We start from the raw sequence: 56403 nt of genomic DNA, 5'->3' as shown, positions 1-56403 counted from the left end.
ACCGGGAATGGAACGGGTTGCCACCTTGGTCACGCCATAGGCAGCCATGGTTTGCAGCAGCGAGCGGTTCTCCACCGCGTCCTTGGCGAACTGGCTGCCGTATTTGCGGCCCAGCACCGCCTTCTCCACGGTCAGCCGGGAAAGCCGACCGACGCTGCGGAGCAGGATGTCGTTGATGATCAAATTGGTCGACGGGTTAGTGCTCGGGCCGGGCACTGTGTCGCGCTCACCCGAAATTGCGTCCGCGGCGTCGTCGATCCGATCGGAGACGGTATCGGTAAGGTGGTTTGGTTTCGCCATGAGTGTCTGCCCGCTTGCGGCGCAGCAACAAGGCTGCGCAATTATTTCTTGCGGCCGAAATCGACCGTGACGACATTCGAACCGTCGTCGCTTTCTTTAACGATTCCATCGGCCTCGCGTTCCAGCTCGTCATTTCCGGGATCGTCGGTGGGGGTCGGCGCCATGTCGGCGACGGTGGCCTGGAACTGCAGGCCGAAATCCACCGCCGGATCGACGAATTGCGTGATCGCGGCATAGGGCACCACGAGTTCGGCCGGAATCTGGTTGAAGGACAGGCCGACGCTGAAGAGCTCTTCCTCGACCCGCAAATCCCAGAACTTGTTCTGCAGGACGATGGTCATCTCGTCGGGAAAGCGCTCGCGCAGCGATGCGGGGACGGAAACACCCGGCGCGTGGGTCTTGAAGGTGATGTAGAAATGATGCGCACCGGGCAGTTCGCTGCCCGAGCTGACGATTTCGCCCAGCACGCGGCCCACCACTGCGCGCAGGGCCTCCTGCACAATGGCGTCGTAGGGGATCAGGCTGTCGGGTGTATCGTCGCTCATGGGGTGCTAGGTGGAGTGGCACCGCCCGCGGGTCAAGCGCCTTGCGCCACTGTTTTACCGCATGACGCGCCAGACTGCCCTCGCGTCTTGCGCCGCGCCGCCAAGGGTTCTAGCGCTCGCGCCCATGCGCACAGGCACTATCGAACGCAACACCACGGAAACCGCCATTCATGTCGCGGTCGATCTCGATGGCACGGGACATTATGCGGTGGAGACCGGCATCGGCTTCCTCGATCACATGGTCGAACAGTTCTCGCGCCATTCGTTGATCGATGTGACGATGAAGGTCGCAGGCGATCTCCATGTCGACCAGCATCACACCACCGAGGACAGCGCGATCGCGCTGGGCCAGGCGCTGGCGCAGGCGCTGGGCGACAAGGGCGGGATCGCCCGCTACGGCACCGCCTATTCGCCGATGGACGAGACGCTGGCGCGCGTTGCGCTGGATATTTCGGGGCGCCCCTTTCTGGTATGGAAAGCCGGTTTCACTCAGGAAAAGCTGGGCGAATGGGACACCGAACTGATCGAGCACTGGTTCCATTCGGTGGCGCAAGCTGCCGGGATCACGCTGCATTGCGAGCTGCTCTACGGTCAGAACAACCACCATATCTGCGAGGCGCTGTACAAGGGTTTCGCGCGCGCCATGCGCCAGGCGGTCGAGATCGATCCGCGAAAAGGCGGTGCGGTTCCAAGCACCAAGGGGCAGCTGGGTGGCTGAGGTCGTTGCGCTGGTCGACTACGGCGCGGGCAATCTGCATTCGGTTGAAAACGCGCTCAAATCCGTGGGCGCACAGGTCCGGGTGACCGCCGATCCCGATGTGCTGCGCGCCGCCGACCGGATCGTCTTGCCCGGCGTCGGCTCCTTCAAATCCTGCGCCGAGGGCCTGCGCGCCATCGATGGTGCGATCGAGGCGATGACCGAGCGGGTGCAGGTCGGCGCAGCGCCGTTTCTGGGAATTTGCGTCGGCATGCAATTGCTTGCAAGCCGCGGGCTCGAACATGGCGTGACCGAGGGGCTGGACTGGATTTCCGGGGAAATCCGCCCGATCGAGCTAAGCGACGACACGATCAAGATCCCGCATATGGGCTGGAACGATGTTGCCATGACACCCCATGCCCGCGGCCACGATCTGGTCGAGCCGGGCGAGGCCTATTTTCTCCACTCGTTCCATTTTCACGCCGACAGCGGCGCCGATGTGGTGGCGATGACCGATCATGGCGGCGGGCTGGTCGCCGCAGTCGGACGCGACACCGTGCTCGGGGTCCAGTTCCACCCCGAAAAGAGCCAGGGCTACGGCCTCGCGCTGCTCGAACGCTTTCTCGAATGGAGACCGTGATTTGATCGTCTTTCCCGCAATCGATCTCAAGGGCGGCGACGTCGTGCGGCTGGCCGAGGGCGATATGGCGCGCGCCACCGTTTACGGCGACGATCCCGCCGCGCAGGCGCTGCTGTTCGCCGGGGCGGGGGCGGAATATCTCCATGTGGTCGATCTCGATGGCAGCTTCGCGGGCCGCGCCGAAAATCGCGAGGCGGTCGAGGGAATCGTCGAGGCATTTCCCGGTCACGTCCAGCTGGGCGGCGGTATCCGCGATGCCAGGGCGGTCGAGGGCTGGTTCAATCTCGGCGTGGCGCGGGTGGTGATGGGCTCGGCGGCGCTCAAGGATCCCGATTTCGTCAAGGCGATGGCGAAGGAATGGGAGAACGGCATCGTCGTCGCGGTCGATGCCAGGGACGGCATGGTCGCGACCGAAGGCTGGGCCGAAGTGTCCGATGTTCCGGTGCGCGATCTCGCCCGGCGGTTCGAGGATGCGGGCGTTGCATCGCTGCTGTTCACCGATATCGGGCGCGACGGGATGCTCAAGGGCTGCAACATCGACGCGACCGTCGAGCTGGCGCGCAGCGTCGACATTCCGGTGATTGCCAGCGGCGGGGTCAAGGGGCTGGACGACATCCGCATGCTGGCGCTGCATGCCGCTGACGGGATCGAGGGCGTGATCACCGGGCGGGCGCTCTACGAGGGGCGGCTCGACCTGGCAGCGGCCATCCAGATGGCCGAGCGGGCGTGAGGCAAATGGCATGACCGTCCGCATCCGCGTCATCCCTTGTCTCGACGTCGCAGATGGCCGCGTGGTCAAAGGGGTCAATTTCGTCGATCTCAGGGATGCCGGCGATCCGGTCGAGCAGGCGCAAGCCTACGACGCTGCGGGTGCCGACGAGCTGTGCTTTCTCGATATCTCCGCCACCCACGAGGGCCGCGGCACGCTGATCGACATCGTTCAGCGGACCGCCGCGGTTTGCTTCATGCCGCTGACCGTGGGGGGCGGGGTGCGCAGCGTCGCGGATGCGCGCGCCCTGCTGCTGGCCGGCGCGGACAAGGTTGCGGTCAATTCCGCCGCGGTCGAGCGGCCCGAGCTGGTGGGCGAAATCGCGGCGCGCTTCGGCAATCAATGCGTGGTCGGCTCGGTCGATGCCCGCCGGACCGATGCGGGCCACTGGGAAATCTTCACCCATGGCGGGCGTAAAGCCACCGGGATCGACGCGCTCGAACACGCGGTCCGGCTTGCCGAGCTTGGGGCTGGCGAATTGCTGGTCACTTCGATGGATGGCGATGGCACCAAGCGCGGCTACGATCTGGAACTGACCCGCACCATCGCCGATGCGGTCCGCGTGCCGGTAATCGCCAGCGGCGGGGTCGGCACACTCGATCATCTGGTCGAGGGCGTGAGGCAGGGCCATGCCAGCGCGGTGCTGGCGGCGTCGATCTTCCACTTCGGCGAACACACGATTGCAGAAGCGCACGACGCCTTGCGCGCTGCCGGACTGCCTGCGCGCGGATAAACGCCGCGGCTGAATAGCCACAAGAAGGTATCAAAGCGGGACGCTTTGCAAGAATAAGCCCCCGCCGCCGCGCTGCGCGCCAATGGCTGCGCCATGTCGAGCCAGGCCATCGCGATCGTATCCCAATTGTCGACCCTTCCCGGGGTGCAGAAGACTGCCGAGGCACTGAGCGAGCCGAGCAGCCTGCTGCTGATCGGCATCTCGATCGGCGGGATCGTGCTGGGGCGAATCCTCACGCTGGGTCACCGCGGGCAGGATTGACCCGCGCCGCCGAGCCTTCCATGACCCGCGCCATGGACACGCTGACCCGCCTCGAAACCACCATCGCGCAACGCCGCGGTACCGACCCTGCCGCCAGCTATGTCGCGCAATTGCAGGCGCGCGGCCTGCCCGTCATCGCGCGCAAGCTGGGCGAGGAAGCGGTCGAGACCGTTGTTGCCGCGCTTGCGGGCAGTGGCGAGGAAGTGGTCGGCGAAGCGGCGGATCTGCTGTTCCACCTGTTGGTGCTGCTGGGCGAGAAGGACATCGCGCTGGCGCAGGTCCTGGCCGAGCTCGACCGCCGCGAAGGCCTGTCGGGACTGGATGAAAAAGCAAGCAGGAGCGATTGATGCCGATCGATGCCACCCAACCCTACGACGATGCCAATATCTTCGCCAAAATCCTGGCCGGCGATATCCCCTCGACCAGGGTCTATGAGGACGAATGGGCCTATGCCTTCGAGGACATCAACCCGCAGGCCGAGATCCACACGCTGGTGATACCCAAGGCCAAATACGTCAGCTGGGACGATTTCTCGCAGCGCGCCGGGGCCGAGGAAATCGCCGGTTTCGTCCGCGCGGTTGGCAAGGTCGCGCGCGACAAGGGGCTGGTCGCGCCGGGCTATCGGTTGATGGCAAATGTCGGCGCGCATGGCGGGCAGGAAGTCGCGCATCTGCATGTCCATATCTTTGGCGGCCAGCCGCTCGGGCCGATGATCGCGCGCAATTCGCGCGATTGAGGTGGCCGGCTTTCGTCGGGCGCCTTGCCCGCTTGGTCGTTTGCGATTGCTAGGCGAATCCTCCCTGCGCTAGAGCGCGCGGGACTATGAACCGACCCAACCTTCCGGACGGTACGCTCGATGGCGACCGGCACCTCTACGCGGTGCGTGTCTATTACGAGGACACCGATCTGTCGGGGATCACCTATCACGCCAATTACCTGCGCTGGTTCGAACGCGCGCGTTCGGACCTGCTGCGCCGGCTCGAGATCGACCAGCGCGCCGCGATCGAGGCGGGCGAGGGCGCCTATGCGGTCTCCGAGGTCATGCTCAAATATCTTCGCCCGGCGAAGCTCGACGACGACGTGCTGATCGAGACCCGCTGCACCCAGATGCGCGCCGCCAGCTGCCGGATGCACCAGCGCGCGTTTCGCGGCGACGAACTGCTTGCCGAGGCGGAGCTGCGAATCGGCTTCGTCGCCCCCGACGGACGCCCGACGCGCCAGCCCGCCGCCTGGCGCGAGGCCTTTACCCGTTTCATGGAACCACAGGACACCGCATGAGCTCGCTAACCATTCTCGCCGCCGCCGCGCCCGTTGCGTCAACCGGGCTCGACCCGCTCGAACTGTTTCTCCAGGCCGATATCGTCGTCAAGGCGGTGATGGCGGGGCTGCTGATCGCCAGCATCTGGACCTGGATGATCATCGTCTCCTTCGCGATGCGGATGGGCAAGCTGAACCGCCAGACCCGGGTTTACGACGAGGAATTCTGGCAGGCGGACAGCTTCGACCGCTTCATGTCCGAGCGCGGTCGCAAGGACCTGCCCCCCGCACGCGTGGCAAACGCCGGGGTCACCGAATGGCGCCGCTCGACCAAGGACGGGGTCAAGGATCGCGACGGTCTGCGCCAGCGGCTGGCGGGCACAATGGACAGCCAGGTTGCGGGCGAGGCCGACCTGCTGGCCGAACGGCTCAACTTCCTGGCCACCGTTGGTTCGGTGGCGCCTTTCGTGGGCCTCTTCGGCACCGTCTGGGGGATCATGAACAGCTTCTTCCAGATCGGCGCCTCGGGCTCCTCCTCGCTGGCAGTGGTTGCGCCGGGCATTTCCGAAGCGCTGTTTGCGACCGCGATCGGGCTGTTCGCCGCCATTCCCGCGGTGATCGCCTACAACCGCTACAGCCATGCGGTGGATCGCTACGAGAGCAGGCTGCAGCGCTTCGCCGACCGGCTGCACGCCAGCTTCAGCCGCCAGCTGGAAAGCCGCTAGCATGGCGATGTCGCTGGGTTCGCGCCGAGGCGGGCGCAAGCGCGGTTCGCGCCGCACCCCGATGTCGGAAATCAACGTCACGCCCTTCGTTGACGTGATGCTGGTGCTGCTGATCATCTTCATGGTCACAGCGCCGATGCTGACCGCCGGGGTGCCGGTCGATCTGCCCGAGAGCCGTGCCAACGCGCTCGACAGCGAGCCGCAGGGCGTGACGATCAGCGTCGACGAGGCGGGCAATGTCTTCATCGACGATACGCCGGTCGAGGTCGGCGGTTTCGCGCAGGCACTCGAAGCGCTGCCACGAAGCGGCGAGGGACCCGATATCACGCTGCGCGCCGATCGCGGGCTCGACTACGGGCGGGTGATGGCGGTGATGGGCGAACTCAACCGCGCCGGGCTCAACCGTATCTCGCTGGTCACCCAGAGTTCATCGGTCGAGCCATAGCCAGACGATGATGCAAGCAAGCACCTTCCGGCGCGAGGAGCGGATCGGCCTGTTGGTGGCCTTCGCTCTGCATGTGCTGCTGGTCATCGTGCTGCTGGTGCAGCCCAAGACCGAACCTGTGTTCGAACCGGCCGAGCGGATGACGGTCAATCTGGCGACCGATGTCGGGATGGCAGCGACTGCGCCAGAACCGGTTGCGGAAAGCCGAGCCGCCGAAGCACCGACGCTGTCCGATACGCCGGCACCCGCACCCGCGCTCGACAGCCCGCCGCTGCCGTCGGAGCCTGTCGCGCGCCCGGTCGAACGCGTTCAGACACCTGCGCCAGCCACGCGTCCGGTTGCCCGGTCTCGCCCTGCGCCGGCTCCTACGCCTGCCCGCGCTCAACGGCGCGAGCGACCGCGTGCCCAACCCTCTGCCGCTGCTGCCCCCGCGCGAACACCTGCGCGCGAAGCTGCTCGCCCGGCGCAGCCTGCCAGACCCGCGCAGCCCTCGGGCGGGTCGCGGCTCGGCGATAATTTCCTCGAGGGTGCGGGCAGCAGCGCAAGCACCAGCGAGACCCGCGTCCCCGCATCGCAGATCGGCGCGAGCGCCAAGGCGTCGCTGGTTCAGGCGATCGCCCGCGAGATCAAGCCGCATTGGCAACCGCCCAACGGTCCCGATGTCGAAAAGATCACCACCTATCTGCGGTTTCGGTTAAAACCGGACGGTTCGCTCGACGGGCGACCTGCGATGGTCCGCCAGACCGGGGTCAACGATACCAACCGTGCCCAGGCCGGGCGCCATGCGGAACAGGCCATCCGTGCGGTGCAACTGGCTGCTCCGTTCAACTTGCCGGAGGAGTATTACGAGGCCTGGAAGCTCGTAAATCCTTTCAGCTTCGATTGGAACCTAGCGCAATGAAACAGCTTTTCGCCTTCGCCATGATCTTTATCGCCGCGCCGCTCGCGGCGCAGAACGAGGATCTGGGAGAAGCGCCACCCGAAGGCGGCGCGATCGAGATTGTCGAAGAGAGCGAAGGCCTGTCGGGCTCGGTCAGCTTCGAGGGCAATCTCGACGACCTAGGCATCGCGATCCCGGCCTTCGCCACCGATCGCAACGTCCCGACTCCCGCCAACCAGTCGGGTACCGCCGCGCTTGGGATCGAGCTGGCGCGCGTGGTCACCGCGAACCTGCGCAACAACGGGCTGTTCGAGCCGACCGGACCCGATGCCCTGCCGCGCCCCGAGTTCGCGCAGATCACCTCGCCGAGCTGGGCGACATGGTCCAATCGTGGCGCCGAAATGCTGGTCCACGGCTATGTCCGCGGACGCAGCGACGGGCGGCTGACCGTCGGCTGCTACCTCTACGACATGGCGCTGCAAAGCGAGCTGGTGCGCGAGGGCTGGGTGGTGCCGCCCGCCGACTGGCGCCGGGCTGCGCACAAATGCTCCGACCTCATCTATTCGCGGCTGACCGGGGAGAGCCCGTTCTTCGACAGCCGGATTGCCTATATCGCCGAGACCGGTCCCAAGGATAATCGCACCAAGCGGCTGGCGATCATGGACAGCGATGGCGCGAACCATCGCTTCATCACCACCGGGCGCTCGACCGCGCTGACCCCGCGCTATTCGCCCGACTACCGCCAGCTGGTCTATCTCAGCTATGTCGACGGCAATCCGCGGATCTATGTCTACGACATCGGCAGCGGGCAGCAAACGCTGGTGACGCAGAGCGAGAACCCGACCTTCGCCCCGCGCTGGAGCCCCGACGGGCGTTCGATCCTCTATTCCATGGCGGTCAACGGCAACACCGACATCTACCGCGTCAGCGCGCAGGGCGGGCAGAGCCAGCGACTGACCGATGCGCCCGGGATCGATATCGGCGGCTCCTATTCGCCCGATGGCAGCAAGATCGTGTTCGAGAGCGACCGCTCGGGGAGCCAACAGATCTATGTGATGGACGCCAACGGCTCGGACCAGCAGCGGCTGTCGTTCTTCGGCGGCCGCGCCGCGACTCCTGAATGGAGCCCGCGCGGCGACCAGATCGCCTTCACCCATATCACCGGCGATTTCCGGATCGCGGTAATGAATACGAACGGTCGCAACATCCGCCATCTCACCAACAGCTGGCAGGACGAAGCCCCGACCTGGGCACCCAACGGCCGCATCGTGCAATTCTTCCGCACCGAGCGAAATTCGGGTGCCACCGGCCTGTGGCAGGTCGATCTGACCGGCGAGAACGAGCGTCGCCTGCCGACTCCGGTGGACGCGTCGGACCCCGCGTGGGGACCGATTCTGCCCTGAGATCATTGGATTAAGGGGTCGCCGACGAATTTACTCAACTGCTGAAAGGATCGGCACTTATGAATACTCGCTTCGCCGCAACCATCCTTGCAGTCAGCACGCTTGCCGTGGCTGCCTGCCAGAAGAAACCCCCCGAGGAACTGCCGCCGCCGCCGCAGCAGACCACGACGCCGACTCCGGCTCCCACTGCGGGCCCGGCTGCTGGCGCGCTTGGTACGCAACAGCACTTCACCAACGCGGTAGGTGCGGCCAATACGGTCGTCTATTTCGACACCGATCGCTACAATATCGACACCTCGAGTTCGGCCAAGCTCCAGAACCAGGGTCGCTATTTCAGCCAGCATTCGAACCTGACCTTCACCATCGAAGGCCACACCGACGAACGCGGCACGCGCGACTACAACCTCGCGCTGGGCGAGCGACGCGCCAATGCAGCCAAGAACTATCTGGTGTCGCTGGGAATCCCCGCCAGCCGCATCCGCACGGTCAGCTACGGCAAGGAACGCCCTGTGGAACTCGGCTCGAACCCGACTGCCTGGGCGCAGAATCGGCGCGCCGCGAGCGTCGTAATCAACTGAATTGAGACTGTAAGCCGGAACGCGCTCTCTCCCTCAGGGGAGGGGGCGCTTTCTTCCGACGGTCTGCGGGTTTATTGCCCGAGGCTGACCGGGGCCGTGCTGGCCGATACGGCAAAAAGCGCCGGCCCGCGCAGATCGATGCCGCTCGGCGGCGATTTGCCACCCGCGATTGCGAACAGCGCCATCGTCAGGACGCAAAACGTGGCGGAGAGGGTCAGTTGCTTGCTCATCGGGTCCTTGCTCGTCGGCGTCCTTGTGAAGCGATCATAACGGTCGTCGATGAACGCTTCGTTGCAATGCAACATTTCGTATCGCAACCCTTTGCAGCCCTATGCATCTGCCGCCACCGCGACTAGACTGACGCCAATGATTGCCCGACCAATGACTTTTTGCGCGCTTCCCTGCCATGCCTAAGCCCCGCCGTTCGAACGACTGGGGCTTTCCCCGCTGGCGCGGCTACGAGGCCGGTCGCGAGGCTGCGACCATCCGGCTGTGCGACCGCCACGGCTGCGAGGAAGCTGGCGATTGCCCGGCGCCCAAGGCTCCGAACAATCCCGAGCGCTGGTATTTCTGCCAGACACACGCCGCCGAATACAATCGCAAATGGGATTATTTCGAAGGCCTCGACAAGGAAGAGAAAGCCGCCCGGACCAAGGCCGAGCAGAGCGAGACCGCGGGCTATGCCGAGGCGCAGCATTACGGCTGGGCGAGCAGCGGCGACGGATCGCGCAGCCCCGACGAACTGCGCGCTCTCGAAATTCTCGAGCTCGAAGCGGATGCCGATTTCGCCGCGGTGAAGAAGGGCTGGCGCGACAAGGCCAAGAAGGTCCACCCCGACGTCAAACCGGGTGATGTCGAGGCTGCCGCCGAATTCCAGAAGCTGCAGGTCGCCTATGAAGTGCTCAAGGCGGCCGAGGAACGCCGCGAGTGGCGGGGCTAGGCTCTCGCTAGCCGTTTGGCGATCGCCGCCGCGAGCCGCTGCCCCAGCGCCGGGCCCTGCTCGGGATAGAGATAGGGTTCGATCAACTCCGCCTCCATCACCGCCAGCCGCCCGTCGGGCAGGCGAAGCATGTCGATCCGCGCGTAGAGCAGATCGGTGAAGGGCAGCGCATCGACCACCGCCTGAGCGGTGGCGAGATCGCCCGCGGACGGGCTGAACGCCGCCTCGCGCCCACCGAACAGCGACTGGATGCGATAGTCGCCCGCGGCGGGGGTCTTGCACACGCCATGGCTGAACGCGCCGTCGATAAACACGAAGGTGAATTCACCCTCCTCACGGATCGCGGGGAGGAAGGGCTGGATCATGCATGGCTGCCCCATGCGCCAACCGGGGGCGGGCAAGTTATTGCGCGCGAAGCTGTGCTGGCCGAGCCCGCCCGCGCCGATCCGGCGCTTGATCACCACGCGATCGCTGGCGAATTGATCCATGGCCGCAGCGAGGTCGGCAGCGGTGGCATCGTCGCGCCAGAGCGTCGGGACGGTCACCGCTCCGCTGGCTGCAAGTTCCTTGAGATAGCGCTTGTCGGCATTCCATCGCACCGCCTCGGGCGGATTGCAGATCGCAATCCCCCGGTCCGCGAGCGCATCGAGCCGGGCTATGAACTCTTCGGGATGGTCCTGATAATCCCAGGCGGTGCCAAGCAGGATGAGGCCGAGACCATCGAAAGCGGGAAGGGGGGCGCGCCAGTCGATCTCGACCAGTTCCAGCCCGGCGGCAGCGAAGGCCGGCCGCAGCGCGGCCACTTCGAGATCGTGCTCGAACGCATCGCCGCGCCGCGCCGCCGCGCCGCCATTGCTGGCGGGCAGCGTCGCGGCGCAGCCGAGAAAACCGATTCTGGTCACGGGTTCAGGTCGGTTCAGACGTGCTCGAGCGCCTGTTCGAAATCGGCGATCAGATCGTCGGCATCCTCGATCCCGACCGAGATCCGCACCAGATTGTCGCCGATACCCAGTTCCGCGCGGCGCCCTTCGGCCACCGAGAGATGCGTCATCGAAGCCGGATGGCTGGCAAGCGTCTCGGTCCCGCCCAGGCTCACCGCCAGCTTGGCGATGGTGAGATTGTCGAGGAAGCGGAAGCACTCCGCCTCGCCGCCCTTGATGAAGACCGAGAAGGTCGAGCCAGCACCGAGGCAGTGGCGATCGTAGATGTCCTGCTGGCGGGCATCGGCGATCATGCCGAGATAGCCGAGCCGTTCGACCTTGGGATGCTGGGAAAGAAACTCGCACACCTTGGCCGCATTCTCGCCGGCGCGCTGCATCCGCAGTTCGACGGTTTCGAGCGAGCGCAGCAGCATCCAGGCGGTGTTGGGATCGCAGATCCCGCCCATCGTATTGCGCAAGGACCGGACCGGATCCATCCACTTGCGCGCGCCAGCGATCGAGCCCGCCACCAGATCGGAATGGCCGCCGACATATTTGGTCAGCGAATAGACCACGATATCCGCACCGTGATCGAGCGGGCGCTGCCACAGCGGGCCGAGGAAGGTGTTGTCGATCGCGATCGGGCACTCGGGGCCCAGGGCGGCATCGCGCGCATCGCGCACTGCCTCGACATCGACCAGCGCATTGGTCGGATTGCCCGGGCTTTCGAGATAGACCATGCAGACCTTGCCGCCGTTCTCCGCAGCCATAGCCTTGGCCTTGGCGAGCACGGCGTCGATTTCCTCGCGAGTCGCGCCGGCGGGGAAATCGACATATTTCACCCCGAACTTGGCCAGCACCTTGGCGACGAAGCCTTCGCTTGCCGCATAGAGCGGGCCCGAATGGACGATGACGTCGTTCTGGCTGGCATAGGCGAGCATCAGCACGGTGATGGCGGTCATGCCGCTGGAGAAGCTGAGCGCGTCCTCCGCGCCGTCCCAGATCCCCAGCCGATCCTCGAGGATTTCCTGATTGGGGCCGTTGAAGCGCGAATAGACCAGCCCGTCGGCGCCGCCGGGGCGCTTGCCGGTGATGCCCTCGAAATGGCGCTTGCCCGCCGCCGCGCTTTCGAACGCGAAGGTGCTGGTAAGGAAGATCGGCGGCTTGAGGCTGCCCTCGGACAGCACCGGGTCGTAGCCATGGCCCATCATCAGCGTGGAGGGCTTGAGCGGCCGCCCCTGAATCTTGGTAACTTCGGGTTTGGGCGCCTTGCGCGGGGTGGTGGGGTCGATGATGCTGTCGCTCATTGCGGCAGTCCTTCCTGTCGAGTCGCCCCCAGGGAGGCGGGGGCCAGGAGAGCGCTCGGGGCATCCGTTCCTAACCTCCGCAGGAACGCCTATCCGCCGACGCCGAATATTGCCCGGCGATTATCCCCATGGGCGCCGGAATTCAACCGCTTAAGCAACGGTCTCTGCGGTGCAAAGCGGGTACGCAGAACCGGTGGCCGGAGCCAATCGGCCGGAGTGTGTCGCATCCGGCCGGAAAGGTCAGCGCGGCGAGAGCACCATCAGCATCTGGCGGCCTTCGAGGCGCGGGAAGGCTTCGACCTTGCCGATTTCCTCGACATCGTCGCGCACGCGGTTGAGCAGGTCCATGCCCAATTGCTGATGCGCCATCTCGCGGCCACGGAAGCGCAGGGTGATCTTTACCTTGTCGCCGTTCTCGATGAACTTGGTGACGTTGCGCATCTTCACCTCGTAATCATGGGTGTCGATGTTGGGACGCATCTTCACTTCCTTGATGTCCTGGGTCTTTTGCGTCTTGCGCGCCAGATTGGCCTTTTTCTGCGCCTCGTAGCGATGCTTGCCGACATCGAGGAACTTGCACACCGGCGGGTCCGCATTGGGACTCACTTCGACGAGATTGAGGCCGATTTCGTTGGCCTGCTCCATCGCTTCGCGGGTGTACATCACGCCAAGGTTCTCGCCTTCGTGATCAATCACGCGGACCTTGGGAACTTGAATGAAAGTGTCGTATCGCGGACCGCTCTTGACCGGCGGCTGCATGGAACGACGTGGTGGACGGGCTATGGGGCTGTCTCCTTAATGGTTACAAAGTTCAAGCGGCGCAAATAAGCATTGTTCCCGCGCGAGGGAAGGGGATTCCGCGCGCGGTCGTCAGATTCGTCCCTGAATGTGGCGGTTACGCAGCCCGGCGCCACAGGGGGAAGGTCGCCAGACGGTCGCTGGCATGGACCATCGCGTCGATCCGCTCGGCGGGCTGGAGCGCTTCGAGGATGGCGGGGTCGGCGGCGTTCATCCCGCCGGTATAGGCCCCGAAGGCGGGCAGGATCATCCGCCCCGATGCGGTTCCATCGGGCGCCTCGCTGGTGCTCACCACCGCGCATGGGCGGCGGATATGGCGGCGATGGACGGTCACTTGCAGCCGTGGATGAAAGTGGCCCGACAGTTCCGGGCGGGTCTCGCCGGTTTTCGCGCGGTGGCGCAGCACCACGCCGCCGATCTCCAGCTCCTCGGCCAGCGTCCCGCCGCAGCGCGCTTCCATGTCCGGATCGTGGTTGCCGGTGATCCAGACCCAGTCGACCGCGCTGGTCAGCGCGTCGAGCATCCCGCAGGCATGCTGTTCGAGCCGGGTCGAGCCATCCGAATCGTGGAAATTGTCCCCCAGCGTGATCACCCGGCGCGCGCCGGTCTCGCGAATCGCCAGCGCCACGCGCTCCAGCGTCTCGCGGCTGTCGTAGGGCGGGACCATCTGACCGTGGCGCGCGAAGAAGCTGCCCTTTTCGAGATGCAGATCGGCGACCAGCAAGGCGCGCTCGCGCGGCCAGTAGAGCGCACGGCCCTTGGTCAGGAGCCATTCCTGGCCGGCGAACGAAAGGGGAACCATGCCAGGCTATTGCCGCAGCGCCGGGACGATGGCAAGGCTTCGCACATGACCGATGCGACCGATGCGACCGACCAGACCGAGCAGGCCCGCCAGTGGTTCGAGCAATTGCGAGATGCGATCTGCGCCGAATTCGAGGCCATCGAGCGCGAGGCGGGTTCGGACGCGGCTTTCGATTATGCGCCATGGCAGCGCGAGGAAGAGGGCAATGACGATCCCGGCGGCGGCACCCGCGGATTGATGAAGGGCAAGGTCTTCGAGAAGGTCGGGGTCAACGTCTCGACCGTGCGCGGCAATTTCGCGCCCGAATTCGCCGGGACGATCAACGGCGCCACCGCCGAGGATCCGGGCTTCTGCGCCACCGGGATCAGCCTCGTGGCGCATATGGCGAACCCGCATGTGCCCGCGGTGCATATGAACACGCGGTTCCTCGTCACCGGCAAATCCTGGTTCGGGGGCGGGGCAGATCTCAACCCGCCGATCCCCTATGCGCAGGACACCGAGGATTTCCACGCCCGCTTCCGCGCCACCTGCGCCGCGCACAACCCGACCTATTACGAGCGCTTTTCCAAATGGGCGGATGACTATTTCTACATCCCCCATCGCGGTGTCCATCGCGGGGTCGGGGGAATCTTCTACGACCATCTCGAATGCCCCGACGCCGCCGCTTTCGAGCGCAATTTCGGGTTCACCAAGGATGTCGGCGAAGCTTTTCTCGACATCTTCCCCAGGCTCGTCCGCCGCCGGATGGAGAGCGATTTTACCCAAGCCGACAAGCTCACCCAGCTCGAATGGCGCGGCCGCTATGCCGAGTTCAATCTGGTCTACGATCGCGGCACGCTGTTCGGGCTCAAGACCGGCGGCAATATCGATGCGATCCTGATGAGCCTGCCGCCCGAGGCTGTCTGGACCTGACCCGGCGCAATTGCTCGGCGCATTGGCCAAGCGTATTTGCCCGGCTTATTTGATTGCAAAACGGCCCGTTCGCCCACAGGTTGATCGGCTATGCTGCGCCAATATGAACTTGTAGAACGGGTCAAGGAATACGATCCCGACGCCGACGAGGCGATGCTCAATCGCGCCTATGTCTACACCGTGCAGAAGCACGGCACCCAGACCCGCGCCTCGGGCGACCCCTATTTCAGCCATCCGGTCGAGGTCGCCGGGCTGATGACCGATCTCAAGCTCGATCAGGAAACCATCGCCACCGCGCTGCTCCACGACACGGTCGAGGACACGCTCGCCACCATCGAGGATATCGAGGCCAATTTCGGCCCCGAAATCGCGCGGCTGGTCGACGGGGTGACCAAGCTCTCCCGGATCGAGCAGATGCCCGAGAACGAGCGCGCGGCCGAGAATTTGCGCAAGTTCCTGCTGGCGATGAGCGAGGATATTCGCGTGCTGCTGGTCAAGCTGGGCGACCGGCTGCACAATATGCGCACGCTGCATTTCATCAAGAAGCCCGAGAAACGCCAGCGCATCGCCCGCGAGACGATGGATATCTACGCCCCGCTGGCGGAGCGGGTCGGGATGTACGAATACATGCGCGAGATGCAGCTGCTCGCCTTCGAACAGCTCGAACCCGAAGCCTATGAAACCATCGCCAAGCGGCTGTCGCAACTGCGCGCGCAGGACGGCGGGCAGGTCGATGCGATCGCGCTGGCGATGAAGCAGGCGCTGGCCGAAGCCGGGTTGCAGGTCGAGGTCAGCGGGCGCGAAAAGCATCCCTATTCGATCTGGCGCAAGATGGCCGAGCGCCATGTCAGTTTCGAACAGGTGACCGATATCATGGCCTTCCGCGTCCTCACCGAGGACGAGAACGACTGCTATCGCGCGCTGGGGGTCCTGCACCGCACCTGGCAGTTCCTGCCGGGCAAGTTCAAGGACTACATCTCGACCCCCAAGACCAATGGCTACCGTTCGCTGCACACCTCGCTGATGTACGAGAATTCGATGCGGGTGGAGGTCCAGATCCGCACCCGCGAGATGCACCGGCTCAACGAATTCGGGTTTGCTGCGCACTGGGCCTACAAGCAGGGCAACCGCCCTGACGGACAGGTCGGCTGGCTGCGCGATTTGATCGAGATCGTCGATGCCAGCCACGATGCCGAGGAACTGCTCGAGCACACAAGGATGGCGATCTATCAGGACCGCATCTTCGCCTTCACCCCCAAGGGCGGGCTGTTCCAGCTTCCCAAGGGCGCAACCCCGGTCGATTTCGCGTTTGCGGTCCATACCGATCTCGGCGCGCAGACGGTGGGTGCCAAGATCAACGGGCGGCACATGCCGCTGCGCACCCCGCTGGCGAATGGCGATGTCGTCGAGATCGTCAAGGGCAACAGCGCCGAGCCGCAACTGTCCTGGCTCGGCTATGTCGTCACCGGCAAGGCGCGCGCCGCGATTCGCCGCGCGGTGCGGCTCAAGGAACGCGCCGAAGTTGCCGAGATCGGCCAGAAGCTGTTCGACGAGATCGCCAGCCGGGTTCCTGCCAGGGTCGGCAAGAAGGCGCTCAAGAAGGCGCTCGAACGGCTCGACATGGAAGAGGACGACGACCTCTATTATGCGATCGGTGCTGCCGAGATCGAGGATCGCGACGTCATGGAGGCGCTGGTCCCGGGTTGCACCGAGGCGCTCCCCGACACTCCCGAATGGGGCAAGCGGCAAATTTCGATCCGCGGGCTGACCCCCGGTGTGGCCTATACACTCGCGGAATGCTGCCACCCGATCCCGGGCGACCGGATCGTCGGCACCCGCAGGACGGGCGAGAAGGTCGAGGTCCACACCATCGAATGCCACGAACTGGCTAGCGGGATCGATTCCGACTGGCTCGACCTGTCGTGGGGCAAGCGCGCGGCGGGCGCGGTGGGGCGCCTGCGCATGACGCTTTACGACAGACCGGGCACACTGGCCGAGGCGGCGGGTATCTTCGCGCAGAACCACGCCAATGTCCGCGCGCTCGAACAGGTTCAGAACGATCCGCCCTTCGCCGGTTACGATATCGATCTCGAGGTGCAGGATCTGGGCCACCTCAACCGCATTGTCAGCGCCCTGCGCGCCAGCGATGCCATCGCGCAGGCCGAGCGGGTTTAGTGGGCGTAATCGGACTCGACCATGTCCAGCTCGCCATTCCGGCGAACGGTGAGGCAGAGGCCCGAAAATTCTACGTCGGATTGCTTGAGATGCGCGAGGTGCCGAAGCCCGCAACCCTGGCGCCCGAGGGCTGCTGGTTCGAAGGCGGGTCGCTGCGCCTCCATATCGGCATCGACCGCGAGTTTCGTCCGGCAATGAAAGCGCATCCCGCGCTGCTGGTCGATGATCTGGCGGGTCTGCGCACGAAGCTCGACGAGGCCGGCGTCACGGTCCGCGATGGCGAGGCGATCGAAGGCTACACCCGCCTGTTCATCAGCGATCCCTTCGGCAACCGGATCGAATTGATGGAGCGACTCTAGGCGAGGCTAAACGCTATTCGCCTGCTGGTATCACGCGTCGTACCGGGACAGGAATATTGCAGATATCGGCGCCGCCTGCGGGCGCTATGAAGAAGGGATCGCGGCGATTGGCGCGTGCTTCGGCATAGCGGCCGAAGGCTTCGCTCTCGGTGGAGAGATATTCGAAGCGGGGTTGTTCGCTGGCGGGCAGGTCGCTGGCGATCCGGATCGACCGGATCGGGATGCGCTTGGCCGGGTCTTCATAGAACCCGAGCGCACCCTTCCCGCGGGGCAGGCTCGAAAGATGCTCGATCCCCTCCACCACGCGCCCGACCAGTGCGATGTTGCGGTCGAGGTGCCGTGGCGCATGGCCGATCACCGTGTAGAGTTCCGCGCCCGACCCGGCATCGGGGGAGTAGCCGCGGCCGACGCCGACCATGCCGTAACAATGGACGGGCCACCGCCTGAGCACCTTCGTCCGGTCGGCGATTTCAATACCGATCGGCCAACCCTTGTCGAAAGTCGCGCTGCCGGCATAACTATCAACAAGATCGGGTTTCGGGTGCCACAGGATAATGTTGTCTTCATCCGGTCCGGCAGCGCGAATGACATGGACATAATCGCCTTCCTCCATCACCCGCAGCCCCTCGGGCAACGGCTTCGCCGGACCATCGGCCTCAGGATTGTCGTGATTCGGATCGCCCCACTGGACGACGTAATTGTCCTGCACCCGGTTGATGCTGATCCCGTCGTACCAGCCTGCGCGGGCGAGCGTGCGGATATTGTCGACCCAGCCTTGCGAGAACGGCGGTGGCATCAGCTGGATGACGACATCGCGCGCGGTGCCGTCGGCGGCGGGCGCCAGCACCATCACCAGCAGGTCGTCGGGCGCAATGCGGGTCCAGTCCTGCGGCGTGGCCGCAGCGACGATCTCGCCCGGCGATGCCGCGTTCGGTGCGGGCGCCTCCTGCGCAGCGAGCGGGAGCGTGAGCGCGAGGGCGGCGAGCGCGGATGCGGCGGTTCTGATCATGGCGCGAGGCTGGCACGGAACGCGGCGCCGCACAATCGCGAATGCCGGCCTAGCCAAGGAGCCGTGGCAGGCACGAGCTGGCCCCGCCGAGATCGCGCGGCCGACCCTCAGCGCATGCCTTGCGCAAGCCAATCAAGCGGGCTAGAGGCGCGCCTTCCCAAGCCGGGTGCGGAGCGGTGGCCGAGTGGTCGAAGGCGCACGCCTGGAAAGTGTGTATGGGTCAAAAGCTCATCGTGGGTTCGAATCCCACCCGCTCCGCCACTTCGGAACAAAGCTGGGCACTGCGCCCGGCAGCGTTCCTGCCCCGCCTGCGGCGGCGAGCGTCCGTAACAGGTCGCTTTTCGATCCCATAATGCGAACCTCGCCATCGTTGACCTCGACGCGCTGCGCGAGCGCGCGGAGATGGTCGCGTCGGTAGCCGCCGCCGGGCAGTCGCATCCGCTGGCGGGCGGTCTGTGCGAACTTGGCGAGCATTGGCGCGGTGATCGCCTTCTGGCCCGCGCTTTCCAGCATGGCCGATGCGCGGTCGGCATCGACACGGGATTGGTCGCGGATGGCCTTGAGGTTGGCGATGCGGTCCTTGAGGTCCGGGTCATCGAGGTCGGCGACGCCGCTCTCGATGGCGTCGTAAAGCCGCTTGAGGCGTAGGTCGGTCTCGGTTGCGCGCTTGTTCAATTCAGCGATGTGATCGCGGCGGCGCTCGGTGCGCTCTTGCCGCCGGTCGAGGACTGTTGCCAGCACCTCTTCGAGTCTGGCCGGGTCAAGCAGCCGATCCTCAAGATGCCCGGCGACCAGCGCGTCCAGCTTTTCCATAGGAACGGTCATGCCGGTACAGGCGGTCGGTCCCTGCCGGGCCTTGGTCGAGCAAGTGTAATAGCGATAGCGACCGCCCTTGCCGGTGCGGATGGTCATGGCTCCACCGCACTTGGCACAATGGATTAGGCCGGTAAGGAGCGTTGGACCGCCGACCACCTGCGGCGGCGTCACCTTCGGGTTCCTGGCCTTCATGCGCGCCTGCACGGCGTCGAACGTCGTCTGGTCGATGATCGGCGGCACCGCAACGGGGATGACCTCCTCGTCCGGCTTGTTCTCCCCGTTCTTCATTCGCCGGTTGAACTCGTGCCGACCGATGTAGGTTTTGCGCGTCAGCATCCGGTGGACGGTGCCGATCCCCCAACGCCCGCCGTCGCGGGTGAAGATGCGGCGTTCGTTCAGGTGCTTGGTGATCGATTTGACCCCCATCGGGCCGGATGTGCCGTCGCCCTCCAGCGCAAGCCGAAACGCCAGCCGCACGGTGTCAGCGTGCAGCGGGTCGATCTCCAGCTTCTTCTTGATCTTCGCCCCGCGCTGTTCGGCGGCGACGACACGGTAGCCGATCGGCGGGAGCGAGCCGTTCCAGAAGCCCTGCCGCGCATTTTCCTTCAAGGCGCGAAGGACGTGCTTGGCGTTCTCCTTGGATTGGTACTCGTCGAACAGCGCCATGATCTGACGCATCATCACATGCATCGGGTCGTCGCCCATCTCCTGGGTGATCGACAACAGGCGGATGCCGTTCTTCGCCAGCTTGCGGACGTAGAACTCCAGCTCGAAATGGTCGCGGAAGAAGCGGCTGAACGAATGGACCACCACGACCTCGAACGGCGCGGGTTTGGCCGTCCCGGCCTCGATCATCTGCTGGAACTCGGGGCGGCGGTCGTTGGTCGCGGATGCGCCCGCGTCCACGAATGTCTCGACAAGCTGGTAGCCGCGCGCCGTGCAATAGGCTTCGCCCTGCTTACGCTGGTCGGGGATCGACACATCATGCTCGGCCTGCCGCGCGGTCGAGACGCGCAGATAAAGGGCGGCGCGTAGCGGCACGGTCATGACGGCAAACTCCTCACATCATCGGCACGGCCCGCACATCTCGTCGAACAGGTCGCCAAACCACGCCTCGAATACCTCCACCTCGGCCTGGGTGACCGGCACGCGATCGGGCCAGTCATCGGTGACGGTCCAAGCCTCCACGTCGTGCTTCGGCGGACGGCCCGGAAACGGCCACGGCTTCCCAAGCAGCCGTTCAAGCTGCTCGGAAGCGGTGGGCGGATGCGGGCGCGAGACTCGGGGCATTGCGCCAGAATCGTCGAACCAACGCGCTGAAAGAATAGCGTTTCTCTACGCTGGACTACGCTTCGTAGTGCCGCGCGTAGATACTTGCGCTCGGCGGTTCCTGACGGGATTGGCGTAGGGCGGGCGGCGGTCATGCCGCTTTTTTAAGCGGCTTTGCACGGTCGATCCGCTGCCGCTCCTTCGGGCTGTGCATCGCATCCCAAAGGTCATTGCGTCGCTGGACGTTCAACCAGAAGTCGGGGGTGTTGCCGAACACGCGCGACAAGATCAGCGCGGTTGCGGCGGTGATGTTGCGGCGGTCGTTGCACAACTCGTTGACGTGCTTGCGCTGCACGCCCATCGCCTCGGCCAGCGCCGCCTGGGTCAAACCCATGGGTTCCATGAACTCCTCGGTGAGAATCTCGCCGACGCGCACCGGCTTGCGCTTTGTCATCAACATGGTGTCACCTCAATCATAGCTGTGGTCGTCCAGATACACGTCGCTCGCCTCGCCCTTGCCGCCATCCCATTGGAAAATCAGCCGCCACTGTTTGTTGACGCGGATCGAATGGACCGCCGCAAGATTGCCGCGCAGCTTCTCGAAGTGATTGCTCGGCGGCACACGCAAATCCTGATCAGTCGTCGCATCGTCCATCATCTGGAGCTTGCGAAAGACGCGGCTTTCGAGGTCGGGCGGGATTTTGCGGGACCGGGCATCGTCCACGAAGAAGTCCTGCAACCAGCCATCCCGAAAACTTACGATCATCCGATAACTCCAATCCTTATGTACCACTCAATGGGTCATTGCGCAAGGAGTGATTGCCCTACCTTCAAACCACTGACCGTTTGTCGGCTGCGGTCGGCTGGCTCCAGGATCACAGCCCCAGCCCTCGGCTCCTGCCAAGCGTCCAGTCAATGCCGCCGCCGGGCATGGGGATACCGTCAACCTGCTGGCCGAGACGTTTGGCGAGCGTGTCGTTCCACGGGACGAGCTGGAACCCCAAGCCGTTGTCGATCATGGCGAACCGCCCGCTGGTGAGTTGGGCCTGACCGACGAGTTTGCCCGATACATGATCGCCGCTCCCGGTGGGCTGCCAGTCGAGACCGCGTTCCGCCGCGAACTTCTTGCCCGAGCGATTGATTTCGGCGCTTTCCAGTTTTTCGATCAGGTCGGTAGGCGCGCGGAACTGGCCACCGCCAAGATCGCGGACATAGCCCATGTCGGCGAGCGTCTGCTTGCGAACGTCCCAGGCTTTGCGCACGTCGCCGCCAAAGCCGGTGTGGGGCATGGTCTCGCGTCCGCTGCCGAGCATGGCTCGATCAAGCCATGTCGCGCCTTCATGGCGCACCTGCCGGTCCAGCGGCAGGTGGGAGAGTTCGTCGATGCGCGGGCCGCTACCGAACCGCTGACGGTCATAGGCCAGCCCGCGTTGGGGCAGGTCGGCGGGGATGGTCCAGTGTTCGGCATGAACGCGCTCGACGATCCCCGCTCGCCGCAGCGCCTCCAGGCGGCGGACGTGGCTGCGGACATAGGCATCGGCGTCCTCGCCACCGAGACGCGCCCGCGCCTGCTCGCGGTGTGCTGCCGGGCTGTAAACGCCGTTGGTATCGGCCGCTGCGAGGATATTGCGGTCGGCGGTGCGCGGAACGCTCGGCGGCGGCTCGATCGCGACGATGCTGCCTCGTCCGATGGCTTCGACACTGGTCGCCGGAACCTCAAGGTGGTGGACGCGCCCGTCCACACCGTCGATGGTGATGCCCATCCGCTCGCCTAGCTCGTCACCGCCAAGTCCCTTGGCGACGACGCGACCGACGATGCGTTCGGTCGGGACAGCGCGATGCACGGTGTAACCCGCATATGCCCGCTGCTCCGCCAGCCCCTCGCGCTCCAGCGCTTGGTGCATGGTCTTGATGATGTCGCCGCGCGCGCCCAGCTCGCGGAGCATCGGCTCGGCGCGGGGCGATATCGTCCAGACGCCCGGCGTATGCTCGGTCGCCAGACCCATGCGCTCCAGCTTGCGGGCGCGGTCGATCAGCAGCGCCCGGTTCTGCCGGGCGGTTTCGAGCATATCCTTGTCGGGGCGCAGGTCTGAGAACTCGTCGCGCTCTTGGCTCCCGATCAGCATCCGGTCGAGCCGGGTGAACCGCTCGGCGTGCACCTCTCGCTCAAGCTGGCGACTAACCTCCTGCTCGGTCTGACGGCCCAGCTCCAGCGTGACGATCTCGCTCGCGCGCTCGCGCACGCCGTGGGCGATGTAATCCCCGGCGATGTTGAGCATCTTGCCGTCGTCGGTGACGCCACGCATCAGGACGTGTGTGTGCGGGTGGCCGGTGTTGTGGTGATCGACCGCGATCCATTCGAGCTTGGTGCCAAGGTCCGCCTCCATCTGGGTCATCAGGTCGCGAGTGGTCGAACGAAGGTCGGACAGTTCCACGCCTTCCTCGGCGGAGACTATGAAGCGGAACTGGTGGCGATCTCCCCGGCCCCGGTCGAGGAAGGCTGGACCATCGGCAACATCACGCTCGGCAGAATAGACCTGGCCCTTCTCGCCGTCGCGGGTCACGCCGTCGCGCTCCAGATAGCGCAGGTGCGCGTCCACCGCCTTGCCGCTGACGAACTGTCGCCCCCGTGCTGCGCCGCGCTGCGGATTGAGCTTCACGACGCGGGCCTTCACCGCCACCCGCCGCGAGCGGGTGCGGACGCCGCTCCCGTCTCGGCTCCACCCGTTCCGGCCCTTCAATCCCGCCGCAATCTGTGCGCCCCGCCCGCGCGCGTTGAACCTCCCGCTTCCTTTCCCCGTCCCGGCCAGTCGATTGGGGTTGCCGCCCGCCCGGCGGATGGCCTGATGCACCTCGCCAATGAAGGTCTTGGCGCGCTGTCGGACTACTCGCGGTGGACGCGCTGCGCCCCGATCGCGGACCTTGCCGGGGCGGATGCGGAATCGGTCATCATCGTTCGCCATGAGGTGACGATTGAAGGCTGGAATCAGCGGCGCAAGACAGTAAATCGAGGCGTAGGGGCGTAGCGTAGAAATACTTGCGAACGACGGTCAACGGCGACATCGCATTGGTCGCACATCGTCGTTGGTGCATATAGAAGCATTGATAACAAACGAGAAAATGGCACGGGTGCCACCCACTCACCTCGCGAGGACGGTCACAGATCGCCAAAAACCAATGTGCAGACAAACACTTAGGAACGAAGTTCCGGTAGCGAGGAATCTCGCTTTATCTTGCCGTCAAATCCTTCGTCCTCACTCTTCCCTAATACAAGGCTGAACTACCATTAGATACTACTACGCTAACCTACGCTATTCTGCAAACTGGCAAGTCTGATTCGCGCGATCAACTTGCGGCAACAGTAGCCGCCGTTGTGCTCGCAGTGTGCACGAACTGCGCGACAACGCCCTGCAAGTCGCCTTTGGCATCAGCCGCCGCAACACGCTGTTGATGGCCGCCGGACGACAATGGCCGCACGGCAATTCCATCCATTGCCACGCCACCAAATGCGCTGGGAAGGAGCATTACGCCCGCTCCCAAATACACCACATCGCCATCGTCACCCTGCGGAGCGCCTGCGCGACGATAACCGGTTGGACGCCCGCCACCGCGAACATGGCCCGGCGTTGAACGAGGAATCCGGGGGAGAACTCGGGGTGCCCAGTGATAAATTCTCGCCCGCCAAGTCACGTATCTTCGCTGGGTTCGGGCTTCGCTACCGTGAGGCGGGATGTGCCATCGAGTCCAATCTCAAGCCTAATTCGCCGCGCTTCGCGTGAGCATGCCCTGGCAACTAGAAAGCATACCCGATCGACGCTCGTACTGTCAGCGGCTCACCGAGTAGAACGGTTCGCGTGCCGGTCGGCGAAGCGGAATCGACGTAATCACTGTCGAGCAGATTGTAGGCGTTCACCTGGAAGCGCCAGCGGTCGAGTCGGTAAATGGCGGCAGCGTCTACGACAGCATAATCGGGAAGTTCGTAGCTGTTGGGCAGAGTGCCCTGACGCTTGCCGACGTAGCGACCTCCCCCGCCGAGGGTTAACGTGCCACGCCCGAGCGTGATGTCATAGGTGCTCCAAAGATTGAACTGCTGCTCAGGTACACTGATCGGGTTGTCACCAATCAGTAGCGGATTGGTATCTCTTCGAACTTGGGCGTCGGTGTAGGTGTACGCCGCCGTGATGTTCCAATCTTGGGTAGCCCTAAACGCGAGGTCCGCTTCGAAACCTCGGCTGCGCTGCTGGCCAGTTTGAATCTGAGTCCCCGGAAAGTCTGGGAACGGTACGAGCACGTTATCTCGCGTCAACTGGTAGACCGATGCCGTCGCGCGGATACGTCCATTGTTCAGGTCGGTCTTGATACCCGCTTCGTACTGAACAGCGGTCTCGGGGACGAATGGCTCGCCTGCTGCGGTTGCGCCAAAGTTAGGATTGAAGGCTTCCGCGTAGCTGGCAAACAGCCCCACACCGGGCATCACTTGGTAAACGGCCCCTGCCCGGAACGTGAAATCCGCGTCGCGCTGATCGCGTGAGGCGGCGTTCAACAGATTCAGGTTGTCCGTTTCTGATACGTCATAACGCCCGCCAAGCAGCACAGTCAGCTTGTCTCCGATGCTCAGCTGATTCTGGATGTAGAACCCGTAGAGCGTGTCATCACGCTCGAAATCAAGGACACCAAATAATGGACTCAGTGGGCCGCCGTACACCGGCGTATACAGATCGAGCGGCGCAGCCGACCCGAAGTTGAAGGTCTGCGCAATCTTCTGAAAGAGCACATCCGCTCCGACAATCAGGGTGCTATCGACGATGCCGCTTTGGAAGCGGCCCTGGATATGCGTATCGACCGCCGTCGACTTCTCTTGCTGATCGAACGCCGCTGTAAAGCGCTGGAGGGTGCGAAGATCAGGATCAAGGCCGGCTGAGAACGTCCCTCTCGAGTCAATCTCTGTGTCTGAATAGCGGGCGTTCTGCCGTAACAGCCAGCGGTCGCTGAACGCGTGCTCAAGCTGATAGCCGATCTGATACCGGTCGATCTCATCACCATCGAAGTCGGGCTCACCGATATATCGGCTTCGATCAACCGTCCCATTGCTATTAGGAAGGAACACGCTTTCGGGCGGTAGGCCAGCATAAGCTCCTTCGCGTCGATCGCGCGTGTAGCTCCCCAGAACAGTGACAGTAGTATTACCGCCTGACCATTTCAGAGAAGGAGCTAAAAAGGCACGCTCCTTATCAACAAAATCTATGGAATCACCAAGGTCTCGATAGAGAGCATTGACCCTTCCGCTAATCGTACCATCGGAAGTCAGCGGCCCGCCAATATCGACAGACCCTTGGTATGTACCGAAGCTGCCTCCCATGATCTCAGCAGATAGCTGAGGGGTGCTGGTTGGCCGCTTGCTGATCTGATTAACGATCCCGCCGAGCGAGCCTTGTCCAAACAGTACCGACCCGGGGCCCTTCAAGACTTCGATACGCTCCAATCCGAACGGCTCTTGTTGAACGAACGCGCTGCCGCGTTCGACTCGAAGCCCATCAAGGTAGATCGAAGCTGTCGCGTCGAAGCCGCGAATGACAATGTTGTCGAAGGCCCGCCGCGATCCCACGTCAGCCACACCGCTGGAATTGTATAGAGCCTCCATCAATGTCAGCGGACGACGCTCATTGAGCAAGGCGTTGCTGATGACCACGACCGCCTGTGGGATTTCGATGAGGGGTGTATCGCTCTTGGTGCCAGTCACGGCCGTTGCCGCGCTGTATCGCCCGGTAACTACAATGTCCTCAACCTGCGTCGTCTCTGCGTCCTGCCCGTCTGGCTGGGTTGAAGGTGTCTGTGCGGATGCGGCCTGACAGGCAAACGCTGCGGCAGAACCCAGAAACACAGAACTAAGGCTACGGATACGCATCGACGGATTCCCCCTTGGCACATCGTGCCTCTTTAGCTCGCCTTGTAATGTTATAGCGTTACCCATTACAAGACCGCTTTGCTATGGCGGGAGAGGCGAAGCGTGCTGGAAGCGAGGAATGCCACGAAATGGTTCGCGGGAACCGTGGCGGTAAACAACCTGGAGTTAACCGTCAACGCCGGTGAGATCGTCTGCCTTTTGGGGGCAAACGGGGCCGGCAAGTCCACCGCAGTGAACCTGTTCCTAGGCTTTTTGACACCGGACGAGGGCGAGGTGCTCGTGGCAGGAAGATCGGTCGGCGATGACGTAACCGCCGCTCGGAAGCGGCTTGCATATATCCCGGACCAGGTGAACCTGTTCCCGCTCCTGACAGGAGGGGAGAATCTTCGATACTTCTCCAGCCTCGCGGGGCATCGCTTGAGCAACGACGAGGCGAGCAAGCTGCTGATCGAGTCGGGGCTTGCTCCCTTAGATGTCAGCAAACGTCTCGCTGGCTATTCGAAGGGCATGCGCCAGAAAGTGGGAATTGCCATCGCAATGGCGAAGCGCGCGGATGCCCTGTTGCTCGACGAGCCCCTGAGCGGGCTGGACCCCCTCGCCGCTAACGACTTTGGCGCGCATCTCTCACAGCTTCGCGACAACGGCTCGGCGATCCTGATGGTCACGCACGACGTTTTCCGAGCGCGGGAGATAGCCGATCGTATTGGTATCATGAAGCAGGGCAGGTTGATCGAAGTTGTCGAGGCTCGCACTACAGCTCCAGATACGCTGGACAGGCTCTACGCCGATCATATGCGGGGTTGATCCATGATTGCGTCGATAATTCGCAAGGAGTTCGCAGAGTTCCATCGCGACCGCCGGCTTCGACTTGTTGGACTGGCTATGATCGTTCTCGCCCTGGCGGCTCTTGCCGTGAGTGCGTTAGCGCAAGCCCGCTACGCCGCCGAACGCGAGACCGCGATGGCGGCTGATCGAGCGATCTGGATTGGCCAAGGAGCGATCAATCCGCATCTAGCTGCGCATATGGGGCAATATGCCTTCAAACCGCGCCTTCCCCTGGCAGCATTTGACCCTGGCCTGACGCCATGGATGGGGGAAGCCGTGTGGATCGAGGCTCACTATCAGAATCCTCCTCAAGCGCGACCGGCGGAAACGAGCAGTCTGATTCAGCGATTTGGTGACCTCTCGCCGGCGTGGATCCTTCAGGCTCTGCTGCCCCTGTTGATCATCATGTCTGGATTTGCCGCCGTCGCCGGGGAACGAGACAGAGGTAGCCTCAAACTACAGCTAGTTCAGGGGGCGAGAGCGCTTCCCTTGTTAGCGGGCAAGGCTGCGAACCTGATGTTTGGGGCCGCGGTTGTGGTAACGTCCCTTGTTGTGTTGACGAGCATCGCATCGGCATCGGCATCCTCGACCGTGAGCTCGCTCGATATCGCTGTACGTTGGATGGGAGCGGTCGCGATCTACCTCTGCTACGCTGCAATTTGGGTCGGCCTGACTGTCGGCGTGTCGGCCATTGCCTCCAGCGCACGGCAGGCCCTGCTCATCCTGCTTTGCGTATGGGCTGTGTGCATTGTCTTAATTCCTCGTCTCGCCGCCGAGCATGCATCTACTGTTTATCCCGTTCCGACCGCTGGTGTCTTCTGGGAAAAGGTCCGGCTGGCTCGCGAAGGCGGCATCGACGGCCACAACCCGGGTGACGAGCGCGCTGCGACCCTTATGGAACAGGTGCTTGCGCAATACGGTGTAAGCTCCCTGGAGGAGTTGCCGGTAGACTTCGCTGGCATCTCACTTCAAGCCGGTGAGGAATACGGCAATCTGGTCTATGATCGCCTGTATGGCGAGTTGCAGGCCCAAGAGAATCGACAGGTTGCCGCCCAGCGCTGGTATGCCCCCGTTTCCCCCTTAATCAGCATCAAAACGCTTTCAATGGGACTGGCGGGGACCGATCTTGTTCACCAGCAATCCTTTACGCATGCCGCTGAGGGCCACCGACGAGATATTCAACGCCTCTTGAACGCAGAGCAGACGCGCACCGGGAAAGGGCAGAATAACCGGAACACAGCCCCCCCGGGGTTCTGGGACACGGTGCAGACTTTTTCGTACGTGCCGCCGGCAATCAAAGGCATCCTCGACCGTTATGTTATGGATATCGTTCTGCTGCTGCTTTGGGTTGCCGGGACAGGCATGTTCCTACTGTTCGCTGCCAACAGACTGGAGAAGCGGGCATGACCATGTTCGCCGGAGAATGGCGCATCACTTCGCGCGAGCCTATCTTTCGCTGGGCGTGTGTTCTGGTTCTCCTTCTTACGGTGACCTGCCTTTGGAACGGGCAGCGGTTCGAGACGCAGCGAAACACGCAGGCGCAGGCGGAGATAACGCGGTCTATCGAAAAGCGTCAGTTCGCCAAAGAGACCTTGCGGCGGGAGGCGGCTGGATTGGTCCCTGTTAACCCGTGGGGAGCCAGTGAGCCAAATGTGGCCGACTGGAACGCGGCAAGGTCGTCCGGCCCGCTTGCGGCGCTGAGCTTCGGTCGAGAGGATATCGAGCCGTTCTCGGCCAACGTCTCGCTGTTCATGGTCCGGGCCGATAATCTGTTCCGAAAACATGAGTTCGGTAGCCCACTTGCCTTGGCGGCTGGTCGTTTCGACGTGGGCTTCTTGGTTGTGCTCTTGCTCCCTCTGTTCGTTCTTGCCCTGACGTACAACGTCGTTGCGGAGGAGCGCGAGACTGGGCGGTTACGATTGGTGGCCATACAAGGGCCGAGGCTTGGAGCAAGGTTTGGCGTGAGGCTGGCGCTCCGGCTGTCGCCAGTCCTTGTATCCCTCTCCGTCATTGGCGTGACGGCAGTGTTCTGGAACGCGCCGATCGATCGATTGGCGATCTGGCTCGTCGCAGCCTTGCTTTACCTGGTGTTTTGGGGAGCCTTGGGTGCCTCGATAGCGAGCCTGCCATGGCGTCAAGAGGCGCTGGCACTCACCGCAGCAGGCGTGTGGCTCGCGGTCGTCGTGCTGCTGCCAGCATCCGCTGTGGCGTCGGCAAATGTGATCGCGCCGACTCCAGCGTCCTTCGACCTGATCAACACCGTCCGGGAAGCCTCTAACCGCGCTAACCAGCGCATCGATGAGAATCTCGACGGCTACGTATCTGAACACCCCGAACTACAGGATGCCGGCGCAAACAATGAGTACTGGCCAGCCAAACTTTATGCGTCGCAGCGCATCGTCGAGGATGAGATTGCTCCGGTCATCGCCGAGCAATTGCGTCGCCAGGAGCGCCATAACCTTTGGGTTGATCGCCTGCGCTTCATCTCCCCCGCAGCGGTACTGGATCAGGTGCTCACCGATGCCGCCGGAACCGGGCGATTGCGTCAGCAGGCTTATGTGGAACAGGCCCAACTCTTCCTCGATCGCTGGGGCAAGACGCTCTCACCCATGATTTTTCAGCGCACGCGGTTAGGCATTGACGACATTGATCGGCTTCCGCGCTTCGAATTCGTTGAGCCGGATGTGCCCACGGCTCGATTATTGTCGCCCCTGGCTTACCTCGCGCTGCTTGCTGCTGGGATGCTCGGGTTCGCCGTTGCCCGCTTGCGAGGTTTGGATCGCTCGTTCGACGGTGGCCGCGCGACGCAAGCGACGCATTCACCTTGGATGTGAACGCGCGCCGATTGAATATGAAGCCGCTTATCTTTGTCGCGGCAGCCAGCTCTATGGCGATGATGGCCTTTGTCGCTCTGATCGGTCCTATTGCTCGCTCTGTAGGTCTGGCAGCATGGCAAGCGGGTGCCACTGTGACAGTGGCCGGATTGCTCTGGATGTTGCTGGCTCGACCGTGGGGCACGGCAAGCGATAGGCACGGACGCCGGGTGGTCTTGCTCATCTGCACCAGCGGCTTCTTTATCAGCTACCTGTTGCTCTGCGCCGCCGTCTACGCTGGCCTAAGCATGCTGGCCTCGACGACGCTCACGTTCATCGCTCTGATGATCGCGCGTGGTGCCATTGGAGCCTTCTACGCAGGGGTCTCCACAACGAGCTTGGCCCTTGTTGCTGATCACTTACCTCCCGAGAAACGCGCTTCGGCAATGGCCTCTATCGGTGCTGCCAGCGCGGCTGGCTTGATTGCGGGACCGGCGTTGGCCGGGGCACTTGCGCCCGTGAACCTCAGCTTACCGCTTTACGCCGCCGCCATCTTGCCCCTGCTCGCCGTGTTGATCCTTGGGGTCTCCCTGCCGCGTGCCGAAAGCCACGCAGCTTTGGCAAGGTCGGAAATGCAATTACAAGATGCTCGGATCAGGAGGCCGATGGCAGTGGCGTTCGTTGCCATGTTCAGCGTTGCCGTCGCGCAAATCACGGTCGGCTTCTATGCACTTGATCGCCTCAAGCTCGGATCGAACGAAGCCGCATCAGCAGCGGGTTTCGCATTGACCGCAGTAGGCGTGGCAGTGCTCCTGTCGCAGCTGGCAGTGAGGAAGCTTGCGTGGTCTCCGACTAGATTGATTAGAGTTGGCTGCCTGATAGCGTCGGTCGGCTTCGCTTCGGTGATTTTAGCAACGAGTGCGCCTCTGCTATGGACGAGTTACTTCGTAGCGGCGGCGGGTATGGGCTTGGTCTTCCCCTCCTTCTCTGCACTTGCAGCTAACTCGGTAGAACCCACACAGCAGGGTGCCGCTGCAGGTTCTGTTGGCGCCGCTCAGGGTCTAGGAATGGTCATCGGCCCGCTTGCCGGCACGGTTGTCTACGGCATCGCTCCATTCGCTCCTTACATAGTCGTAGCAGTTGTTCTGCTCGCATGTGCGCTTTGGCCAGAAGAGCGTATAGCGCGTGATGTTATCTTTCGCACGGATGATCGAAGCTCATAGTGCTACAGCGTATTCGTAGTGCTCATCTTCATCGGTCGTGGCCCGCCAACTAGTCCAATAGTCTTGCTCCCAACGCCAGTGCGCCTCTCCAGATGGCGCAGAACTGCGGGGTTCGGGCTGCGTAAACCGTGCAGGTTCCCGCATCTTGTCGGAGAACAGGCGGGCCATTTCTCGCTATTTGCAGCCATGTCTCTGTGAGCTCGAAGCCACACACCCTTTCACCTGGAAAGCCGATTCAACTGCTAGCGTCTTTTCGGGAAGCCCCATTCGCACATCCCGACAACGAAAAGCCCACCAAAAACGGCAGAACTCTGGTGTTTTCGATAGCTGCTCCCAAGCTATGATCCGTGAAAAGAGCAGGGATTGAACAGGAGCCCAGCAGGACGTTAGCAGGTCGCTAGCAGGTGATCAGCAGGACCGTTGCAGGCACATTGCAGGACCTGCTCATGCTATACCGAGGAGCTTCCGCTGATCGTCCCATGCAAGGGGCAGTTCGAACGAAAGTAGATCGGAAAGGTTGATACCTGCCGGCTGGCGGCCCTCTAGGATCGCCCGCTGGATATCCGGCGCCAGAAACGCGAGGGCGGACAGCTTTCGCAGATACGGATCCTTGATCCCGCGCGCATGCTCGATCGAAGCTTTGCTATCGATTACGTCGATTCCGCAGCTCTTCAGTTCGGCATGTGCGCGGCGCAGTCCCGCGATCAGGGTCTTGTCGGGCCGCATCCGGAGAGGGGATGCGGAACCGTCTATGCGTGATGTGCGCCCGCCGCGGGACTGGATCTTCACCGGCGAGGTGATCCGGAGAGTACCATCCGGACTCCCAGAGTACTGCTCCGGTATCTCGACCAACCACTTTTCGTGGGGCGGGGGCGACAGATCAACGACCAGAGCATCGCAGTGCAGTTCTACGCGGACGACGAAAGGAAGCAGATCAGACCACCCCGCGTTCGGCCGGCTGCTCCAGCATCGCAGCCGTTCCATCAGGATGTCCTCGATTCCGGGCGCCGGTACCCGTCGCAACACCCGGGCCGCATCGGGATGGGATGCCGGGACCGGGGAGATGTAATAGAGATAGCGTTTGCCGCCGCGGCCGTGCGCGTGCGTGGCAGCCATCCTGTTGCCGAGTGCATCGTAAAGCAGTCCGGCAAGGGGAGCGGGCGAGGGGGCGCGTTCGCGCTTGCCCCGTTCTTTGCGTGCCAGATTTTCCTGCACTGCGTCGAACAGCTCCTGATCGATGATCGGCGGATGCAACCCGGGATGGCTGGTGCCCTTGTGCACGATCTGCCCGAGGTAAACGCGGTTCCGCAGCAGGTGGGCGAGATTGCCGCGTCCGAAGGGGGCTCCGCCGCGGACCGCGCCGTTCCGGGATTTGAAAATCTTCGTGCGGACGCCATCGCGCTCAAGTTCAGTGTGGAGGGCGTAGACCGAGCCCAGCTCAAGATGCCGGCGGAAGATGTGGCGCACGGTGGCTGCCTCCGCTTCGTTGATCACCAGCGTCCGGTCCTTCGGATCATAGCCCAGCGGCGGATTGCCTCCCATCCACATGCCTTTTGCCTTCGAGGCAGCGATCTTGTCGCGGATGCGTTCGCCGGTCACCTCGCGCTCGAACTGCGCGAACGACAGCAGCACGTTGAGGGTCAGCCTTCCCATTGAGGTGGTTGTGTTGAAGGCCTGTGTTACCGAAACGAACGAGACGCTGTGCCGGTCGAAGAGCTCGACCATCTGCGCGAAATCGGAAAGGCTGCGGCTGAGCCGATCGACCTTGTAGACGACCACGATGTCGATCTTCCCTGCTTCCACGTCCGCCAGCAGCGCCTTTAGGCCCGGCCGCTCAATATTACCTCCGGACCAGCCGCCATCGTCATAGCGGTTGCGCACGAGGACCCATCCCTCGCTCTTCTGCGAGGTGATGTATGCCTCGGAGGCCTCGCGCTGGGCGTCGAGACTGTTGAATTCCTGATCGAGCCCTTCCTCGGAACTCTTGCGGGTATAGATCGCCGCGCGCAGACGGGTCATGCTGCTTCTCTCAGACCGAAGAACCTCGGGCCGTTCCAGCGCGTGCCGGTAATAGTCCGTGCCACCTCGGACAGGCTCTTCCAGCGTTCGCCACGGTAAATGAACCCGCCATCCGCAACCTCCACGTCATGGCGGGCGCCCTTCCACTCGCGGGTGATGACAGTGCCTTCTGAAAGGAGTGCCTCGGGCCGGCACTGTCAGAGCAAATGCACCCACTGGCCGAAGGCGCGTGATGGGCTAGGGCAGGGCGATGCCCAGACCTCGCAAGCCAGCCAGTCCGTTCAGCTATTTCAACTCCTCACCGGAGGTGATCCGGCTGGTTGTGATGATGTACGTCCGGTTCCCGCTGTCGTTGCGGAATGTGGAAGACCTTCTGGCTGAGCGTGGCATTGATATATGCCACGAGACGGTCCGGCACTGGTGGAACAGGTTCGGCCCGCTGTTCGCTGCTGACATCCGCCGGCAGCGGGTCAGCCGCATGCGGGGCTTGCGCCAGTGGCAGTGGCACCTCGACGAGGTCTACGTGAAGATCAACGGAGAGATGCACTACCTGTGGCGAGCGGTTGATCAGGAAGGCGAGGTGCTCGAGAGCTACGTCACGAAGACCAGGGACAAGGCCGCAGCGCTCAGGTTCATGAAGAAGACACTCAAGCGCCACGGCTCGCCCGACACGATCACCACTGACGGTCTACGCTCATACAAGGCAGCCATGAGCGTGCTTGGCTGTGAGCAGAAACAGGAGCTTGGCCGCTGGGCCAACAACAGGGTGGAGAACTCACACCTGCCGTTTCGACGACGAGAGCGGGCGATGCTGCGCTTTCGACAGATGAGAGCGCTACAAAAGTTCGCCTCGGTCCATGCCAACGTCCACAATCACTTCAACTCCGAACGCCACCTGATCGACAGAGAGACCTACAAGACCCGCCGCTCGGCCGCACTGGCCGAGTGGCAGAACCTCATGGCCTGAACCAGGCCAGGGTAGGGGAGAGCTCTGCCATCCGGAGAAAAGTTGCGATTAGACTGACAGCACCCTTGGCTGCGCAGATGCCAGACCTGTTCGAAAGGTACCTCTATGTAGGAGCTACCCGAGCGGCAACCTACCTAGGCCTGACCTGCGAAGGCGCCGAACTGCCGCCCCCGCTTGGAAACTTGCAGGTCCAGTACGTTCAGGAATGGGGCGCAACACGGGCGTGATGGCAAATGCACCGGCTGGCGGAACGCGGTTGATCGGGTAGGGCAGGGCGAGGGCTGGGCGCTGGGGCAGGCCGACCGGCTCGACCCGGTGCTCTCGGGTCAGGTGTTGTCACACCTGTCGGTGCCGGAACTCGACAGTGAGGCGGACGCGGGGGATTCGAACGAGGCTTAACATAAAGACGATTGGCAGGCTTCGCTGGCGAGGATGGGCTCCGTTAGCAGTTGTGAGCAGATAACGCGGGTCCAGCTAGGCTTCGTGGCGACCGATCCACTTGAGGTGGTCGACTGCCAGGTCCGAGGCCGCCGCCTCAACCAGCCGGGCGCCGGCCTCAGGGCTCGCGAGCGTCGGGTTCGATCCGATACGGCCATCCGGGAAGGCAAGACAATAGCTGACTGCGTCTGTAAATACTCCGGTAGGGGCTATTTCCGGATCAAGGTCCACTCTCTTGATCGCGTTGGGGAACGCGAACTGGGTCACGGAAACCTCGGATGCGGTCGCATGCATACCTTCAGCATCGCCAAACAACTCACTCGTGATTGTCTGGACAGATGGTGCTTCCCACCAGTTACGCAGGCGACACTCCACGCGTGTGGCCGTGCGTCCGGCGGAGAAGCTCGTTTCCGAGTAGAACTCGGCGAAGGCAGCTGTGACAGTTGCGATATTGCCGCCATGCCCGTTTACGAACGAGATGCGGAGAAAACCCTGTTGGGCAAGCGACGCGATCACGTCCCGCACCACCGCCAGCAGCGTCGATGGCCTCAGTGACATCGATCCAGGAAAGCCGAGATGGTGTTGCGCCATCCCTATCGAGATAGTCGGAGCCACTACCGCGGCCGCTTTTTCCCCTACAGCCCGACCAATAACTTCGGCGCATAAAGCGTCGGTTCCAACAAGGCCATTGGGACCATGCTGCTCTGTCGACCCAATAGGAACGACGATATCATTCCTCCCTTTGAGATAAATATCAACTTCAGGCCAGCTCATCAGATCGAGACGCATTGATTTCCTTATTGATTTCGGTTGCTTAGCCGATGGATCGGGGGCCGGCTATTATTTTGGTTCAAATGTAAATTCGCAGGTATGGCGCAAAACCATGCCCGCTCGCGCTGGGGTCAACTCTCCATTGTAAAGCGCAAGAGAGCCATTGACGATCACATGGTCGACGCCGGTGGACTGCACCCGGGATTGGGCAAAGGTCGCGCGGTCCTGGATCTGAGACGCATCGAAAACCACGACGTCGGCGCGCATCCCGGGTCGAAGCAGACCCCGATCCTCGAGCCCCATCCGCAGCGCCGGGAGCGACGTCATTTTGCGGATCGCATCGGGCAGGGTGAGCACGCCGCGGTCGCGGACGTAATCGGCCAGGATGCGCGGGAAGGTGCCGTAGGATCGTGGGTGGGTCATCCCTTGAGGCTCGCTATCGACCGGCGTGATCGCGGCAGCAGCATCGGTGCCGATGCTGACCCACGGCTGGCGCATCGCGAGGTCGATATCGTCCTGATGCATCATAAAATAGAGCGCGCTGGCCCGCTCGGGCAGGGCGTTCAAAAGCGTGTCCCAGGCGACATCGGCAGGATCGCGGCCGAGCGCGGCACCAATCGCGGCGAAGCTTTGTCCCTCGAATCTCTCCATCGCCGGATCATAGGCATTGGCAAGGACGACATTGTCCCATCCGCCTGACGCGTGGACCAGGTTCGACCAGTCGGGCTGGGGTCCGGCGAGCAGTTCCTGCTTTAAGACGGCCCGAACGGCAGGGTCGCGAAGCTTTTCATGTGCGGCCTCGCGCCCTCCTTCGAAGACATGGGTCGGCACGGTCGGCGAGAGCCCGGTGCCGCCTGCCCGGTACGGGTAGATATTGGCCGCTACGTCGACTCCCCGGGCGCGTGCCTGTTCGATTGTAGCGATAGCTTGCGGCATCAGCTGACCCCACAGCGGCGCAAAGGCGGCCTTGATGTGGAAGATTTCCACCTGCGCTCCGCTGCGCTCGCCGATCGAGATCGCTTCCTCGATCGCGGCGATGAGCTCGCTGCTCTCGTCGCGCATATGAGTGGCATAGATGCCGCCGCATTGTGCAGGGATGCTCGCCAGCCGCGCAAGATCGTCGGCTGAGTGAAAGGTGGCCGGGGGATATATCAGTGCGGTGGAGATACCGAAGGCGCCCGCGCGCATGGCGGCGGTGACCTCGCGCTCCATTTGCGCGAATTGATCGGGTGTGGGCGTTCCCGCCGTATCGCCCATGGCCACCACCCGCGCCTGCGTCGCCGAGTAATAGGTTCCGAAATTGACCGCGATCCCTTGCGCTTCCAACTGCGAGAAATAGGCCGAGAGGTCGTGCGCCGGAACCGCAGTGCCGCCTTCGCCGGCTATCAGCGTAGTAACCCCCATCTGAAGTTTGTTCGCTGCGCTGCCATCGCGCAGCAGCGCCGAGCCCGACTGGTCTAGCATGTCAATAAAACCCGGGGCGACGTAGCGACCAGTGGCATCAAGTTCCTGGCGGCCCTGTCCTGTGACGATGCCGACCTTCACAATCCGCCCATCGGCTATAGCAACATCGGCCTCAGTCCATGGATTGCCCGCACCGTCGAGCACGCGTCCGTCCCGGATGACCAGATCGTATTGGGGCGTATCCTCAGCGGAAAGCGGGGAGATAACCACCAGGCTCGTGGCGATCAGGCAAGTTGCAATAGGTCTCATTGGCTCTGTCAGAGCAAATGCACCGGGTGGTAAGGAGTGGCGGGTCAGGACGGTCCGATGCCCTGCCCAAAAAAGCCAGCCAGCCCGTTCCGCTACTTCAATTCGTCACCGGAGGTGATCCGGCTCGTCGTGATGATGTACGTCCGCTTCCCGCTGTCGCTGCGCAATGTGGAAGACCTGCTGGCGGAGCGTGGCATTGATATATGCCACGAGACGGTCCGGCACTGGCGGAACAGGTTCGGCCCGCTGTTCGCTGCTGACATCCGCCGGCAGCGGGTCAGCCGCATGCGGGGCTTGCGCCAGTGGCAGTGGCACCTCGACGAGGTCTACGTGAAGATCAACGGAGAGATGCATTACCTGTGGCGAGCGGTGGATCACGAGGGCGAGGTCCTCGAGAGCTACGTCACCAAGACCAGGGACAAGGCCGCTGCGCTCAGTTTCATGAAGAAGACACTGAAGCGCCACGGCTCACCCGACACGATCACGACCGACGGTCTGCGCTCCTACAAAGCAGCGATGAGCGAGCTGGGCTGTGAACAGAAACAGGAGATTGGTCGCTGGGCGAACAACCGGGTGGAAAACTCACACCTTCCGTTCCGACGACGAGAGCGGGCGATGCTGCGCTTTCGACAGATGAGCGCGCTACAAAAGTTCGCCTCCGTTCATGCCAACGTCCACAATCACTTCAACTCCGAACGTCACCTGATCGACCGAAAAACTTACAAGACCCGCCGCTCGGCCGCCTTGGCCGAGTGGCAGACCCTCATGGCCTGAACCAGGCCGGGGAAGGGGAGAGCCGCGCCGATCGGAGACAAGTTGCGATTAGACTGACAGCACCTCTTAAGAAGGCCGGTCCTCCGATCTGGCACCGCCCTCAGGACGGTGGCTCGGCGGTTGCGCTCTCGCTTCGTTGCCAAGACCGCTTGGCCGGCCGGCATGTTCTCAGGCGACGACTGGCTCGAGTATCCGGATCGTCCCGAGGTCGGCGTCGATCTCCACGCCGACGCCGACGGGCAGGCTCAACTGGTTGGCGATGTGGCCGATATTGGCCCCGCGAAAGGCCGGTACGCCGAGCGGAGCGAGATATTGGTCGAGCAACTCCGGAATGGTGAAGCCGGCGTAGTCATCCACCCCCGAGGCGCAGCGCGTGCAGTGGCCGAAGACCACGCCGTCGACCCGGTCGAGGATGCCCGAAAGCGCCAATTGGCTCAGCATCCGGTCGATCCGGTATTCGGCTTCGCCGGTGTCCTCGAGAAAGAGTATCGCGCCATCGAAATCCGGCAGCCAAGGCGTGCCGACGAGCGCGGTCAGCACCGAGAGATTGCCCCCCAGCAAGCGTCCGCGTGCCTTCCCCGAGCGGATCGGGACGGTGCGCCAGCGCTCCTCGCCGGCACGGTCCTCGGGGCCGATGGCGGGATTGCGGAAGGTCGGCGCCGCGCCGGCAAAGGCGAGATGCCACAGGCTGTTCCAGCTCACCTCCTGCCAGCTGCTGCCGGCATTGGGAGAATGGATCGTGGGAAATCCGGCCCGGGCCGCAAAGGCGAGATGAAGCGCGGTGATATCGCTGAAGCCGATCAGCAGCTTGGGATTGGCGCGGATGGTTTTCCAGTCGAGGAAGGGCAGCAGGCGGGCGCTTCCCCACCCGCCCCGGACCGCAAAGACCGCGCGCACCTCGTCATCGGCGAACATCGCATTGAGGTCGGCGGCGCGCTGTCGATCGGTACCCGCGAGATAGCCGTGGCGGCTGCCGACATGGCGGCCGACCCTGGGGACCAGCCCCATTGCCCGGATGGTGTCCTGCACCGCCTCGATCTGCGCCGGATCGTCGCTGAAGGAGGCGGGCTCGACCAACCCGACCGTGTCGCCGAGCTGGAGGCGCGGTGGCTTGCGCGCTCGCCGCCCGCCCGCCGGGATCGAGTGCAGCGCGAGCGCCGCCGGGAGCATGGCGAGGCCCTGAATGATGGAGCGTCTGTCGGGCATAACCGCTCATAGCAGCGGCGATGCGGCTCGCCACCCCGCGGCATGAGTTCGACGGCTGGAGCGGGCCAGTTGCGTAATTGTAGCAGTCAAACCGGCCATTTTGGCGGTTAAATAAGAGTTCCTTTCGTCGCCCAAGGCTTTAAGAACCGTATCGGGCGAAGGAGGGGCAGGGGTTGCAGAGAAAAATTGCAGTGGTTGCCGGGCTGTTACTGGCGCTGACCGCGTGCGCGACTCCGGTATTCGAGGCCGCTCCCGCGCCGGCGATCGCCGTTCCGTCGTCCTGGGTTGCCGACCCGGCGCCGGTCGCGCCCGACAGCGCGCAATATTGGACGCTGCTGGGCGATCCGCTGATCACCGAACTGGTCGAACTGGCGATTCGGGAAAACCGCGATCTAACTATCGCTGCCGCCCGGGTGGCGCAGGCGAGGGCGGGGGTGCGCCAGGCGCGTGCGGGCTATCTGCCTCGGTTCGATGCCAATGCCGGTGTCCGGCGCGATATCGGCGATTTCGCGGATGATGATTTCGCGCTTTCGCTGGGTGCGGATGCCCAGTGGGAAATCGACCTGTTCGGCAGGATCGGCTACAATGTCGCGGTGTCGCGCGCTGAACTGGCCGCAGCGGGCTACGCATTGTCCGATGTGCAGCGGCTGATCGTTGGACAAGTGGCGCAGATCGCGGTTGCTACCCGCGGCAGCGCGGTCCGGCTGGCAATTGCGCGCGAAACGCTGATGATTCAGGATGATAATCTCCAGATCGCGGTCTGGAGGCGCGAGGCGGGACTGGTCTCGAGCCTCGATGTCGAACAGGCGCGCGCGCAGCGGGCGCAAACCGCGGCGATCATTCCTGCGCTCGAAGCCGAGCTGGCGACCAGCAGCTATGCGCTCTCGACGCTGATCGGCGAGCCGCCGGGCCGGGTGCTTGCGCTGATCGAGGCGGAAACGCGGCCGATCCCCGTGCCGCCGACAAGCATCGGGTTCGAAGCTCCGGCCGAAGTCTTACGGCGTCGGCCCGATGTCCGTCAGGCCGAGGCGATCCTGATTGCCGACAGCGCCCGCATCGGTCTCACCCGGACCCAATTGCTGCCGCTGGTGCAGCTCACCGGAAACATCGGTACGGGTTCGATCGGTTTCGATGGTCTGTTCGACACCATAACCGGCGGGCTGCTGGCCGGGATCAGCCAGCTGATCTTCGATGGCGGTCGGACGCGGGCGCAGATCGACGCGGCGGAGGCTGCCGCGGGTGGTTCGCTCGCCAGTTGGGAACGCACGATCCTGTTCGCGCTGGAGGAAGTGGAAGGCGCTGCGGTCGACCTGCGGGCTGCGCGGGCGCGTGTCGCGCTGTTCGCCGTAGCTCTGGAGGCGGGCGAGAACGCGGCGCTTCTGGCGCGCAGCCAGTACGAGACCGGGCTGATCGATTTCGAGACACTGCTGCTGGCGGAAAACCAGCTCCTGTCCGCGCGCAATTCGCTGGCCTCGAGCGAGGTGGAGCGCGCCTCCGCATTCGTTCGCCTGACGCAGGCGTTGGGTGGCGGCTGGGACGGCGAGCCGGATAACATGGACGAAGGAACCGCGCGATGAGCGACACCGTGGCGACCGCGGAAAGCGGCGATATCGAGGAATTTCTTGGCGAAAAGCCGCGCCCGCGCTGGCGGCGGTGGATGAAATTCTGGCTGCCGGCGCTGATCCTGCTGGTTCTGGCGCTGCTGGTTTCGCGGTGCGTCGGCGGCGACGAGGCACCCGGCTATATCACCGAGGAGGTGGTGCTGCGCTCGCTCGATCTCACGGTGACGGCCACGGGTAATCTGCGCCCGACCAATCAGGTCCAGGTCGGCTCGGAAGTGTCGGGGCGGATCGATCGCGTGCTGGTCGATGTCAACGATCGCGTCGTTCCCGGCCAGGTACTGGCCGAGATCAACACCGACGTGATCGAGGATCAGATCACCCAGGCGCAGGCCAATCTCAACGCTGCGCGCGCGCGGGTCGAGGAGGCGCGCGCCACGCTCGATGTCGACCGGGCGCAGCTCGCGCGGTTCCGCGAGGTATTCAGGGTTTCCGACGGGCGCGTGCCCTCGCAGGTCGAACTCGAACAGGCCGAGGCGGCGGTGCGCCGCGGCAATGCCACGGTGGCCTCCGCACAGGCCGCAGTCCGCTCGTCCGAGGCGCAGCTTTCGACCTCGGTCACCAACCGCAACCGCGCGGTGGTCCGATCGCCGGTCGCCGGGATCGTGCTGGCGCGGCAGGTCGAGCCCGGCCAGACCGTCGCCGCCAGCTTCAGCACCCCGACGCTGTTCATCATCGCCGAAGATCTGGCGGCGATGCAATTGCAGGTCGCGGTCGACGAAGCCGATGTCGGTCAGGTCGAGGAAGGTCAGGAAGCCAGCTTCACCGTGGATGCCTATCCGGGACGGCGCTTCCCGGCGGTGGTCGAACGCGTCGATCAGGCGAGCAGCAACACCGCGTCCGAGGCGAGCCAGCAGGCGAGTTCGGCCGCGCAGGCCAATTCCGTCGTCAGCTACGAGGCGCGGCTCTCGGTGCTCAACCAGCAAGGACTGCTGCGCCCCGGGATGACCGCGACCGCGACCATCGCCACGCAGAGCACCGGGCGGCGGATGCTGGTGCCCAACAGCGCGCTGCGCTTCCGGCCCGATGCCGAGGAGGAAGAGGGCGGCGGCGTTCTCAATCCCTCGATCGGGCTCGAGCAGAACGAACAGCGCGCCACGATCGGCATCGGCAGCCGTCAACAGGTCTATGTCACACAGGCGGATGGCACGTTGAAGGCGATCGGGGTCGTGACCGGGCAGAGCGATGGCCGGCTTACGGTCGTACGCTCAGACGAACTCGAGGCGGGCATGAATGTGGTCACCGGGATCGAGGCCGACGCGCCATGAGCGAGGCGCCGCTGATCGAACTGGTGGGGATAACCAAGACCTTCGGCGAGGGCGAGGCGGCGTTCCAGGCGCTCAAGGGAGTCGATGTCACGATCGAGCGCGGCGATTTCGTGGCGATCATGGGGCCCTCGGGCTCGGGCAAATCGACGACGATGAACATTCTGGGGTGCCTCGACGTGCCCACTGCAGGGGTATTCCGGTTTCGCGGGGTCGAGGTGCAGGCGCTCGACCGCGATCAGCGCAGCCTGCTGCGGCGCAAATATCTCGGCTTCGTGTTCCAGGGGTTCAACCTGCTGTCGCGCACCACCGCGATCGAGAATGTCGAGCTCCCGCTGCTCTATCGCGGCGAGACCAAGAAGGCGCGGCGAATTTCCGCGCTGCGCTCGCTCGACCAGGTCGGGCTGGTGCCGTGGGCCGATCACACCCCGGCAGAACTCTCGGGCGGGCAGCAGCAGCGCGTCGCCATCGCCCGCGCGCTGGTGACCCAGCCCGATGTCCTGCTGGCCGACGAGCCGACGGGCAATCTCGACACCGAACGCTCGATCGAGATCATGGAATTGCTGACCCGGCTCAACCGCGAGGGCATCACCATCCTGATGGTGACGCATGAGAAGGAAATGGCCGCTTTCGCCAACACCATCGTCCATTTCCGTGACGGGCTGGTCGAATCGGTCGAGCGCGGCAATCTCGCGCGACAGGCTGCGGAAGCGCTCTGATGTTCGGCATGTTCGGCGCCACCCTGCTGCTCTCCTTCCGCGAAATCCGGCGGCATATCCTGCGCTCGTTTCTGACGACGCTGGGAATCATCATCGGGGTTGCCGCGGTCATCACCATGGTGACGCTGGGCAATGGCGTGACCGCTTCGGTCAAGGAGGAGATCTCCTCGCTCGGCTCGAACGTGTTCATCGTCTTTCCGACCGGTGGCGACAGGGGAACCCCGCGCCCCTTCGATCGCGAGGATATCGACGCGGTCAGCAACCAGATAGCGGGCGTTGTGGAGGCGGCGGGCAGCGTCACCGCACCCACAACCGCGTTCAACAATGGGCAGGACTGGTCGACGAATGTCGAGGGCGTCGAGAACGCCTATCTGCGCGCCCAGACGATCGAGATTGCAGAAGGGCGCCCGTTCACCCGCGAGGAGGAAAGCGGTGGCCGCAACGTATGTCTGGTCGGTCCCAAGGTCGTCGAGGCGATCTTCGTCCCCGGGGTCAGCCCGCTGGGCGGACAATTGCGGCTCGATCAGGTGTCCTGCACCGTCATTGGCGTGCTCGAGGAGCGGGGCCAGGGCGGCGGCGGCCAGGATGCCGACAATGTCGTGATGATGCCGCTCAAGACCGTGCAGCGGCGGTTCACCGGCAACGACAACATCCAGAGCTTCGTGATCAAATACGATCCGGCCTATTCGAGCGCCGCGATCCAGGAATCGCTGGTCGAATTGCTGCGCGAGCGGCGATTGCTGCAGATGGGCACCGACAATGATTTCAACGTCATCGATACCGCACAGGTCAATCAGGCGCTTGGCGCGGCGACCGGCGCGCTGACCGCAATGGTGGCGGTGATCGCCTCGATCAGCCTGCTGGTCGGCGGGATCGGGATTATGAATATCATGCTGGTTTCGGTGACCGAGCGAACACGCGAGATCGGCATCCGACTCGCGATCGGCGCGCTGGCGCGCGAGGTGCGGCTGCAGTTCCTGACCGAGGCGGTGGTGCTGTGCTGCTTTGGCGGCCTGCTCGGGATCGGGCTGGCCTTTCTGTTTTCATGGGGCCTCGCCGGATTGATCGACGTGCCTTTTGTCTTCGATCCGATGATCAACATCCTCAGCTTCGTCTTCTCGGCCGCGATGGGGATCCTGTTCGGCTATTACCCCGCGCGCCGCGCCTCGAAACTCGATCCGATCGACGCGCTGCGCCACGAGTAAGCGGCGGGTCATTGAGACCAATGCTGTCATCGGGGAAGCGGCTCGCCGCTAGCTTGTAAGGCGTCGACGCTTCGCCGGAGCGCAGCACCCGCTGGCGCAAAGCAAGCCACTGCGATGGAGAAAAATTCTGCTTCGTCGAGGGAGTGAAGGGAGCCGCTCTATAATGGAGCATTACCCTCCGCTCCCTCGAATAATGGAAGACTCATGCTGCAGACGTATATCGGATGGCGCTTGTCCAAGAAGATGTTCGTTTCCTTCGCGATCATTGCCGCAATCCTTGCGACGGTCGCGGGGTCCGGCATCTATGCGACCCGGACGATGAGCGAGATCGCCTCCGCCCATGTCGATCGCGGAATTGCCGGGACAGCAGCGCTTGGGCGTCTGGTCTCGGCATTGCGCGAACACCGCATCATCATCTTTTCCAGACTGACCTCGGAAGGGCCCCAGCAGAAGCAGACGTACGACGAAAGGCTCGCCCAAAACGAGACTGTGATCGCACAGGCTGTCGCCGACTACGAGCCGCTCGCCGGCGAATTTTCGCCCCAGCTGCAACAGTTGGAGCAGCGTATCGACGAACTCCACGGAGTAAACGCGCGCATTTTTACCGCTATCGACTCGCAGGGAGGTGCAGCAGCCCTTCCACTGGTCAAGGGGGAGGGCCGAGAGGCGTCCACCGCGGCATTGGACGCGACCCAGGAACTGATCGACCTCCAGGGCCAGCGCGCGAATACCAACGATGCAGCCGGTAATGCCTTCGCATCCACCGCATTCACGGTCCTCGTGCTTTTCTCATTGGCGGGACTGGCTGTGCTGTTCGGCATCTGGAAGCTGATCGGTCGAACCGTTGCCATGCCGCTCGCCGAGGTTAGCCGCGCGACCACTACGCTTGCCGAAGGCGGCCAGGCGCAGGTCCCGCATCGCGATCGTCAGGACGAACTGGGCGAGGTCGCGCAAGCGGTCGAATTGTTCCGTGTGGCGGCCGTACAGCGTGCGGAGATCGATGCCCGTGCCGCCGCCGAGCAGCAGGTCGTCACCAGCTCGCTGAGCGACAGCCTGACGGCGCTGAAGGCAGGCGATCTGACCGCCGATATCCATGCGGAGTTCCCGCCGGCCTATGTCGAGCTGCGGACCAATTTCAACGAAGCGCTGGCCAGCCTGCGCGAGTTGATCGGTTCGGTTATCGAAAGCGCTGCGACCATTCGGACCGGCTCGGGCGAAATCGCCCAGGCTTCCGAAGACCTCGCCCGCCGGACCGAAGCCAATGCGGCGAGCCTCGAGGAAACCTCGGCGGCGCTGGCGCAGATCGACGAGCGGATCGGCGCGACTGCCAAGGCCGCGATCCAGACCGTCAAACGCGCCGACAGCGCTATCTCGACCGTCAGCGGCGGCCGCGGCGTCGCCGATGAGGCGGTCCAGGCCATGACCCGCGTTTCGGAAAGCGCCAAGGGCATCAACGATGTCATCGAAGGGGTCGACAAGATTGCCTTCCAGACCCGCGTTCTCGCCATGAACGCCGCCGTCGAGGCGGGCCGCGCCGGGGACGCCGGACGAGGCTTCGCGGTCGTCGCCGATCTTGTCTCGGCGCTGGCCATGCGTGCCGAAGAAGAAGCCGGTCGCGCCCGCGACCAGCTGACCGCCACGCAGGACGACATCGGTGCCGCGGTCCAGATGGTGCAAAAGGTCGACGGCGCGCTGGCCGACATCGCCGAGGGTGTCGCCGAAGTGCACACGCTGCTCGGCGGGATGGCCACCGATAACGAGGCGCAGGCGACCGCGATCAGCCAGATCGCCAGCGCGGTCGGTTCGATGGATCAGGCCACCCAGCAGAATGCCTCGATGGTGGAAGAAACTTCGGCCGCGGCGCTCAGCCTGTCGGGCGAGGTCAACGCGCTCTCCGAACGGGCCTCGCAGTTCGATGTCGGCGCTGCGCAAGGCGGATCCAGGAAGATGACGGCGCTGCCGGCCAGTCCCGGAGCCAGGCGGGAGCAAGCGAAACTCGCAGCTGCCCTGACCGCAAGGCCCGCCCTCGCGGTGGCCAACGGCCGGGCTGCCAATGAAGACTGGACTTCCTTCTAGGGCTGCGACCCGAAGCCAAAGTCACGACGTCAGGCGCGCATCCGGCACCATGCCGGGTGCGCGCCCTGCGTTTGCCCGGCGCGCGAGCACGCGTTCCATCCACCCCGCGTTTTGATGCGGCAGGGCGAGCGCGGCGAGCAACTGGAAACCCGCCGCCGCCGAGAGCACACCGCCCGATAGCAATTGGGGGGCGAAGACGAGCCCGATCAGCACCGCCAGCCCGCTCAGTCCGGCGCCGATCAGCACCAGCCGCAGCGGCGCATGGCGCGAGAGCTCGCGGCGGATGCCGATCATGTGACGCGGGGTGTGGAAAGCGCAGAAGAACAGCGCGAAACCGACCAACGGCGGGAGGACGAACAGCGCCGCGATCAGCCCGGCAAACAGCGCCGGGCGATGCCAGCAGACGGTGCGCGCGGTCACGGCCAGCCCAACCGCGGCGACAAGAATGGTGACCGGTGCCAGGAGCAGAAAGCCGCGGCTAACGACGGCGCCCGCCGCTTCGCTCGACATCGCCGCGAAGATTGCGGCGACCGCATCGGGATGACCCACTCCGATCGCGCAGAGCGGTGCGAACCCGAGCGCGGCGCGGTAGAGCGGCTCCTCGACCTCGGGCCAGTCCTCGGCGAAATGGACGATTGCCGTCAGCAGGAACACCGGCAGGATGATTTGCGGGGCAATCCGCCAGAACATCAATGCAACGATCAGGATCGCCACATACAGCGCCCCGAACACCACCAGCGGGCGGTGGCCAAGCTGCGCGCGCGCCAGCACGCGGTGGATGTCGAAGGCGCCATGGGGCAGGCCCCCGACGAGAAAAACCATCGTCGCCACCACCGGCAAGGCGGGGCTCGCCGCCCACCCGGGGATCAACGCAACCAGTAGCGCGCACGCCAGCGCAGCCGCCTGCACCCACGGCAAAGCCGCTGCCGACCCGAAGGACGACAGCGGCTCCTTTGCCAAGGCGACGCGCGGCTGGGTCAGACCGGTAACGCCTCCTTGGCTGTCTCACGCTCGTCGGCAATTGTGGACTCGATGGCCGATTTGCGAACTGCGATCAGGTAGATCAGGACCCCGACGACGGCCTTGGCGACGAGATCGGCGATGGTGTAGCCGATCTGGATCGTGGTTTCCGCGGTTGCACCGGTGAGGCCGATAAAGGGCGCCATGTAGACGATCGGGTAGAAGCCCCAGCTCGCGAAGGTGAGCAGCCGCGCCTGCTTGAGCAGCTTGCGGACGCCTTCGTGCTGGTTGGCGATCGAGCTGCCAAGCCCGCTGAACAGCTCATACACGATGTAGAGGAAGGGAATGGTCGACAAGGTACCCCAGATGGCGCGGGTGGTGTTGTCGTCCGCGATTTCGCCGGGATAGCCGAGCACGATCATCAGCGCGGCAGCCAGGCCGAGCTTGGTCGATTTGCTCACCGTCTCGGAACGCGACAGACCCATGACCAGGACCAGCTCGATCAGCAGCAAGGGCACGGTCAGCAGCCAGTCGACGTAGCGATAGGCGTCGTTGAAGGCGAGACCCGAGGCGATGACCCTTCCGCCCTCGACCACATAGGCTGCTTCCCAGCTCTCGAAGATGCGGAAATAGTGATAGGCCGCGATCGCGCAGACGAGGCCGGAGATGGTGACTGCGGTCTTGTATTTGGGGGCCACCTGGCTGCGGCTGATCCAGAGGAACAGCGTCGTGGCGGCCATCGCGGCGAAGGTGAAGGAAAATGCGTTGTAAACGAGCGAATACTGGAATGACGAAAGTTCGTCCATTGCGCTGCTCCCGGTTGGTTCTGCGGGTCTTTCGGCCCGCTGGATAGCATCCGAGCGACAAGCCGACCCGCAATTCGAAAAGCAAGGACCCGGTCGTTCGAAGACGCTCAATTGTTAAGCGTCGCCTGCAGCGAAGCAAATACGGGCTTTGGTCGGTAGGGGTTCTTTATGCGGGCCGCCGGTAAGCCCCTAAAGGCACGGAAAACGGGCGGTGTTGGTCAGTCGCCGGCTTCGACCGCGACGCGAACCAGATCGGCCGCCGTTTCGATGCCGAGCTTTTTCATGACCAGCCCGCGGTGCATCTTGACTGTCTTTTCGGCCAACCCGAGTTCGGCGGCGATCTGCTTGTTGCGCAGCCCCTGCGCGACCATCCTCGTTACAGCGAGCTGGCGAGGCGAGAGCGTCTTGAGCATGGTGGCGGCCCGCTCGCGCCGCGCCAGGCTGATCTGAGGATGGTCGTCGGTCAGCTCGATCTGGCTGCCGAGAAAATACAGCAATTCGTCCGTCTCGTCGTAGATCGGCGCGATCAGCACCGCGTTGCGAAACGGCTGGCCGTCTTTCTTGTAGTTCAGGATTTCGACCAGCACCGGCTGGTGGTCGCGGACCCCCTGGCGGATCCGTTCGGTCAGCCAGGGCTCGGTGCCCGGACCGGAGAGAAACCGGCAATTGCGCCCGAGAATCTCGTCGACGCCATAGCCGGTCAGCTCGATGAAAGGCCGGTTGACGCAGATGATCGGATTGTCGGGCAAGCGGGGGTCGGAAATGACCGAGGCGATCGGGCTGGCCTCGATCAGGCGTGCCACCCATACCGCGGGCTCCGGGCGCTTACCGCCGAAATCACTTGCGTCAGTGGCCGTTGCTTCGCTGGCGATGCTGGTTTCCACAACGCTGAGGTTATCGACACCCGGTCGGAATTGCAATCGGGATACCCTGTCGGATTACCGTTCGGCTGACGCTTCGCAGAGTCCGATCGCGCTATCCCAATTGCGTGATCGCAAAGATCAGGACTACCGTATAAATCAATATGCTAATGATCAGAAACAGCGGATTGGCGCGTTCCGGCAGGCTGGCCTGAGCCAGCTCCCGGAACCGGCCGAGCAGTTCGGGCCAGGTGTAGGAAACGAAGTCTCCCTGCGTCATGACGGCGACGATCTTACCGTCATTGTCGACGATGGGGAGACGCCGGAAGCGCTCGTTCGACATCATCCGCAACCAGTCGACCAGCTCGTCGTCCGCTTTTGCGGTGCGGACCGGCGATGTCATGATGGTCTCGACCTTGGTCGCCTTGGGATCGAGTTCCGCTGCAATCAGGCGCCGGAAAATATCGCGTTCGGTCATCATCCCGATGACGCAATCGGCATCATCGACGACGATGATCGAGCCGAAATTCTTGTCGGCCATCCGCTTCACCGCTTCGAGCACGGTTTCGGACCGTGCGCAGGTCAGCGGCTTGGCCTTCTGGAATAGCTCTTTGCGGTCGCTGATTTTCAAAAAGACACCTCTTCATCGAGTGATAGATTGTGGCGGTTGACGCTGACGGCTGGCCGCGGTTTGCAGACAAGGTCGGCCGCCGAGGTGGCGGGCGATCGCATCACGATCGCCCGCCACGCTGACAAAAGCCAGAGCTAGCCGGGAAGCGATACGCCGTCGGTGACGTGAATGACGCCATTGGACTGCATGACGTCCGCCTGAGTGACATGGGCCATTCCGCCCGCGGCGTCGGTGAGCATCACACGGCCGCCCATCACGCTTGCCGTGAGCGTCCCGCCCTGGACGGTGGTCAGCTGGGCCTGCCCGCCGCCTGCCTCGATCATCGCGAGCAGCTCGCTCGCCGTCACGCGGCCGGGGACCACATGATAGGTCAGCACCGACTGGAGGGATTGCAGATTTGCTGGCTGGAGCAAGGTGTCCACCGTTCCCGCCGGGAGCTTGGCGAAAGCGGCGTTTGTGGGCGCGAACACGGTGAACGGGCCCGGACCCGAAAGGGTTTCGACCAGTCCGGCCGCCTGTACCGCTGCGACGAGCGTGGTATGGTCGCTCGAATTGGCCGCGTTTTCAACGATGGTCCGCGACGGGTACATCGTGGCGCCGCCGACGGTGGAGGTCGAGGCTGCGACATCGCCAGTGGCATCGTTCATCGTCGTGCAGGCCGCGAGCGGGACGAAGCCGAGCGTCAGCGCAGCGACTGTGGTGAATTTGAGCATGGTAATCCTTAAGTGGCATACTTGGGGGGCTTCGAGCCTAGACCAAGCCCCGGGACTCCTGAATACGGCCTTTGTACCGTAGTTCCGCCCCGCCGCGGTTCGTTCGGCGGGCGAATTTCTGCGGTAGAACAGCTCACGATCTCGAAAATGCGGGGATACAAGCACCTTCCATTCAGCCTATTGTTGCCGCGACCCGTCGCCGAGAAGGTCGCCGAGAAGAACGCCGATGAGAACACGGGGGGCAAGGTGAAGGATATGTCCGTGACAACCCCGTCTGGAGCGACGGCCACATCGGCTCGAAGCCCGCGGCACAGAACGGGCCCGACGGTTTGATGCCGCGTCTCAGGGTCTGCGTGCTCGGGGCGACGGGGACGATCGGTCGGGCGACGGTGGAGGCGCTCGTGGAGCGCGGTCACGAGGTGGTCGCGCTTGTTCGCGGGGCGTCTCCCGCCGCTGGCTCGGCGGTGGATAGGGCTGGGCTGTTTGCCGGCGCCGGGATCAGGCAGGTCGATGTCAGCGATCCCGTCTCGCTCGCCAGAGACGGGTTTGCCGACGGGTTTGCCGGGGAGCGGTTCGACGCCGTGGTGTCCTGCATGGCGTCGCGCACGGGCGCGCCACGGGATGCCTGGGCGATCGATTGCGCGGCACATATGGCGGCGCTGGACGCGGCGCAGCGCGCAGGCGTCGGCCATTTCGTGCTGCTGTCGGCGATCTGCGTCCAGAAACCGCTGCTGGCTTTCCAGCACGCCAAGCTGGCTTTCGAGGCGGCGCTGATCGGCTCCGGCCTGCGCTATTCGATCGTGCGCCCCACCGCCTTCTTCAAATCGCTCTCGGGCCAGATCGAGCGAGTCCGCAAAGGTCGCCCGTTCCTGCTGTTCGGGGATGGCACACTGACCGCCTGCAAGCCGATCAGCGACCGTGATCTGGCGAACTACATCGCGGATTGCCTGATCGACGAGGGCCGCTGGAACCGTATCCTCCCAATCGGCGGACCGGGGCAGGCGATCACGCCGCGCCAGCAGGGCGAGGCGCTGTTCGCGATGCTGGGACGTGCTGCGAAGTTTCGCTCGGTCCCGGTTGCGCTGCTCGACACCCTCGCCGCGGCGCTCGGCGTGGCTGGCCGGGTGGTGCCATCGCTGGCCGACAAGGCCGAGCTGGCCCGGATCGGCCGCTACTACGCCACCGAGTCGATGCTGGTGCTCGATCCGCAGACCGGCTGCTACGATCCCGACGCGACGCCCGCGACGGGAACCGAGACCCTGTTCGATTACTACCGCGCGGTCCTGCAGGGAACCGCAACCCCCGAACGCGGTGACCACGCCGTCTTCTGACGCCTGTGGTATCAAGGCGTTTTGTTGCAACCTTACTGGCGCGACATGCCCGGCTAACGGACGAATGCAAATAAAACCCAATCTCTCAACGTTCCTGGGCCCAAATTCATCTATGAGATTCGCGATGAAGACTTTCGACGAATCCGGGCGGCTCGACGCTCTGCGCCGCTTGAACCTGCTCGATACCCCGCCGAGCGAGAGCTTCGATCGCATCACACGCATGGCGAGCCAGATTTTCGACCTCCCGATCGCCGCGGTTTCGCTGACCGACAGCGACCGCCAGTGGTTCAAATCGCGGGTCGGCGTCGCGCACACGTCGATCCCGCGTGATGCAGCGCCGTGCGCGGCGGTCGCGGAAAGCACCGAGACGATCGTCGTGCCCGATCTCCTGCAAGACCCCCGCTACGCGAACAGCGTGCTGGCCTCGCAGGGGGTGCGGTTCTACGCCGGCGCGCCGCTGACCACGCGCGAAGGCTTCGGTCTGGGCGCCTTGTGCGTACTGGGTATGGAGCCCAAGACGGCGACCGCCTCCCAGATGGCCGCCCTCACGGATCTGGCGCAGATGGTGATGGCGCAGATCGAACTCCAGCACGCCTTCGGCCGCGTCGATCCAATCAGCGGCCTGGCGAACCGGGTTCAGTTCTTCGACGATCTCGACGACCTCGGGCGGGACGATCCCGGGAGAACGCGTCAGGTCGTGCTCGTCGAACTGGCCGGCCACGAACAGCTCACCGAGGGCATCCGTGTGCTGGGCTCCGACTATGTCGATACCATGGTCCAGGAAGCGGCGCGCACCTTGCGCAAACTGCTCGGGGCAAGGCGCCCGGCCTATCATGTCGCCGCGACCCAATTTGCGTTTCTCGCGCCGCTCGATACCGACCAGCAGGCGTATATGGCGCAGCTAGCCGGGATGCTCGGGCTGTTGCGGACGGATGGAACCTTCCGCTTCGTCACCAATGCCAAGATCGGTGTTGCGCCCTTCGTAACCGGCGAGAGCTCGCCGGCCGACGTCCTCCGCACTGCTTACAGTGCAGCGCTGGATGCCCGGTTCTCGCAGACCGGTATCGGTATCTATGCCCTGGCCGAAGACAACGCACATCGCCGACGCTTTCTGCTCCTCGAGGAGTTCGGCGCGGCCCTGGAAGATCCGGAGCAATTGCGACTGGTCTATCAGCCGCGCGTCGATCTCGCGACGCGCCGCTGCGTCGGTGCCGAAGCGTTGCTGCGCTGGACGCATCCCCGGCTCGGGGAAATCTCGCCGGCCGAATTCATCCCGATCATCGAAAAGACCTCACTGGCGCGCTCGACAACCGCGAGCGTCATAGAAATGGGGCTGGGGCAGCTTGGTGCGTGGCGCAAGCAGGGCATGGATATCAACCTGTCGATCAATATTTCGGCGACCAATCTTTCGGAAACCGACTTCGCCCAGAGGATACAATTGTACCTTCTGAAACACGGCGTGCGGCCGGAAATGCTCGAACTGGAAGTAACCGAGAGCGCCGTGATGGAAGACACCTCGCGGGCGATCGAGCAGCTCGTCACCTTCGATGAAGCGGGCATCGGGATCGCCATCGACGATTTCGGCACCGGTCACAGCAGCCTTGCCTATCTGCAGCGTCTCCCGGCCAAGATCGTCAAGATCGATCAATCCTTCGTACGGGACATGATGCTGGGCAAACGCGAGCGGACGCTGGTTCGCTCGATGATCTCGCTGTCGCATGAACTCGGCTACTGCGTCGTCGCCGAAGGCATCGAGACTTCCGCCACGGGCGATCTGCTCACCGCGATGGGATGCGACGAAGGGCAGGGTTATTATTTCGCGCATCCAATGGAAGCTGCGGATTTCGAACGCTGGTTCGCCGGTGAAAGTCTGGTTCACGCAGCGGCGTAGTACCCGAAGCGCGAGACACTCGCGCCTGCGTTTCGCAGTCGATCCGGCCTCTCAGCCCCCGCCTCAGCCGCGCCAGATCCGGGCCGGCTCCTCCTTTGCCAGGCGCCGCGCGGTGGTGACGGTCTGAAGAACGAACAATGCGATCAGGATAAGCCCCACGCCGCCGACGAACAGGTCGAACCCGTTCAGGCCCCAGAAGATAGGGCTCTCGAGCCCCGCTATAAGCATCGCCAGCGTCAGGCCGATCAGGATCAGGCGCAATTCGGTCGGGCCGGCGTTGAAATACGATAGCCGCAACTCGCCCACCACGCGGACCGAGAGAAAGGCGTGGATCGACATCAGCAGATAACCCGCCAGCGCGATCAACGCGACCTCGAGCTGGACATAGGGGGTGACCCCGATACCGACCACCACCAGCATGGTGGCGAAGCCGTCGCAGCTGTGATCGAGGAAATAGCCGTAGCGCGGGCGCTCGATCTTGCGGAACCGCGCCAGGCTGCCATCCAGCGAATCGCCGAACCAGTGTACGAAATACCCCACGATCGACAACCACAGCCAGTTGGCGTCCAGATTGCTGGCAAGATATCCGCCGAACACGAGCAAGGCGCCGACCATCCCGGTGAAGGTCAGCATGTCTGGCGTGACCCAGGGCGGCATCTTGAGGCACAGATGATTGAGCGCACGCCTCTCGAGCCGCGCGACCAGGTTGTCCTGAATGCGGTGGATGGGGGCTACGGGCGCCTTGGGTTCGCGAGAATCTGTCATCGAATTGCAACGGCCGGGTAACGAAAGACCCCATCGCTGTCCAATCCTCGCGTCAAGATCGCGGGGGTCGACACGGAGCATTGTAAATTTGGAGCAGCCAGCAGCTACAAAAAAAGGCGACCCCGGGGGGCCGCCTTTCTGGGTAACGAATGACCTGGGTCAGGGGCTCACTGCCACGTCATCATCGTCATCATCGGTCAGAATGAGGACAAGCATGCCTGCGCCCGCTAGAGCGGCAATGACGAGCCCGGCGCCGATCCCGCCGCCGAGTTCGGATTCGTCGCTCGCCGGCATCGAGCTGCGATCGACCGGCGCGGCAGTGGCTGCCTGGAGGGCGACCGGAGCGGAGATCAGCGAGCCGGCGGCCGCTGCGAACATCAAATTGCGAGTTTTCATAGTGCGATCCTTCTTTGCGTGAATAGCCGAAAATCCTGCCGGGCCAGATTGTTCCTAAACGGAAAGAGCATTCGACGAACCGTGTCTTGTATCGGTTCGCGCCCGCATTTGCCGGATTTCGCCCGGTCTGAATGTTTTTCCGGTTTCCGCTCTTTCGCGGTGCCCGCAAGACCGGACGGCTCGACATCGCAAACGCAGCGAGGGCCGAAAGTTACGAAATATTACCCTTTGCACCCCTAGGAACTGTGGAACTCTAATCGATTGTTGAGGGAAGGCGGTTGCCGCCCACGGCCTATGCGTATCGTTGACGAACCAGATCTGGATGGCGGCCCGTTCCGCTTTGCCGCGCGCTGGCGTCGAGGACTGCGGAGCCTTTTTCGCGGTGAGAAGGATACTGCCGAGCCGCAAAAAGCCCGGCGACGGATAGCCGCATGGGCCATGCTGATCGGGCTGGTGGTCGGGTTTCTCAATCTCGCACTTCCGATCGAGGATACATTTCGTGCGGTCCGCGCCGAGGTGTGATCGCATCCCGCAGACCAGCAGGTCGTGGTCGTTGCGATCGATGAGAGGACACTCAACGCCCTTGGAGCGGACGAGCCAAGCCGAAGGGCGGATGCGCAAGTTCTCGATCGCCTGTTTGCCATGGGCGCAGAGCGAGTGTTTTTTGCACACGCTTGTGCTGATCTGACCGAACCGGAAGAGGATGCGGAGTTCGCGCGTGCGCTCGAGCGACACAAGGATAGGGTTTATATTGGTGGCACGCCAAAGTTCGATCAGAGCGACGGATCGACTTCGGGGATACTTCCGAATGTTCGGTTTCGCGATTCGGCTCAAATCGTTTCGATGTATGGCGAGATGGCACCATTTAGCCTTTCGTCGCGTTTGCCTACGAGTTCGTTCATCCTTGGCGAAGAACGAGCCTCATTTTCGGCGGAACTGGCGCGGCTGGATCTCGCCGGTGGTGTCTATCGACCCGATTTCGCAATCGATCACAAAACGATTCCCACCTTTGGCTATATTGGTGCGCTAACCGGAATAATGTCAGCGGAAGCCGTGCGAGAGAAGGATGTCGTAGTTGCGTCTGCAAGCCGTGCGTCGCGTGATTTCTACCCTATTCCCCTCGGCGAAAGGGTTGCCGGCGCTTACTTCCACGTGATCGGTGCGGAGACGCTCAAGCGAGGCTATCCTCCTAGAGTCTGACCGAAAATGAAGTTGTGTGATATCAGCATGATGTGATTCAATCGGTGTTGCGAGACATCGATGGAGGATCACATGTGGACTGACACCACCCGAAGGCAGTTTGCCCGACGCGACCTGGCGGATGCTGCCGCCGGGCATGTTCCCGCCGATGACCACGGTGCAGCATTACTTCTATCGCTGGCGCGACATCGGGCTGTGGCGCTCGATCAACCACACACTACTGATGGCGGTGCGTGAGCGGCGGGGAGCGAGGCGTCGCGCAGCGCCGGGGTGATCGACAGCCAAAGCGTCAAAGCCACGGAAAGCGGCTGGCCACGGGGCTATGACGCGGGCAAGAATATCAAGGGCAGGAAGCGCCATATCTTTACCGACACCCAAGGCTTCCTCTTCGGAGCCGTGGTCCACACCGCCGATGTGCAGGACCGCGACGGCGCCCCCGATGTGCTCGCCAGCATCCGCCACAGCTTCCCCTGGCTGCGCCATGTCTTCGCGGACGGAGGTTATGCTGCCGACAAGCTTCGCTCGGCGCTGACGAATATCGGCAAGTGGACAATCGAGATCATCAAGCGATCCGATCGCGCCAAGGGCTTCGAAGTGCTCCCCCGCCGCTGGGTCGTCGAGCGCACCTTCGCATGGCTGGGACGTAATCGCCGCCTCGCCAAAGACTTCGAGCGAACCATCCAGAGCGCCACCGCGTGGCTATATCTCGCTTCTATCCAGTTCATCGCTCGCAAGATCGCAAGCCTATGAAATCAATGCGAATGATTTTGAG

58 protein-coding genes, 1 tRNA gene and 2 pseudogenes (1 of these 61 only partly in view) are annotated in these 56403 nt (G+C 63.6%); 35 read left to right on the top strand and 26 right to left on the bottom strand.

The window, feature by feature from the left end:
* Window positions 1-300 carry the 5' portion of a hypothetical protein gene (locus A9995_RS13815; RefSeq protein ID WP_067614017.1) on the bottom strand. Its footprint begins 117 nt before the window's first position, so only the first 300 of its 417 coding nucleotides appear in the window; its start codon is at window positions 298-300; its stop codon lies beyond the left edge, outside the window.
* 41 nt (window positions 301-341) lie between these two features.
* Window positions 342-845 (bottom strand): SspB family protein, encoded by a 504-nt coding sequence (locus tag A9995_RS13810; RefSeq protein WP_067614015.1) that lies wholly within the window; start codon window positions 843-845, stop codon window positions 342-344.
* Window positions 846-969: 124 nt separating this feature from the next.
* On the opposite strand from A9995_RS13810, the gene hisB reads away from it, so the two are divergent.
* The 13 genes from hisB (at window position 970) to pal (ending at window position 9233) form a co-directional block, all read left to right on the top strand.
* Entirely contained in the window at window positions 970-1563 is a 594-nt protein-coding gene (gene hisB / locus A9995_RS13805; protein ID WP_067614013.1) for an imidazoleglycerol-phosphate dehydratase HisB, read from the top strand.
* Window positions 1556-2182 (top strand): imidazole glycerol phosphate synthase subunit HisH, encoded by a 627-nt coding sequence (gene hisH, locus A9995_RS13800; protein WP_067614011.1) that lies wholly within the window; start codon window positions 1556-1558, stop codon window positions 2180-2182. Before hisB ends, hisH begins: the two co-directional genes overlap by 8 nt.
* Window position 2183: 1 nt before the next feature.
* On the top strand, window positions 2184-2912 hold the full coding sequence (gene hisA / locus A9995_RS13795) for a 1-(5-phosphoribosyl)-5-[(5-phosphoribosylamino)methylideneamino]imidazole-4-carboxamide isomerase (protein ID WP_067614009.1): 729 nt from the start codon (window positions 2184-2186) through the stop codon (window positions 2910-2912).
* Between the two features lie 10 nt (window positions 2913-2922).
* Window positions 2923-3684: an imidazole glycerol phosphate synthase subunit HisF gene (hisF, locus tag A9995_RS13790; RefSeq protein ID WP_067614007.1), complete on the top strand. Its 762-nt coding sequence runs from the start codon at window positions 2923-2925 to the stop codon at window positions 3682-3684.
* Between the two features lie 93 nt (window positions 3685-3777).
* On the top strand, window positions 3778-3945 hold the full coding sequence (locus A9995_RS17105) for a hypothetical protein (protein WP_168157404.1): 168 nt from the start codon (window positions 3778-3780) through the stop codon (window positions 3943-3945).
* 32 nt (window positions 3946-3977) lie between these two features.
* On the top strand, window positions 3978-4292 hold the full coding sequence (locus A9995_RS13785; protein ID WP_067614005.1) for a phosphoribosyl-ATP diphosphatase: 315 nt from the start codon (window positions 3978-3980) through the stop codon (window positions 4290-4292).
* Window positions 4292-4681 carry a histidine triad nucleotide-binding protein gene (locus tag A9995_RS13780; RefSeq protein WP_067614003.1) on the top strand — a complete coding sequence of 130 codons (390 nt, stop codon included), beginning with the start codon at window positions 4292-4294 and terminating at the stop codon, window positions 4679-4681. Before A9995_RS13785 ends, A9995_RS13780 begins: the two co-directional genes overlap by 1 nt.
* 86 nt (window positions 4682-4767) lie before the next feature.
* Complete coding sequence (locus A9995_RS13775; RefSeq protein WP_067614001.1) at window positions 4768-5223, top strand: YbgC/FadM family acyl-CoA thioesterase; 456 nt, start codon at window positions 4768-4770, stop codon at window positions 5221-5223.
* Complete coding sequence (tolQ, locus tag A9995_RS13770; protein WP_067613999.1) at window positions 5220-5927, top strand: protein TolQ; 708 nt, start codon at window positions 5220-5222, stop codon at window positions 5925-5927. The genes A9995_RS13775 and tolQ overlap by 4 nt, the downstream gene beginning before the upstream one ends.
* A 1-nt stretch (window position 5928) precedes the next feature.
* Complete coding sequence (locus tag A9995_RS13765) at window positions 5929-6372, top strand: biopolymer transporter ExbD (RefSeq protein ID WP_067613997.1); 444 nt, start codon at window positions 5929-5931, stop codon at window positions 6370-6372.
* 7 nt (window positions 6373-6379) lie between these two features.
* Window positions 6380-7273 carry an energy transducer TonB gene (locus A9995_RS13760; protein ID WP_233998220.1) on the top strand — a complete coding sequence of 298 codons (894 nt, stop codon included), beginning with the start codon at window positions 6380-6382 and terminating at the stop codon, window positions 7271-7273.
* Entirely contained in the window at window positions 7270-8655 is a 1386-nt protein-coding gene (gene tolB, locus A9995_RS13755) for a Tol-Pal system beta propeller repeat protein TolB (protein WP_067613995.1), read from the top strand. The genes A9995_RS13760 and tolB overlap by 4 nt, the downstream gene beginning before the upstream one ends.
* Before the next feature lie 59 nt (window positions 8656-8714).
* On the top strand, window positions 8715-9233 hold the full coding sequence (pal, locus tag A9995_RS13750; protein ID WP_067613993.1) for a peptidoglycan-associated lipoprotein Pal: 519 nt from the start codon (window positions 8715-8717) through the stop codon (window positions 9231-9233).
* 71 nt (window positions 9234-9304) lie between these two features.
* Here the strand turns inward: pal and A9995_RS13745 are convergent, their stop codons facing one another.
* Window positions 9305-9463, bottom strand: coding sequence for a hypothetical protein (locus tag A9995_RS13745; RefSeq protein WP_168157403.1), 159 nt, complete (start codon window positions 9461-9463; stop codon window positions 9305-9307).
* Between the two features lie 176 nt (window positions 9464-9639).
* Here A9995_RS13745 and A9995_RS13740 point away from each other — a divergent pair, with 176 nt between their 5' ends.
* Window positions 9640-10173, top strand: coding sequence for a J domain-containing protein (locus A9995_RS13740; RefSeq protein ID WP_067613990.1), 534 nt, complete (start codon window positions 9640-9642; stop codon window positions 10171-10173).
* Here A9995_RS13740 and A9995_RS13735 read toward each other — a convergent pair.
* From A9995_RS13735 to pdeM, 4 genes are all read right to left on the bottom strand, one after another.
* On the bottom strand, window positions 10170-11075 hold the full coding sequence (locus A9995_RS13735; protein ID WP_067613988.1) for a RimK family alpha-L-glutamate ligase: 906 nt from the start codon (window positions 11073-11075) through the stop codon (window positions 10170-10172). The two genes, A9995_RS13740 and A9995_RS13735, sit on opposite strands and share 4 nt — an antisense overlap.
* Window positions 11076-11089: 14 nt before the next feature.
* Complete coding sequence (locus A9995_RS13730; RefSeq protein ID WP_067613986.1) at window positions 11090-12400, bottom strand: cystathionine gamma-synthase family protein; 1311 nt, start codon at window positions 12398-12400, stop codon at window positions 11090-11092.
* Between the two features lie 240 nt (window positions 12401-12640).
* A complete protein-coding gene (gene infC, locus A9995_RS13725) occupies window positions 12641-13159 on the bottom strand; it encodes a translation initiation factor IF-3 (RefSeq protein ID WP_067613984.1) in 519 nt (172 codons plus the stop codon).
* A 136-nt stretch (window positions 13160-13295) separates the two neighbouring features.
* Window positions 13296-14000: a ligase-associated DNA damage response endonuclease PdeM gene (pdeM, locus tag A9995_RS13720; protein WP_067613982.1), complete on the bottom strand. Its 705-nt coding sequence runs from the start codon at window positions 13998-14000 to the stop codon at window positions 13296-13298.
* Window positions 14001-14045: 45 nt separating this feature from the next.
* Between pdeM and hemF the strand changes: the two genes are divergently transcribed.
* From hemF to A9995_RS13705, 3 genes are all read left to right on the top strand, one after another.
* Window positions 14046-14912: an oxygen-dependent coproporphyrinogen oxidase gene (gene hemF, locus A9995_RS13715; RefSeq protein ID WP_067613980.1), complete on the top strand. Its 867-nt coding sequence runs from the start codon at window positions 14046-14048 to the stop codon at window positions 14910-14912.
* 90 nt (window positions 14913-15002) lie between these two features.
* Window positions 15003-17087, top strand: coding sequence for a bifunctional (p)ppGpp synthetase/guanosine-3',5'-bis(diphosphate) 3'-pyrophosphohydrolase (locus A9995_RS13710; protein WP_067613978.1), 2085 nt, complete (start codon window positions 15003-15005; stop codon window positions 17085-17087).
* Window positions 17087-17446: a VOC family protein gene (locus A9995_RS13705; protein ID WP_067613976.1), complete on the top strand. Its 360-nt coding sequence runs from the start codon at window positions 17087-17089 to the stop codon at window positions 17444-17446. Before A9995_RS13710 ends, A9995_RS13705 begins: the two co-directional genes overlap by 1 nt.
* A 13-nt stretch (window positions 17447-17459) precedes the next feature.
* Here A9995_RS13705 and A9995_RS13700 read toward each other — a convergent pair whose 3' ends face one another.
* Window positions 17460-18455, bottom strand: a complete 996-nt coding sequence (locus A9995_RS13700; protein ID WP_067613974.1) for a peptidylprolyl isomerase — start codon at window positions 18453-18455, stop codon at window positions 17460-17462.
* Between the two features lie 170 nt (window positions 18456-18625).
* Between A9995_RS13700 and A9995_RS13695 the strand changes: the two genes are divergently transcribed.
* Window positions 18626-18716: transfer RNA gene (locus A9995_RS13695), tRNA-Ser, on the top strand.
* Here A9995_RS13695 and A9995_RS13690 read toward each other — a convergent pair.
* From A9995_RS13690 to A9995_RS13670, 5 genes are all read right to left on the bottom strand, one after another.
* The gene (locus tag A9995_RS13690) at window positions 18684-20318 is read right to left on the bottom strand and encodes a recombinase family protein (protein ID WP_082992738.1); all 1635 of its coding nucleotides are present in this window, start codon (window positions 20316-20318) and stop codon (window positions 18684-18686) included. The two genes, A9995_RS13695 and A9995_RS13690, sit on opposite strands and share 33 nt — an antisense overlap.
* An 18-nt stretch (window positions 20319-20336) precedes the next feature.
* Window positions 20337-20459 carry a hypothetical protein gene (locus A9995_RS17550; RefSeq protein WP_255360158.1) on the bottom strand — a complete coding sequence of 41 codons (123 nt, stop codon included), beginning with the start codon at window positions 20457-20459 and terminating at the stop codon, window positions 20337-20339.
* A gap of 232 nt (window positions 20460-20691) precedes the next feature.
* On the bottom strand, window positions 20692-21000 hold the full coding sequence (locus A9995_RS13680; RefSeq protein WP_067613971.1) for a HigA family addiction module antitoxin: 309 nt from the start codon (window positions 20998-21000) through the stop codon (window positions 20692-20694).
* A gap of 9 nt (window positions 21001-21009) precedes the next feature.
* A complete protein-coding gene (locus A9995_RS13675; RefSeq protein ID WP_067613969.1) occupies window positions 21010-21306 on the bottom strand; it encodes a type II toxin-antitoxin system RelE/ParE family toxin in 297 nt (98 codons plus the stop codon).
* A gap of 109 nt (window positions 21307-21415) precedes the next feature.
* Window positions 21416-23503, bottom strand: a complete 2088-nt coding sequence (locus A9995_RS13670; RefSeq protein ID WP_067613967.1) for a DUF3363 domain-containing protein — start codon at window positions 23501-23503, stop codon at window positions 21416-21418.
* A gap of 421 nt (window positions 23504-23924) precedes the next feature.
* On the opposite strand from A9995_RS13670, the gene A9995_RS13665 reads away from it, so the two are divergent.
* On the top strand, window positions 23925-24170 hold the full coding sequence (locus tag A9995_RS13665) for a hypothetical protein (RefSeq protein ID WP_067613965.1): 246 nt from the start codon (window positions 23925-23927) through the stop codon (window positions 24168-24170).
* Between the two features lie 163 nt (window positions 24171-24333).
* Here A9995_RS13665 and A9995_RS13660 read toward each other — a convergent pair whose 3' ends face one another.
* Window positions 24334-26445 (bottom strand): TonB-dependent siderophore receptor, encoded by a 2112-nt coding sequence (locus tag A9995_RS13660; RefSeq protein ID WP_168157402.1) that lies wholly within the window; start codon window positions 26443-26445, stop codon window positions 24334-24336.
* Window positions 26446-26547: 102 nt separating this feature from the next.
* On the opposite strand from A9995_RS13660, the gene A9995_RS13655 reads away from it, so the two are divergent.
* From A9995_RS13655 to A9995_RS13640, 4 genes are read left to right on the top strand one after another with little or no spacing between them, the layout of a single operon-like run.
* Window positions 26548-27249 (top strand): ABC transporter ATP-binding protein, encoded by a 702-nt coding sequence (locus A9995_RS13655; protein ID WP_067613961.1) that lies wholly within the window; start codon window positions 26548-26550, stop codon window positions 27247-27249.
* A 3-nt stretch (window positions 27250-27252) separates the two neighbouring features.
* Complete coding sequence (locus A9995_RS13650) at window positions 27253-28677, top strand: DUF3526 domain-containing protein (RefSeq protein ID WP_067613959.1); 1425 nt, start codon at window positions 27253-27255, stop codon at window positions 28675-28677.
* Complete coding sequence (locus A9995_RS13645; protein WP_082992736.1) at window positions 28674-30104, top strand: DUF3526 domain-containing protein; 1431 nt, start codon at window positions 28674-28676, stop codon at window positions 30102-30104. Before A9995_RS13650 ends, A9995_RS13645 begins: the two co-directional genes overlap by 4 nt.
* Window positions 30101-31306 carry an MFS transporter gene (locus A9995_RS13640; RefSeq protein WP_233998223.1) on the top strand — a complete coding sequence of 402 codons (1206 nt, stop codon included), beginning with the start codon at window positions 30101-30103 and terminating at the stop codon, window positions 31304-31306. The genes A9995_RS13645 and A9995_RS13640 overlap by 4 nt, the downstream gene beginning before the upstream one ends.
* Window positions 31307-31750: 444 nt before the next feature.
* Here A9995_RS13640 and A9995_RS13635 read toward each other — a convergent pair whose 3' ends face one another.
* Both A9995_RS13635 and A9995_RS16135 read right to left on the bottom strand, forming a co-directional pair.
* Window positions 31751-33325 (bottom strand): recombinase family protein, encoded by a 1575-nt coding sequence (locus A9995_RS13635; RefSeq protein ID WP_067613953.1) that lies wholly within the window; start codon window positions 33323-33325, stop codon window positions 31751-31753.
* Window positions 33322-33495, bottom strand: a pseudogene (locus tag A9995_RS16135) (DUF2924 domain-containing protein); the annotation flags it as partial. The gene A9995_RS13635 and the pseudogene A9995_RS16135, both read right to left, overlap by 4 nt.
* Window positions 33496-33575: 80 nt before the next feature.
* On the opposite strand from A9995_RS16135, the gene A9995_RS13630 reads away from it, so the two are divergent.
* On the top strand, window positions 33576-34292 hold the full coding sequence (locus tag A9995_RS13630; protein ID WP_067613951.1) for an IS6 family transposase: 717 nt from the start codon (window positions 33576-33578) through the stop codon (window positions 34290-34292).
* A gap of 474 nt (window positions 34293-34766) precedes the next feature.
* On the opposite strand, the gene A9995_RS13625 is transcribed toward A9995_RS13630, so the two are convergent.
* On the bottom strand, window positions 34767-35519 hold the full coding sequence (locus A9995_RS13625; protein ID WP_067613949.1) for a creatininase family protein: 753 nt from the start codon (window positions 35517-35519) through the stop codon (window positions 34767-34769).
* Between the two features lie 51 nt (window positions 35520-35570).
* The gene (locus A9995_RS13620; protein WP_067613947.1) at window positions 35571-37214 is read right to left on the bottom strand and encodes an amidohydrolase family protein; all 1644 of its coding nucleotides are present in this window, start codon (window positions 37212-37214) and stop codon (window positions 35571-35573) included.
* A gap of 57 nt (window positions 37215-37271) precedes the next feature.
* Here A9995_RS13620 and A9995_RS13615 point away from each other — a divergent pair, with 57 nt between their 5' ends.
* Window positions 37272-37988 carry an IS6 family transposase gene (locus tag A9995_RS13615; RefSeq protein WP_067614096.1) on the top strand — a complete coding sequence of 239 codons (717 nt, stop codon included), beginning with the start codon at window positions 37272-37274 and terminating at the stop codon, window positions 37986-37988.
* Between the two features lie 168 nt (window positions 37989-38156).
* Here the strand turns inward: A9995_RS13615 and A9995_RS13610 are convergent, their stop codons facing one another.
* Window positions 38157-39194 carry an LD-carboxypeptidase gene (locus A9995_RS13610; protein WP_082992734.1) on the bottom strand — a complete coding sequence of 346 codons (1038 nt, stop codon included), beginning with the start codon at window positions 39192-39194 and terminating at the stop codon, window positions 38157-38159.
* A 173-nt stretch (window positions 39195-39367) separates the two neighbouring features.
* On the opposite strand from A9995_RS13610, the gene A9995_RS13605 reads away from it, so the two are divergent.
* The 5 genes from A9995_RS13605 to A9995_RS13585 all read left to right on the top strand — a co-directional run bounded on the left by A9995_RS13605 (window position 39368) and on the right by A9995_RS13585 (window position 46078).
* Window positions 39368-40771, top strand: a complete 1404-nt coding sequence (locus tag A9995_RS13605; RefSeq protein WP_067613945.1) for an efflux transporter outer membrane subunit — start codon at window positions 39368-39370, stop codon at window positions 40769-40771.
* Complete coding sequence (locus A9995_RS13600; protein ID WP_067613943.1) at window positions 40768-42081, top strand: efflux RND transporter periplasmic adaptor subunit; 1314 nt, start codon at window positions 40768-40770, stop codon at window positions 42079-42081. The genes A9995_RS13605 and A9995_RS13600 overlap by 4 nt, the downstream gene beginning before the upstream one ends.
* Entirely contained in the window at window positions 42078-42797 is a 720-nt protein-coding gene (locus A9995_RS16770) for an ABC transporter ATP-binding protein (protein ID WP_067613941.1), read from the top strand. Before A9995_RS13600 ends, A9995_RS16770 begins: the two co-directional genes overlap by 4 nt.
* Window positions 42798-42805: 8 nt before the next feature.
* Entirely contained in the window at window positions 42806-44002 is a 1197-nt protein-coding gene (locus A9995_RS13590) for an ABC transporter permease (RefSeq protein ID WP_067614092.1), read from the top strand.
* A 231-nt stretch (window positions 44003-44233) separates the two neighbouring features.
* The gene (locus tag A9995_RS13585; protein ID WP_369815855.1) at window positions 44234-46078 is read left to right on the top strand and encodes a methyl-accepting chemotaxis protein; all 1845 of its coding nucleotides are present in this window, start codon (window positions 44234-44236) and stop codon (window positions 46076-46078) included.
* A 21-nt stretch (window positions 46079-46099) separates the two neighbouring features.
* Here the strand turns inward: A9995_RS13585 and A9995_RS13580 are convergent, their stop codons facing one another.
* From A9995_RS13580 to A9995_RS13560, 5 genes are all read right to left on the bottom strand, one after another.
* A complete protein-coding gene (locus A9995_RS13580; protein ID WP_145916961.1) occupies window positions 46100-47038 on the bottom strand; it encodes a Brp/Blh family beta-carotene 15,15'-dioxygenase in 939 nt (312 codons plus the stop codon).
* Between the two features lie 17 nt (window positions 47039-47055).
* Window positions 47056-47844: a bacteriorhodopsin-like gene (locus A9995_RS13575; protein WP_067613938.1), complete on the bottom strand. Its 789-nt coding sequence runs from the start codon at window positions 47842-47844 to the stop codon at window positions 47056-47058.
* 218 nt (window positions 47845-48062) lie between these two features.
* Window positions 48063-48647, bottom strand: coding sequence for a LuxR C-terminal-related transcriptional regulator (locus tag A9995_RS13570; RefSeq protein WP_067614086.1), 585 nt, complete (start codon window positions 48645-48647; stop codon window positions 48063-48065).
* Between the two features lie 172 nt (window positions 48648-48819).
* Window positions 48820-49335 (bottom strand): cyclic nucleotide-binding/CBS domain-containing protein, encoded by a 516-nt coding sequence (locus A9995_RS13565; protein WP_067613936.1) that lies wholly within the window; start codon window positions 49333-49335, stop codon window positions 48820-48822.
* A gap of 134 nt (window positions 49336-49469) precedes the next feature.
* On the bottom strand, window positions 49470-50048 hold the full coding sequence (locus A9995_RS13560) for a fasciclin domain-containing protein (RefSeq protein ID WP_082992732.1): 579 nt from the start codon (window positions 50046-50048) through the stop codon (window positions 49470-49472).
* Between the two features lie 332 nt (window positions 50049-50380).
* On the opposite strand from A9995_RS13560, the gene A9995_RS13555 reads away from it, so the two are divergent.
* Complete coding sequence (locus A9995_RS13555; RefSeq protein ID WP_199797272.1) at window positions 50381-51379, top strand: NAD(P)H-binding protein; 999 nt, start codon at window positions 50381-50383, stop codon at window positions 51377-51379.
* A 124-nt stretch (window positions 51380-51503) separates the two neighbouring features.
* Window positions 51504-53270, top strand: a complete 1767-nt coding sequence (locus A9995_RS13550; RefSeq protein ID WP_067613934.1) for a bifunctional diguanylate cyclase/phosphodiesterase — start codon at window positions 51504-51506, stop codon at window positions 53268-53270.
* 63 nt (window positions 53271-53333) lie between these two features.
* Here the strand turns inward: A9995_RS13550 and A9995_RS13545 are convergent, their stop codons facing one another.
* A complete protein-coding gene (locus tag A9995_RS13545) occupies window positions 53334-54035 on the bottom strand; it encodes a CDP-alcohol phosphatidyltransferase family protein (RefSeq protein ID WP_067613932.1) in 702 nt (233 codons plus the stop codon).
* A gap of 159 nt (window positions 54036-54194) precedes the next feature.
* A complete protein-coding gene (locus A9995_RS13540; protein ID WP_067613930.1) occupies window positions 54195-54431 on the bottom strand; it encodes a hypothetical protein in 237 nt (78 codons plus the stop codon).
* 294 nt (window positions 54432-54725) lie between these two features.
* Between A9995_RS13540 and A9995_RS16765 the strand changes: the two genes are divergently transcribed.
* From A9995_RS16765 to A9995_RS13530, 3 genes and pseudogenes are all read left to right on the top strand, one after another.
* Window positions 54726-54953, top strand: coding sequence for a hypothetical protein (locus A9995_RS16765; protein ID WP_145916960.1), 228 nt, complete (start codon window positions 54726-54728; stop codon window positions 54951-54953).
* A gap of 24 nt (window positions 54954-54977) precedes the next feature.
* Window positions 54978-55631 (top strand): CHASE2 domain-containing protein, encoded by a 654-nt coding sequence (locus A9995_RS13535; protein ID WP_067613928.1) that lies wholly within the window; start codon window positions 54978-54980, stop codon window positions 55629-55631.
* Between the two features lie 115 nt (window positions 55632-55746).
* Window positions 55747-56381: pseudogene (locus A9995_RS13530) on the top strand (IS5 family transposase); the annotation flags it as partial.
* Window positions 56382-56403 lie beyond the last annotated feature (22 nt).

Source organism: Erythrobacter sp. QSSC1-22B, assembly GCF_001678665.1.
In the GTDB taxonomy this organism is placed as follows: Bacteria; Pseudomonadota; Alphaproteobacteria; order Sphingomonadales; family Sphingomonadaceae; genus Qipengyuania.
This window is presented reverse-complemented; position numbering and strand designations above follow the sequence as displayed.

Coding starts and splice junctions, on each gene's coding strand:
- A9995_RS13575 (WP_067613938.1), bottom strand. CDS start 47,844: ATGGACGAACTTTCGTCATTCCAGTATTCGCTCGTTTACAACGCATTT.
- A9995_RS13690 (WP_082992738.1), bottom strand. CDS start 20,318: ATGACCGTGCCGCTACGCGCCGCCCTTTATCTGCGCGTCTCGACCGCG.
- A9995_RS13560 (WP_082992732.1), bottom strand. CDS start 50,048: ATGCTCAAATTCACCACAGTCGCTGCGCTGACGCTCGGCTTCGTCCCG.
- pal (WP_067613993.1), top strand. CDS start 8,715: ATGAATACTCGCTTCGCCGCAACCATCCTTGCAGTCAGCACGCTTGCC.
- A9995_RS16765 (WP_145916960.1), top strand. CDS start 54,726: ATGCGTATCGTTGACGAACCAGATCTGGATGGCGGCCCGTTCCGCTTT.
- A9995_RS13675 (WP_067613969.1), bottom strand. CDS start 21,306: ATGATCGTAAGTTTTCGGGATGGCTGGTTGCAGGACTTCTTCGTGGAC.
- A9995_RS13700 (WP_067613974.1), bottom strand. CDS start 18,455: ATGATCAGAACCGCCGCATCCGCGCTCGCCGCCCTCGCGCTCACGCTC.
- tolQ (WP_067613999.1), top strand. CDS start 5,220: ATGAGCTCGCTAACCATTCTCGCCGCCGCCGCGCCCGTTGCGTCAACC.
- A9995_RS13765 (WP_067613997.1), top strand. CDS start 5,929: ATGGCGATGTCGCTGGGTTCGCGCCGAGGCGGGCGCAAGCGCGGTTCG.
- A9995_RS13780 (WP_067614003.1), top strand. CDS start 4,292: ATGCCGATCGATGCCACCCAACCCTACGACGATGCCAATATCTTCGCC.
- A9995_RS13540 (WP_067613930.1), bottom strand. CDS start 54,431: ATGAAAACTCGCAATTTGATGTTCGCAGCGGCCGCCGGCTCGCTGATC.
- A9995_RS13555 (WP_199797272.1), top strand. CDS start 50,381: ATGCCGCGTCTCAGGGTCTGCGTGCTCGGGGCGACGGGGACGATCGGT.
- A9995_RS13545 (WP_067613932.1), bottom strand. CDS start 54,035: ATGACAGATTCTCGCGAACCCAAGGCGCCCGTAGCCCCCATCCACCGC.
- A9995_RS13615 (WP_067614096.1), top strand. CDS start 37,272: ATGCCCTGCCCAAAAAAGCCAGCCAGCCCGTTCCGCTACTTCAATTCG.
- A9995_RS13775 (WP_067614001.1), top strand. CDS start 4,768: ATGAACCGACCCAACCTTCCGGACGGTACGCTCGATGGCGACCGGCAC.
- A9995_RS13760 (WP_233998220.1), top strand. CDS start 6,380: ATGATGCAAGCAAGCACCTTCCGGCGCGAGGAGCGGATCGGCCTGTTG.
- A9995_RS13600 (WP_067613943.1), top strand. CDS start 40,768: ATGAGCGACACCGTGGCGACCGCGGAAAGCGGCGATATCGAGGAATTT.
- A9995_RS13785 (WP_067614005.1), top strand. CDS start 3,978: ATGGACACGCTGACCCGCCTCGAAACCACCATCGCGCAACGCCGCGGT.
- pdeM (WP_067613982.1), bottom strand. CDS start 14,000: ATGGTTCCCCTTTCGTTCGCCGGCCAGGAATGGCTCCTGACCAAGGGC.
- A9995_RS13625 (WP_067613949.1), bottom strand. CDS start 35,519: ATGCGTCTCGATCTGATGAGCTGGCCTGAAGTTGATATTTATCTCAAA.
- A9995_RS13590 (WP_067614092.1), top strand. CDS start 42,806: ATGTTCGGCGCCACCCTGCTGCTCTCCTTCCGCGAAATCCGGCGGCAT.
- A9995_RS13710 (WP_067613978.1), top strand. CDS start 15,003: ATGCTGCGCCAATATGAACTTGTAGAACGGGTCAAGGAATACGATCCC.
- A9995_RS13550 (WP_067613934.1), top strand. CDS start 51,504: ATGAAGACTTTCGACGAATCCGGGCGGCTCGACGCTCTGCGCCGCTTG.
- hisF (WP_067614007.1), top strand. CDS start 2,923: ATGACCGTCCGCATCCGCGTCATCCCTTGTCTCGACGTCGCAGATGGC.
- A9995_RS13745 (WP_168157403.1), bottom strand. CDS start 9,463: ATGAGCAAGCAACTGACCCTCTCCGCCACGTTTTGCGTCCTGACGATG.
- A9995_RS13650 (WP_067613959.1), top strand. CDS start 27,253: ATGATTGCGTCGATAATTCGCAAGGAGTTCGCAGAGTTCCATCGCGAC.
- A9995_RS13635 (WP_067613953.1), bottom strand. CDS start 33,325: ATGACCCGTCTGCGCGCGGCGATCTATACCCGCAAGAGTTCCGAGGAA.
- A9995_RS17105 (WP_168157404.1), top strand. CDS start 3,778: ATGTCGAGCCAGGCCATCGCGATCGTATCCCAATTGTCGACCCTTCCC.
- tolB (WP_067613995.1), top strand. CDS start 7,270: ATGAAACAGCTTTTCGCCTTCGCCATGATCTTTATCGCCGCGCCGCTC.
- infC (WP_067613984.1), bottom strand. CDS start 13,159: ATGCAGCCGCCGGTCAAGAGCGGTCCGCGATACGACACTTTCATTCAA.
- hemF (WP_067613980.1), top strand. CDS start 14,046: ATGACCGATGCGACCGATGCGACCGACCAGACCGAGCAGGCCCGCCAG.
- A9995_RS13730 (WP_067613986.1), bottom strand. CDS start 12,400: ATGAGCGACAGCATCATCGACCCCACCACCCCGCGCAAGGCGCCCAAA.
- A9995_RS13620 (WP_067613947.1), bottom strand. CDS start 37,214: ATGAGACCTATTGCAACTTGCCTGATCGCCACGAGCCTGGTGGTTATC.
- A9995_RS13670 (WP_067613967.1), bottom strand. CDS start 23,503: ATGGCGAACGATGATGACCGATTCCGCATCCGCCCCGGCAAGGTCCGC.
- hisB (WP_067614013.1), top strand. CDS start 970: ATGCGCACAGGCACTATCGAACGCAACACCACGGAAACCGCCATTCAT.
- A9995_RS13810 (WP_067614015.1), bottom strand. CDS start 845: ATGAGCGACGATACACCCGACAGCCTGATCCCCTACGACGCCATTGTG.
- A9995_RS13610 (WP_082992734.1), bottom strand. CDS start 39,194: ATGCCCGACAGACGCTCCATCATTCAGGGCCTCGCCATGCTCCCGGCG.
- A9995_RS13630 (WP_067613951.1), top strand. CDS start 33,576: ATGCCCAGACCTCGCAAGCCAGCCAGTCCGTTCAGCTATTTCAACTCC.
- A9995_RS13660 (WP_168157402.1), bottom strand. CDS start 26,445: ATGCGTATCCGTAGCCTTAGTTCTGTGTTTCTGGGTTCTGCCGCAGCG.
- A9995_RS16770 (WP_067613941.1), top strand. CDS start 42,078: ATGAGCGAGGCGCCGCTGATCGAACTGGTGGGGATAACCAAGACCTTC.
- A9995_RS13740 (WP_067613990.1), top strand. CDS start 9,640: ATGCCTAAGCCCCGCCGTTCGAACGACTGGGGCTTTCCCCGCTGGCGC.
- A9995_RS13680 (WP_067613971.1), bottom strand. CDS start 21,000: ATGTTGATGACAAAGCGCAAGCCGGTGCGCGTCGGCGAGATTCTCACC.
- A9995_RS13645 (WP_082992736.1), top strand. CDS start 28,674: ATGACCATGTTCGCCGGAGAATGGCGCATCACTTCGCGCGAGCCTATC.